The organism is Marinicella meishanensis, assembly GCF_019931145.1.
Classification (GTDB): Bacteria; Pseudomonadota; Gammaproteobacteria; order Xanthomonadales; family Marinicellaceae; genus Marinicella; species Marinicella meishanensis.
Window position 1 is genome coordinate 172,773 of record NZ_JAIOUV010000009.1, and the last position, 43,192, is coordinate 215,964.

Below are 43,192 nucleotides of genomic sequence, written 5' to 3' on the forward strand. Positions count from 1 at the left end.
TGTAATCATGCGGTGGTGCCACAAAGGCCACTTTGGGGGTGTGCTGGCGGCCAGCGGCATCAGCCACCGAGTCAATCAAACCCATGCGCACCGCACCATGGGCCCGTATGGTTTCAAACATCGCCAACACCTTGTCATCACCGTTGATGTCGCCTTGCAACTCAGTGCCATTGAATCCGATGTCAGCGGCATTCAAGAAAATTGTGGGAATGCCCGCTGCAATCATGGTGGCTTTCAAGGTGCCGATGCCCGGCACCTCCAAATCATCCACCAAATTGCCGGTCGGAAACATGGCGGCATCGCCCACCGGATCGATGAAATCTATTCGCACTTCTGCCGCCGGAAAGGTCACCCCATCCAACTCAAAATCACCGGTTTCCTGCACCTGACCATCGGTCATCGGTACATGGGCAACGATGGTTTTCTCAATGTTGGCCTGCCAAATTTGAATTTCTGCCACGCCATTGATCGGCAGCTTGTCGGCATCGACCAAGCCACTGCGGATGGCGAAAGCCCCCACCGCGGCGGTCAAGTTGCCACAATTGCCACTCCAGTCGACAAAGGGGCGATCAATCGCCACTTGGCCGAATAAATAGTCCACATCATGCCCTGGCTGATCACTCTTGGACAGGATCACGGTTTTGCTGGTGCTGGAAGTCGCCCCACCCATGCCATCGGTTTGCTTGCCATAGGGATCAGGACTGCCGATCACCCTGAGCAACAACTGATCGCGAACCGGCCCGGGCACCTGTGCCGCCGCTGGCAAATCATCGCGCTTAAAAAACACCCCTTTGGAGGTACCACCCCGCATGTAGGTGGCCGGAATTTGAATCTGTGGCTGAAATAAAGACATGGAATCTGCTGGCCTGTTACTGGCTATGAAGAACAATTATTTTACTGCCAAAGCCAAACGGACTCAAACACTGATTGTGCTCAGCTGGGCAAACTATACACACCCCCGTTGACAGCCGCCCTGCCACAGCTGTCGATCATTTTGTTGCTGGCGTTTGTGGCCAGGTCATGGTTTACTGTGCAGTTGATGGATGATCAGAGGACGACCGCTTGACATGATTACGCTCACTTTTAATGGCCACAGCCTGACCATTGCGGTGGCTTTTGTGATTGCGATGACTTTTGCCTTGTTGTTGATGTTGAAGCGCAGCGCCACCAAACAAGCCAATCGCTACCTGGCTGGTCTGCTGCTGGTGATCGCATGGTGGAATGCATCGGTCCTTATTTGGGAATTCAACCTGTTCCAATATGGCGCGGGCATTGTCTGGATTCCGATGACATTCACCCTGGCCCTGGGGCCTTGTTATTATTTTTATGTCCAGGGCACAGCGGCTACCGACCACCTGGCTAAGCGTCGCGTTTGGCCGCACTTCATACCGGTCATGGTTGAAGTGATGCTGTTTTTGGCGGCGGTTTTTCAAGGCCTGCCAAAAGGCCAGGCTTTTTTTCAAACTGAACTCCACTTGTTGACCCAACCGGTGGTGACATTTGTTGCCATTGCCGCTTTTCTGGTCTACAGCATTTTGGCCAACAAAAGCATTCGGCGCTACCACCATTGGGTCAAACAGAATTACAGCCATTTTCACAAGTACAACCTCAATTGGCTCAATCGCTTGAGTCTGGTGTTGTTGGTGGTCTTGAGCTTTTGGACGGTGTATTTTTTGCTGGCTGTGATTGGGTTCGCAGGGCTGTCGTCAATGGTGGGTCATGACCCATTTCACGTGCTGTTGTCAGTGGTTTCCATTTGGCTGAGTGTTGAAGCTTTTTTGCAGCCAGACATCATCTACCCGGAGCAAGTCAGGTCGTCCGCTGCAGCCCGCCCCCATGACGAGCCACCCAGTGAGGCAATCAAAGACCAGGCTGCTTGGTTGCAACAACAGATCAAAACCAACAAATTGTATCTCGACCCAGAACTGTCATTGAGGTCGCTGGCTGCCACCTTGGACTTACACCCCAATCACGTCTCCAAAGTGATCAATGAAGGCCTGGGACAATCCTTCTCAGACTGCATCAATCAATGGCGCGTGGCTGAAGTCATCAAGCAACTGCACAGTGAAGCATCCAGAGACCACACCTTGCTCTCGATGGCTTTTGAATCAGGCTTTAATTCCAAAACCACGTTCAATCGCGTGTTCAAAAGTCATGTGGGTGTCACGCCCACCCAATTCAAAAAAAACCTGGAAGCAAGCAAAAAATGAGTACCAAAGCATAATTTGGCACGCATTGTCTGCTGTTTCCGCTTTTAATGGCAGCCTTGTTTCACAACTGCTTATGGTGGGTGCATGGATTTTGGCACACAACAAGCTGCCTTGAGGGGGTCCGTTCGATGTTAGGTTTGCTGGTCATTTTATTGATTTCCTGGCTGTTGCTGCATGTGGCATCAGCCAACAACTTGGGGGTTTTGGGTTTGTGGCCGACACCCAACAAGCTTTGGCAGTTTGTGCTGGGTTGGTTGCTGTTGGTGGTATTGACCGGGCTGTCGGTACTCAGCGACACCTGGTTTTTCCAAATTGATTGGGCCCTCGCACAACGGGATCCCCATTTGCTGGCACAGGGTTTTGGGTACTTCCTGAAGTCAGCCCTCACCGAAGATTTGATGTTCAGAGGGGCCCTGCTGTTCCTGCTTATTCAGTGGTGGGGACCCAGCAAAGCCATGTTGATTTCTGCCGTAGCCTTTGGCATCTATCATTGGTTTTCATACGGGTTATTGACCGAGGAAATCAAAGTCATTCCATTGTTGTATGTGTTCTTGTTAACGGGCTTGATGGGTTGGGCATGGGCCTACGCTTTTCATCAAACCCGGACCATGATGATGCCACTGGGCATGCATGTGGGCTCCAACTTCACGCTGTCACTGTTTTTTCACAACCAGCCCTACGGTGAATTGTTGTTTCATCAAGTGGCCCGCACCGAACCCAATGAATGGCTAACCTTGGGCTATTTATTGGCCAAGGCCGTGCTGATTCCCTGGCTGGTGTTCATCATTGTTCGGCACTTTTACCAACAAGCAGAAGCGACATGATCCCGCATGCCGGACTCACTTAAGGGTGCCAGCCGAAGGCTTCAATGACCCTTTTCTGGGATGGTCTATGCTTCAGGAATTGGCCAAAAAATCCTGGGCAAAGCGCTGCAGCACACCGCCGGCTTCATAGATCGATACCTCCTCGGCGGTGTCGAGTCTGGATTTCACCGGAATGCGGACCTGGTCACCATTGCGGCGGGTCATCACCACCGTCATGGCTGAACCGGGGCTGATCTCGCCTTCGACATCATAGGTTTCGCTGCCATCGATGGCATAGGTTTGGCGCGTGTCACCGCCGGTGAATTCCAGGGGCAACACGCCCATGCCGATCAGGTTGGTGCGGTGGATGCGCTCAAAGCCTTCGGCCACGATCACTTCAACCCCGGCCAGGCGCACGCCTTTGGCGGCCCAGTCGCGGGATGAACCTTGGCCATAATCGGCCCCGGCAATGATGATCAGCGGTTGTTGGCGCTCCATATAGGTTTCAATGGTCTCCCACATGCGCATCACCTCACCTTCAGGTTCGAGGCGGGCCAATGAGCCTTGCTTGATGTCGCCGTGCTCATCACGCACCATTTCATTCAACAACTTGGGGTTGGCAAAGGTGGCGCGTTGCGCGGTCAAATGATCACCGCGGTGGGTGGCATAGGAATTGAAGTCTGCTTCGGGCAAACCCATTTTGGCCAGGTAGGCACCGGCGGCGCTGGACGCTTGAATCGCATTGGACGGCGACAAATGGTCAGTGGTGATGTTATCCCCCAACACCGCCAGCGGGCGCATGCCCCGCATGGTGCGTTCACCGGCCAGGGCACCTTCCCAATAAGGCGGGCGGCGGATGTAGGTCGATTTTTCATCCCAGTCATACAATGGCGGGGTGTGCTTGGCAATGATGTCCTGGATGTTGAACATGGGCTCATACACTTGAGTGAAATGCTCGGGTTTGACGCTGTCGGCAATCACTTGGTTGATTTCTTCATCGCTGGGCCAAATGTCCTTCAAGCGAATTTCGTTGCCGTCCGGATCCAGGCCCAACACGTCTTTCTCAATGTCGAACCGGATCGATCCGGCAATGGCATAGGCCACCACCAGCGGCGGTGAGGCCAAAAAGGCTTCACTGGCATAGGGATGAATGCGGCCATCGAAATTGCGGTTGCCTGACAACACCGCCGTGGCATACAGCTTGCGGTCGATGATTTCTTGTTTGATTTCAGGCTGCAAAGCCCCTGACATGCCGTTGCATGAGGTGCAGGCATAGGCCACCACACCAAAACCGAGGTCTTCCAGTTCAGGCAACAATGCGGCTTCTTTCAAATAAAGGGTCACCGCTTTGGAACCCGGAGCCAAGGAGGTTTTGACCCAGGGTTTGCGGGTCAGGCCCAAGCGGTTGGCATTGCGCGCCAGCAAGCCGGCGGCAATCATGTTGCGTGGGTTGGAGGTGTTGGTGCAACTGGTGATGGCGGCGATGATGCAAGCCCCATCAGGCATCAGACCATCGTGGCTGTGGTAATCACCGGTGATGCCTTTGGCCGCCAGTTCTTTGACCGACACCCGGGCATGCGGGTTGGATGGGCCGGCGATGTTGCGCTCCACGGATGACATGTCAAAAGTCAGCACCCGCTCATATTCGGCGCCGGTCATTTGATCGGCCCACAAACCGGTGTGCTTGGCATACAGCTCCACCAGTTTGACTTGTTCCTCATCACGGCCGGTCAGGCGCAGGTAATCAATGGTTTGTTGGTCGATGTAAAACATCGCCGCGGTGGCCCCAAATTCCGGGGTCATGTTGGATATGGTGGCACGCTCGCCCAAAGTCATGGCATCGGCGCCGGTGCCATAGAATTCCAGGTAGCTGGAGACCACTTTTTCGTTGCGCAAAAACTCGGTCAAGGCCAACACGATGTCGGTGCTGGTGATGCCAGGACCGGCTTGACCGGTCAACTCCACGCCGATGATGTCTGGCAAGCGCATGTAAGAGGCCCGACCCAACATCACGCTCTCGGCTTCCAAGCCGCCCACACCGACGGAAATCACGCCCAAAGCATCGACCATGGGGGTGTGGCTGTCGGTGCCCACCAAGGTGTCTGGGAAGGCCACGCCGTCTTGTTTTTGCACCACCGGTGACATGCGCTCCAGATTGATCTGGTGCATGATGCCATTGCCTGGGGGCACCACATTGACGTTTTTAAAAGCGGTTTTGCACCAATTGATGAAGCGAAAGCGGTCGGCATTGCGGCGGTCCTCAATGGCCCGGTTCTTTTCAAAAGCGTCTTTCTCAAAACCCGCGTGCTCCACCGCCAATGAATGGTCCACAATCAATTGGGTCGGCACCACCGGATTGATTTGGGCTGGGTCACCGCCTTTGTCCGCAATGGCATCGCGCAAACCGGCCAAATCCACAAATGCCGTTTGACCCAAAATGTCGTGACACACCACCCGCGCCGGAAACCAAGGAAAATCCAGGTCCCGTTTTCGCTCAATGATTTGTCGCAAAGAGGCGGTCAATTGTTCAGGCGGACACCGCCGGACCAAATTTTCGGCCAACACTTTGGCGGTGAATGGCAAGGCTTCATAGGCGCCGGCACGGATCGCATTGACGGCACCTTGGGTGTCAAAATAATCCAGATTGGTGCCTGGCAAGGGTTGGCGGTGTAGTTTATTCATGGGTGTTTTGGTCCAGCAAACAGGAGCCAGGCATTTTACCAATTTTCACCCACAACTTCAGCCCCAACCGCCGACAGAAGGGCATGATTTTGAAATTAACAATGAATTCATGGTGACATCAGGATTGCTGGATTGACCCGGCTTATGCTGTTTGTTTTTGACGAGGGAATCATCATGAAGCGGGTAAACCAATGCGGCGTCATCGCTTGTTGTTTGGGGCTGTTGGTCCTAAGCTGGGCCCAAGCCGCCACCATCACCATCAACACCGCCGACCTGACGGTGCAGTCAGACAGCGACGGCTTGTGTAATTTGAAAGAGGCCATCGAGGCTGCCAACAGCAACCTGCCTTCTGGGGCGGTGAGCGGCGAATGCATGGCCGGTGAAGCCCACCCAATCATTGATGTGATTGAATTTGATGTGGCCATGTTGCCGGCGGTGATCCCCACCTTCGAAACGTTCACCATCACCGAGTCGGTGCATGTGGCAGGACCTGCCAAGGAGCTGTTGACCATCACCGGCATCGCCCTGAACCGGGCCTTTCATGTGATGAACCTGGCCGCCGATGCCAGTTTCACGTTTTCCGACCTGACGTTTGCTGATTTTGACATTCGTTTGCCCAACGATTATGGCGGTGCGGTCTGGGCCCAGCACTTCAACGGCGCCAGCCTGACCTTTGAACGGGTGCAATTCCTGCGCAATTTCGCCGAACGCGGTGGCGGTGCAGTGGGTCTGTTCGGTGGTTTTGACAACACCACCACCTTCCACCACTGCTTGTTTGATGGCAACGGCGTCAATGCCAACAACACCACTGGCGCCGGTGGCGGCGCGCTGTTCATCGGCGGCAACCAAACCGTGGTGATCGAAAACAGCACGTTTGCCAACAACACCGTGGTCAATCTGGCCGGTGGCAACCCCTTGGATGATGCAGCCGGTGGCGCCATCCTGGTGCGTGCCAATGGGACCGCTTTCGTATCCACCGTAACCATAGACCAAAGCACTTTCTCCGACAATTTGGCCCATGGCGTGGGTGGCGCGGTGGCCATGGGCGGCCCAGGCTACCCCAATGAGAGCTCCGAAGTGACCATCAAACACAGCACTTTTGTTGGCAACGAAGCGGACTTCAATGACGACCAAACCGGTGACTCGGGCGGGGGAGCCATTTACAACGGCTCCAGCAATGGGGTGAACCTGTTCAACTCATTGGTGGCCGGTAACATCGACCGGGCACAAAACCCGGCACCAGACTTGGATGGCGGTTACCTGAGTTTTGGTCACAACTTGATTGGCAACAACAGCAGTTCGGCCACCACTTTCCCAGCCGGACAACCCAACATCAACGATGACTTTGTCGGCGAACCACCGGTGCCCATCGTGCCACTGGTCAACCCCTTGGCCCATTATGGCGGCCCGACGCCAACCCGCCCGCCTTTGCTCAACAGCGTCGCGGTGGATCAAGGCAAATGCAACAACAAAACCGCAGACCAGCGCGGCCATCACGATGACAACACGTCTCTGCGAGCGATTGACCAGCCAAGCGTCACCGACTTTTTGACCACCTGTGACATCGGTGCGGTGGAACTGGATGCCACCAGCAACAACCCCATCCCGCTGCTCAACGACGATGCCTACACGTTGTTGGAAGGTGGATTGCTGGTGGTGCCGGCCGCCCAAGGCGTGTTGGCCAATGACAGCGATGACGGTGCCTTGGTGGTGATCTCAGCGGGGGCACTGGACTCCAGCGGCAGCCCAGTCCAAGGGGCGGTTGATTTGTGGGCCAATGGCGCTTTCAGCTTCAGCAGCGACGATGCCGATGCCTTTGGCACCACCGAATTCCCCTACACCGCATCGGACCAATTCAATGCCGCAGCAGCCACGGTTGAATTGACTGTGTTGCCGGTCAATGACGCGCCATTCTATGTGGCCAGCCAAAGCCATTTGGTGGTCCCAGTGGGTCAATTCCTGAGCTATCCACAGTGGGCCACTGACATCAGCCCAGGGCCGGCCAATGAAGCCAGTCAGGTCCTGGTTTTTGTGGTCGACATCAGCAGTGCCCCGAGCGGATTTTTTGCCGGCTTACCGGCCATTGATGCCAGCACCGGTACTTTAACTTTTGAGTTGGCCAGCGGGGCCACTGGGGAAGCTGTGATCAACGTCTCTTTGCGCGATGATGGTGGCACTGATGACGGCGGCATCGACACTTTCACCACCGGCTTGACCATCCACGCATCTGACCTGATCTTTGCCACCGACTTCGAATGAAGTCGGTGCTGGTGAACTGAGTGACCTCAGCGTGCTGGTTTGGCTGGCTTGGGCAGTTGTTTGGCCAAGGCCTTGACCAAAAAACCACAAGCAATGAACACGAAACCGAGGATCACCGGGATCCAAGTGGCAAAGCTGATGCCGGCACTGATCACGGTGTTGGTGGGGTTTTTGGGCGCCACATAGACGTCGATGGGGTGGTTCAATTGATACGGTGATTGTTGTAACCATTCCCGTGCCTCTGCCCGTTCATAAAAGCCACCTTCAACCGTGTTGCCGGTACCCAATGAATAGCGACTGGACTGATATTCCTGGCCATCCACAGTGTAGGCATAAGTGATTCTGATGTAGTACTCCAAGCGCCTTCTGGCCGGATCTGAGGCTTGTGAAAAGCGGGTGGCCACTTTGCTTTCAATCACCCGACCTTCCACCACCGGCCAACTGGTGCTGGCATAAGCGGTGCCCAGCATCCAAGCACCCACACCAATCAACAAGCCACCCAATATGACCAACACCCATCCACCTTTACTCATCGTCCATCTCCTCGTTGTGTTTCAGATCCATTCATGGTATATGCGAATGGCACAGCAATCATGATGCCAGGCTGATTTCAACCTGAGTTCTGGGCTGCCAACCGATTGGGGATTAACTCAAAGCCGATTATTTGCTATCATCATTGCTGATCCAACAACCCACAGTCATCCACACCACAACCATGATCTATCAGTTTGCTGACTTCACCTACGACCTCAAGCAACGGCAGTTGTTTCACGGTCAACAGGTGTTGGAACTCACCCGCAAAAACCACGCCTTACTGGGTCACTTACTGGCCCACCCCAAACGCTTGATTTCCCGTGATGAGTTGATTGATCACGTGTGGGATGGCCGGGTGGTGACCAACAACACCATCGATCAATGCATCCTCAAACTGCGCAAGACCCTCAACCAAGCCGTGCCTGGAGAGTACATCGAATCGGTTTATGGACAAGGCATCCGTTTCTTGCCCACCATCCATACCGCCGAGACTGTGGACGGTGTGGCTGCCAACCAATCAGGCTATCCGGTCTTTTGGGTGGGGCTGGCCGCTGCCTGTTTGGGCTTGCTGATCATGTGGCTGATTGATCGGTCTGGCGATGAGCTGCCTGCCACCAACCCCAACCCAGCGCTGGATGTGATCAGCCAATCCAGCATCCAAGCCAGCCGCCAAACCAATCAATGGTTGGTGACAGGCTTGCGCGGCTATTTGGTGTACCAATTGAACCAACAAGCCGCCATCACCGTCAACAGCGTCGACCTGCAAGCAGACAATCCACAGAGACATGATCTGTTGTTCACGGTGCAAACCGCGGATCCGCAAGCGTTGCAACTGGCCTTACAGGTGCAGGCGCCCGCTGCCAACCCAGACCAAGCAGCCCAATATCAAATCAAGGCCCAATTGACGGTCAGTGATTTGGGGCTGGCCGCTGAAGACTTCCAAAGTCACCAGATCACCGAACTGTCGGCCCAATTGGTCTCATGGGTGCAACAACAGTTGGGCTTTGAGCAAACCGAGACCAGCCCTGTCAGCGACGTCTTCACCTCCGATGAATTTGCTTTGCAAAGTCACTTCCGGGCTCAACATGCCCAAGCCACCGGAGACAGCGAACAGGCCCTGAAATTCCTCGATGCCGCCCTGGAACAAGACCCCGAATTCAAAATGGCTTGGTATGAAAAAGCGGTGGCTTTGCGCCGCCAAGCCGACACCCGCAAAGCCCTGGCCGTGCTCAATGCCTTACAAACCAATGACCCGTTCTTGGCCTACCGGGTGGCTTTGGTCAAAGCCCAATGCCTCGACAGCTTGGGTGACTTCAGTGCCGCCGAAATTGCTTATGGACAAGCCTTGCAATGGGCCAGAGCCAACGGTCGTGACCGCCAAGTGGCTGCGGTGCTCATCAGCCAGGCCATTTTGTGGCGCAAAACGGGGCAATTTATAGCAGCCGAACAAGCCCTGCAACAAGCCATGGCGGTGACCGATGCCAACACCCAACCACAGCTGTATGGCACCATCATGAACACCTACGCCAAGCTGGCACGGGAAATGCACCAACCCGAATTGGCCATCGACAAGGCACAAGCAGCCATCAAGGCATTCCAACAATCGGGCGACTTGCGTTATCAGATGCAAGCCAAAACGGTGTTGGCCAGCATCCTGCGCCAACGCAACCAATGGACGCAGGCCGAACAATTGGTCAAAGAATCGCTGTTTCATGCCGAACAACTGCAGCACCGCCGCGGCATCAGTGACAACCGCACCAAACTGGCCCGTTTGTACCAACAAACCGGGCGTTTCCGCTTGGCCCATGACCAATGGCAACAGGTGTTGGCGATGAATGCCGAGCTGGAATTGTATGGCAACACCGCCGATGCCTATGTGTGGCTGCTGCGTTTGCATTTTGCCGAAAACAATTTGGCCCAGGCCGACATTGACCTGAAAATGCTGCGCCAATTGGCCTTGGAACACCCCCGTGCCGAGATCCAAAATTTACTGCATGAGGCGGAGTTTTTGTTGGCCTTGAAGCTGGCCGATGTGGCGACGGCCAGCACCCACCTGCGGCAATTGGCAATCATTGAACATGAACTGACTGAGGTGTATGCCGGCGACTTGGCCGCCGCCCAAGGCAAGCATGAGGCCGCGGAATTGCATTTTCTGGCCGCCCTCGACCAGCTTGAACCCACCGGTCGCTTGGACCAGATGGCCATGGTGTTGAATCGTTTGAACGCTTTGTACTTGGTCCATCAACCGGACAAACTGGCTGCCAACCTGCACCGTACCGCCGCCACCCAACCGTTCATATATCCACTGCAAAAATACCAAGCCATGGCCGCGGCGGCAACAGGCAAGCACATCGAAGCCTTGAGCCTGATGGAAGAACTGAAGCTCAAAGCCGGTGATTATTGGCAATACCCCGATCAACTGCTGATCGACCAGTGGCGCGAAGCCATCAAACTGGCTCCTGTCAACACCGATTGAATATCGGCTAAGGCCTGTTAAGAGGTCCTGGTATTATTCTTCTGGAGTGGCGGCCAATCGCACAAAATTACCTTCATGCCCTTGGTAATACAACTGCCCTTGATGCCGATAAAACCCCATGGTGGCCGTGGTTTCATGGGGGCGCCTGAAGTGTTGAGTGCTCACCGGTAACAGTTCACGGCTTGGCCCACCGGACAACTGCGCGGTCAAGCCCTGACCCGAACGGCGAATGACCAAGGTCTGTGGTCGGCGGCCAGTGAAGCGGCTGGTGACCGAGCGATAGCAGCCCACATAGGCCGCCAAAGTGGCACCATCCACCGGGTACAGCAGTGGCTTGGGAGGCGGTTGCAAACCCGCAATGAGCTGCGCTTCCAGCCGATCCACCATGGCATTCAAGGCGCGGTGGTTGAAGGCATTGATCATGATGAAATAAGCCTGCCCCGAAGCCGGGTGGAGGCCAAACCGGGTCAGGTAGCCATCGGCATCTCCACCATGTCCCCAAAAATCATGGCCCTGCACTTGCCATTGATAAACGCCCAAACCATAACCAAAGGTCAAACCATTGCGCGCCGCCAAGGTGGTGGTCGGTTGCCGCCAGCGTTGCCATTGTTTGGCACTGAGCCATGCGGGGTCCTCTCGCAACAAGGCTTGCAGCCAGCGAATCATGTCCTGATTGTTGGTGTTGATGGCCGCAAAAGGGCGATAGATGTTGTGCCAAAACGGAATCGGGGTGACCCCATCGCGGTCATAACCGGTGATCAGGTGCTGCTTGATTTCCTGGGTCAACAACACATCGCTGTGCGTCATCTGCAGGGGCTTGAACACCTGCTGCTGCATCAAGGCTTCGTAAGTCTGCTTCGCGGTCAATTCCAGGGCCAGGCCAAACAGACCATAACCGACATTGCTGTATGAGGCATGCAAGCCGGGAGCCCAGTGACTGCGGTGATCGCCCAAACCCAATTCAAATCGAGGCTGCAAAGGGCCGTCACCGGGGGTGTTGTGGTCCCATTCGGCTTTTAACAAATCACCCAAGCCGGCGCTGTGTTCCAACAAATGTGCCAGGCTGATGGGGCTGTCAGCATGGCCGTTGGTTATGTATGGGCTGAGGCCATAGTCGGCCACCGGTGCGTGCAAGTCGAGTTGACCAGTGGCCTGTAGCCGCAGGGCCAACAGGCCAGCGAAAGACTTGCTGATGGAGCCGATGCGGTAGCGGGACTGTGGACCCAAAGCTTGTTGACTGCGGTGATCGGCCACCCCCAGGTAATGGTCGAGCAGCACCTGATCGGCCGTGACCCAGACCACGGCCGCGGCAGCGATGTCGTGTTGTTGGCGCAAGCGGTCAATGTCCGCCAACAGGTTGGGCTTGGCGGCACCCGACAGTGGCCAAAGCCAACAGCACAGGCCACACAGCTTGGTAAACCGAAGGAATTCAAACATGCAAATAATGTCGCATGTCTTGGCAGTGACATCAAGGGCAGGCTACAATAATCTGCATGAACATGCCGTCCAAGCCACAACCATGAACCGGGCCCTGATCCTGGTCCTTGATTCTTTGGGCATCGGTGCCAGTGCCGATGCCCCAGCCTATGGTGACGATGGGGCCAACACCCTGGGCCACATCGCCCAGGCCTGCGCCCAAGGCCAGGCCGATGTCGCAGGTGGTCGCTCAGGTCCCTTGCGCATACCCAACTTGAACCGTCTGGGTTTGGCCGCGGCACAAACCGCCAGCAGCGGCTCCGAACTGGCCGGCCAAGCCAGCCATGTGGTCACCGCGGCCTATGGTTATGCCATAGAGCAAAGCCGGGACAAAGACACCCCCAGTGGACACTGGGAAATGGCCGGCGTGCCGGTGCCGTTCAAATGGGGCACCTTCCCCACCACGGTGCCGTGTTTTCCTGAACGCTTGATTGATGAGTTGATCAAACGCGCCAAATTACCCGGAATTTTGGGCAATTGCCACGCCTCAGGCACCGAAATCATCCAGCGCCTGGGGGCCGAACACATCCGCACCGGTCGCCCCATCTGTTACACTTCGGCCGATTCGGTGTTTCAGATTGCCGCCCACGAGACCCATTTTGGCTTGGATCGGCTGCTGGACGTGTCCCAAATCGCCAAACAATTGGTCGATGAATGGAACATCACCCGGGTCATCGCCAGACCTTTCGTCGGTGATGATGCCGCCACTTTTCAACGCACCGCCAATCGCAAAGATTTCACCACCCCACCGATCGCCCCCACCTTGCTCGACCACCTGCAACAAGCTGGCGGTACGGTGGTATCGGTGGGCAAGATTGCCGACATTTTTGCCGGTCGTGGCATCACCGAACAGATCAAAGCCAAAGACAACATGGCTCTGTTTGATGCCATGTTGCAGCGCTTTGCCACCGCCGTTGATAACACCTTGTTGTTTGTGAATTTTGTCGATTTTGACAGCCATTATGGCCATCGTCGTGACGTGGTGGGTTACGCCCAGGCCTTGGAAGCTTTTGATCAGCGGTTGCCTGAACTGGAAGCCATGATGCAAGCCGGTGACGTGGCATTGATCACCGCCGATCACGGTTGTGACCCCACCTTCCCCGGCTCAGACCACACCCGCGAACACGTCCCCGTGCTGTTTTTTGGGCCCGACATCAAGGGCCAAAACATCGGCCCCAGAAAATCGTTTGCAGACATGGGACAAACCCTGGCCAAACACTTTCACTTGCCTGCCTTGCCCCATGGGGTCGCAGTCAATTGGCAGAGAAGGTCCTGTTAATAGGACCTAGGACCTGTTAACACCAACTGAAAGACCACTGTTCAGGCTGCAAAGGTCACACCCTGCGTTGCTCACCGCTCGATTGGAATGACCAAACCACGCGATTCGCGCCTTAATTGTGACCTTTGCAGCCTGAACCCATGGGGCTGGGTCGTATTTTTCATCCCTCAGCGTTATTCACTCGTTCATGTGGAGTGACCACACCTCACGACTGATGCCTTGATGGCTGAAAAATACGATCCAGCAGTCGCCTTTCAGTTGGTGTTAACAGGTCCTAGTCAAAGGAATTGAGAAAGATCACATCACTTTCCGGGATGGCCAAGGCCGAGTTGTCATCGCGCACAAACCGATAAAAGTTTTGCGCGGCACCAGTGCCCGCGGCCCCTTCCAACACATAGCCCAAGACATAGACCGTGCCCACATAGTCACTGGGTGGAATCCAGAACAGGGTTTTGCTGGTCAAGCCCAAACGGTCTGAGTGGGTGATTGACATGGCCTGGCCATCACAGTCTCTGACCTGGGTGTCGGGTGAGAAGGTGCCGACTTTGTTGCCTTGTTCGTCCACCACGGTGAACATCAAACCCAAGAATGAATCGCCAGTGATGGTGATTTCCACGTGCTCAAAAGGATTGTATGCAGTGACATTTGCGGTCAGCTGATAGGTGCCGGAATTGGGGTTGCGGGTGCGGTTCGTCATGCCGGTCACATTCGAGTAATCGGCAAACACATCACACACCGGAGCGCCGGTGGGTAAGCCATGGGCCGAGGTCATGAGCAATATGCTCAGCACGCTGATCAAGATTTTTTTCATGGTGAACTCCGTCTTTTTATCCCAGACTACCACACTCTTTTGAATTCTCGGTGAAACTGACTGAAAAAATGACTCAAAACCAGCCGGGATTGAACAGCTGTTGAAAAAAGCGGCCAACCAGTCGCGGTTCCATCAGGATGGTCACCGCGATGCCATACAAGCCGCCGTATAAATGGGCACTGTGGTTGATGTTGTCATTGTTGGCGTGGTGGGCTTTGAGGCTGTACCACACATAGCCGGCCGCAAACAAAATGGCCGGGATGGGAATGGCACCAAACAGGTACAACAACTCCCAGGGAAACAAAAAGATGAAGGCGAACAACACCGCTGACACCGCACCGGAGGCCCCCAGGCTCATGTAATTGCGGTCATCCTTGTGCTGCAAAAAGGAGGGGATCATGGCCACCACAATGGCCCCCAGATAAAACACCACAAACCCCGCGCCACCCAAGAATTGTCGGTACACCCCTTCAATCACGGCACCAAAAAAATAAAAGGTGAACATATTGAACAGCAAGTGCATGCCATCGGCGTGGATGAAACCATGGGTGATGAAGCGCTCAATTTGCCCTTGTTTGATCGCCGGCGACCAAAAAATCAAACGTTCCATGACACGGCGGTCTTGCCAGGCCAAATAAGAAATCAGGCAGGTGATGCCGATGATGATGAGGGTTTGGTTGAGGCCCATGTTCATAGCGAAAAAGCCTTCAGTTTAGCCGCTTATCAGTCACCATACAAGCCTCTGTAATGGCCACATTTCAGTCTTCAGCAGTGGGCTGTTTGATCCAAGTGTAACTGCGGCGCCCTTGCCATTCACCGGCTTCGCTTTGGCGAAAAGACGTGGTCAGCAAGCCATCGGGGGTCAGCACCCTCAGATGGCGTTCTGTGAAGGTCGGAAAATCGGGGGCCGAATGGGTTTGGATGGTTTCGATTTGCCCGTGGCCGATCGGCCGGATGAAACCATCACCCACCCGGCCACCAAAACCAAATTGCAACAAGCGGGCTTGCCGCTGCTCGGCATCCCAAAATAATTTGTAGGTCCAAAAGTCATCCGAAGGTTTGCCATCGATCAAACCATACAAGCGCCCATCCAAGCTGTTCTCACCCAACCCCCAGGTCCACTCAATGGCGTAATCGGTATATGGCTCACTGTCCGAACGGTATTGTGCATTGCTGGTTTGCCACGTCCCCACTTGGCTGTTCATTTCCGCGATGAACCACTCAGGCATGGCCGCCCCCACTGCCGTGGCCACCTGGTACTCAGTGAATAAGCGCTGCAATTCGGCCTCATCTTCAGCCACATGCACCAACTCTTGGGGGCTGGCGCCGGCATCGCGAGCCAAGGCCGCCACCCGGCCCTGACCGGTGAATAAGGTCTTGGGGACCTGCTGGGCGATGGGATCTTGGTAGGCTTCCAAGGGCGAGATGATCTCCCAGCCCTGGGCCTTGAGGTGCATCACCAGATCGCCAATGAAATAGGCTGCCAGGTCATTGTCATGCAACAACAACACGTGTTTGGGCGAACGACCCAAATACTGCTCGGCGATTCGATCCGAGTGCTCAATCGCGGCCCACAACACATCGATGTACAGCTGTTTCATTTGCACCAGGTTGATTTTGTCACCTGCTTTGACGGCATCCTGATACAACTTTTCCAGGTACCAATCGTAGTTGTCGACCGTCACGTAGCCGTTTTGATAGCCCAGTTTTTGCAGGAATTTTTGCATCTTCTTAACCACCTTTTTGTCACGCCCTTCATCCAGATAGGGGTAGCGAAAGTAGGGTTTGAAATGGGGATAATCCCGCAAGGCCTGGTCCGCGGTCAGCACATCTTGTTGGTAGGTGTCCAACTCGGTGCGATGTAACCACAGGTGCTGATTACTGTGGTTGGCAATCAGATGGCCATCTTGCTGATACAAATCCAATATGGGCTTGGTCTGCTCATTCAGGTGTTTGGTGGTGACGAAAAACATTGCCTGCTCCACCCCGCTGGCATCCAAGGCAATCAACAAAGCTTTGGCCCGTTGTTCACTGGTCAGGCTGCTGTTTGGCCGAGGGGCATCATCAAAGGTGATGGCAATTTGCTTGGTGGCTTGGGCCGTGCTGATGACGCACAGCAGGCCAAGCCAGAAAATTCTTTGGAAAGACAAAAATCGCATGGGTTCATGTGCTTGTGAGTTGGGCGTCATTGTAAATCATTGGCATTATTTTTGTGTTATTTCCAGGGGTTGAGGCATTGATAAGGGTGATCACATTGAAATTATGGGAGAACAACATGCCTTATGCCCGTGCCCATTGGTACCTCATGGCTTTGCTGGCCGTCACCGTGCTGGCTTTTTGGAACAGTTATTTTGGGGTCTTGGCCCAAGCCCCAGCCGCCCACCATTGGCATGGCATCACCGCCACCGCCTGGCTGCTGCTGATGGCCACCCAAAGTGTCACCATCCACCGGGGCCAGCGACTATGGCATCGGCGACTGGGATGGTTGCTGATGGTGCTGGTGCCGTTGATGAGCGGCGCCTTTGCTTTGGTCACTTGGCAAGGGGCCATCAAAGCCGTCAATCAACACCCGTTTTATCTGATGTTCGGTGAAGCTTTGTTGACGGCCGATGTGCTGTTGTTGTTCACCACCTCGCTGCAAGTTTACCTGGCCCTGAAATTTTGGCGCCAAGTGCACCTGCACAGTGCCTTGATGCTCAGCACCGTGATGGGTTTGTTGCCACCGGTGTTGTCGCGCCTGTTCGCCAATTGGGTACCGGGATTGCTGATCACCGGTCCGGACACCTTGTACCTGTTTGAGTACTGCTTGCAACTGAGCATGCTGGTGAGTCTGCTGCTGGCTGTGTGGCTGTACCTCAAGCACCAAGCCCATGGCTGGCCTTGGATTTTGGCCGCCATGGTGGTGATCCTGATGTATGTGTTGTATGCCACCCTGGGCCAAACCTTGGTCTGGCAAACCGTGGTTGCACAACTGGCGACCTGGTCGATGGCTTGGGTCTTTGCGACCGGCTGGTTGCTCGGCCTGCTGGCTTGTGTGTTGGGTTGGCTGCATGGCAAGCGGCGTTAAGACACCGGCCTGCGGTCAGTCAGTTAGGGTCAAAGCCCGTCATGAAAATCAAGTCGTCGGTCAGCTGCGTGGCCAGGCCATTGATGTACTCTTCAATGGCGGTGTAACCCGAGGGCATGATGGTGGTGTGGTCATTGCCATTTTGGGGATTCAAACCGCGGCTGTTTTCCCAGTCATCGGGCATGCCATCATCATCACTGTCCAATGGCGGGGTGCCGGGGGTGAGTCCGGCCATCAAATCGACTGGGCGGTAATTGCGCCAACTGCCGCTGCGTTGTTGCAACTCTTCAATGGACTGCCGGGCCACGATGTCATGGGGAAAAGCGCCGATGCGTGGCAACAAGCGGTCGGCCAAAGTGGCTGGATCTCGCATCACCGATGGGGCATAACCGGGTTCACCGGAAAAATCAAACACCCCGGTTTGGTTGAATTGGTTGGCGTTGATGCCACAGCAGGCAAAGGTATAGGCATTGCCAAAAGCCACGTCATTCCAGGGGTTTTGCACCGTGCCCATGTATTCCCCCGGGACTTCCACCCAATTGTCTTGCAGCCAATAGGCGGTGGGAATGGGGGTGGATGCATTTTCCGGGTCAAACCAAAACGGCGACAGGCTGATGCTGGGACCGGCGATGTACTGGTTGCCCATGATATTGAAGTTGCCTTCTGAGACATTGTGATGCACAAAGCCCTCGCGACCGTTGTAAGTGATGTTGTTGATCACTTCTGCCGGGCCCACCGACAAGGCCGGGGTGCGGTTCCGGGAATGGGTGAAAACGTTGTTGAGGATGGAGATGTATCCGCCAGTGCGATCACCCGGTTGACAATTGCCGCTGTCCAAACAGGGGCGGTGATTGATCACGCCTTTGTTGTGATCCCAACCATTGCTGGTGTCATAGATGGGGAATGACAAATGCGAATTTTGGATGGTGATGTGGGCCGCCCCACCCCAAAAATCGATGGTTTCATCGGCCCCATGCGACGCATCAATGTGGTCCAGCATGATGTTGTTGGCGGTCGACATTTGAATCGCATCGTGTTGATTGGCTGGCCAATTGCTGTCCGGGTTGGGTGGCCGGATGCGCAGGTGACGGATGATGATGTTGCCGGTGTCCGAATTATAGGTGGTGTACAAGTGACCCACCAAGGTGATGCCGGCCCCGGGTGCGGTTTGTCCAGCAATGGTCAAATCGCCATGCGGGATGTGCAAATCACCGGTGATCAAGCCGGAGACTTCAAACACCACGATTCTGGGACCCGGTTGTGACACCGCCCATTGCAAAGAACCCACGCCTGAATCATTGAGGTTGGTGACGATGTGCACATCCCCACCCCGGCCACCGCTGACATAAGCCGCAAAACCCGCCGCTTCAGGAAAGGCTTTGAGCTGGGCATGGGCGTTGTCGACTGACAACAACAGCGCGCCCAACCAAATAAACACAGACATTCTCATCGCTTGACTCCAAACTTTAATGGACTGGTTAACTCAGCCCTTCATTTAACCACAAGTGGCGCGCATGAAATGAGTCAGAATTCACAATTAACCCATCCTGCCAGCGTTTCAGTGCTTGATGGCCCAACAGGGCTCGTCACCAAAATGTGTTTTGCAGGCATCGATCAAGCGCTTGACCCGTTGTGTCAGGTGCCGGTTTTGCGGATATACGGCGTAAATGTTGAGGGTGTTGTCCAACCAAAAATCTGTCAACAAGCAGACCAATTGGCCTTGGTTGATCGCCTCAAAACAAACAAAATCAGGGATCATCACCAAACCCATGCCATCGATGGCGGCATCGCGCATGAAATCACCGTTGTTACAGGTCATGACATTGGGCACTTTGATTTTGAGGGGTTGATTGCCCGCGCCTTTGAAGTGCCACAGTTCAGGGGCGGTGACGTATTTCAGTTTGTGGTGGCCGGTTTTCAGGTCGTTGGGGTGTTGCGGGGTGCCGTGCCGGGCCAGATAGGCAGGACTGGCACACAGCACCAAACGGGTGTATGACAGCCGCTTGGCCATCAAGGTCGAATCGGCCAAGCGGGCGATGCGAATGGCCAGATCAAAGCCCTCATTGACCAAATCCACCTGTCGGTCATTGAAATCCAAATCCAGCACCACTTCGGGATGCTGTTGGTTGAACGCCCGCAATGGTTCGGTCAGGTGGTTCAAACCAAAGGACAGCGGCACCGCCAATTTGATGCGGCCCGCCAACGCCCGATCCTGGTCTTTGATCCGGGCTTCGGCTTCATTGATTTCCTCCAGGATGCGGACACAGGATTGGTAATACAAGCGCCCGGAATCGGTCAGGGTTTGTGACCGCGTGGTGCGTTTGATCAATTGCGACCCAAGGTGGGCCTCCAACCGACTCAAACGTTGACTGATGGCGGACTTGACCGTGTTCAGCTGTTCCGCCGCTTGGGTGATGCTGCCCGCTTCCACCACCCGCACGAATGCCAACATGTCCTCCAGCGTGGCCATGATTCAGCTGTCTTCAATCACCACATCGACAAAGTAATGCTTTTCACCGTTGATTTTTTTGCAAATCAAACCATGCACATCGGATTCAAAGCCAGGAAACTCATCGTTGAAGCGTTTGATGTAATGCAGATACTTGATCACCTGTGAGGTGAAGCGCTCGCCGGGCACCATCAAGGGAATGCCAGGAGGGTACGGGGTGATCATGATGGCGGTGATGCGGTCGGCCAATTGATCGATGGTGACGCGCTCGACTTGGTTGTGTGCCATCTTGTTCCAGGCGGTGGCGGGTAACATCCCTGGTTCAATGTCAGACAAGTACATGTCATTGGTGATTTTGGCCACGTCGTGTTGTTGGTACATTTGGTGGATGGCGGTGCACAGGTCCTGCAGACCCAGGCGCTCATACTGGGGATTCTTGTTGACGAATTCAGGCATCACCCGCCACATCGGCAAGTTTTGGTCATAATCATCTTTGAACTGTTGCAACTCGGTCACCAACGAATTCCAGCGCCCTTTGGTGATGCCGATGTTGAACATGATGAAAAAGGAATACAAACCGGTCTTCTCCACCATGATGCCGTGTTCCGACAGGTATTTGGTGACGATGTTGGCCGGGATTCCCAATTGGTCAAATTCACCTTTGACGTTCAATCCAGGGGTGATGATGGTGGCTTTGATTGGGTCCAACATGTTGAAACCTTCGGCCTCCAAGTCAAAATCATGCCATTCTTCATTGGGATTGATCATCCATTCATGTTGCATTGGCACATCGCCGTCACTGAAATGGTCAGGGCCCCACACTTTGAACCACCAATCATCCCCAAATTCTTGATCGACTTTGCGCATGGCCCGACGGAAATTCAAGGCTTCATGCAAGGACTCTCCGACCAAGGCATGACCGGCCGGTTGTTCCATCATGGCGGCTGCCACGTCACACGAGGCAATGATGGCGTATTGGGGGCTGGTCGAGGTGTGCATCAAAAACGATTCATTGAACCGATGCATATCGAAATGCGAATTGGCCGGTTCTTGCACCAAAATTTGTGAGGCCTGTGACAAGCCGGCCAGCAGTTTATGCGTCGATTGGGTGGCAAACACCATGGCATTCTCCGCCCGTGGGCGCTCACTGCCACCGATGGCGTGCATGTTGGTGTAAAACTCATGGAACGCCGCATGCGGCAACCAGGCTTCGTCAAAATGTAAGGTGTCGATGCGATCACCCAACATGTCCTTGATGTCTTCGACGTTGTAGATCACCCCATCATAAGTGCTTTGGGTGATGCACAAGATGCGCGGCTTGGCGGCTTGGTCTGGATCAATGAACGGGTTGTTGGCCATCTTGGCGGCGATTGATTCGGCCGAGAATTCGTGTTTCGGAATCGGCCCAATGATGCCATAGTGGTTGCGCGTGGGCATCAAAAACACCGGTATGGCGTCGGTCATGATGATGGCATGCAAGATGGACTTGTGGCAGTTGCGGTCCACCACCACGATGTCGCCAGCCGCCACGGTGGAGTTCCACACGATTTTGTTCGAGGTGGAGGTGCCATTGGTGACAAAAAACAAATGGTCGCTGTTGAAAATGCGGGCGGCATTTTCTTCGCTGGCAGCCACCGGGCCGTTGTGATCCAACAACTGACCCAATTCTTCCACGGCGTTGCAGACGTCGGCGCGCAACATGTTTTCTCCGAAAAACTGATGAAACATCTGACCCACCGGACTTTTCAAAAAGGCCACCCCGCCTGAGTGTCCTGGGGTGTGCCAGGAATAGGAACCGTCGGCGGCATAGTTCATCAAGGCTTTGAAAAACGGCGGCGCCACCGATTCGACGTATTTTCTGGCTTCACGAATGATGTGCCGGGCAACGAATTCGGGGGTGTCTTCGAACATGTGAATGAAGCCATGCAATTCCCGCAAAATGTCCATGGGAATGTGCTCACTGGTTTTGGTTTCACCATACAGGAAAATGGGGATGTCTGGATTGCTGCGCCGCACCGCCTCGATGAATTGTCGAATTTCGTTGATCGCCCGATCGGCTTCCTCGGCGCTGGACAAGTTGATTTCTTCGTCATCAATCGACAAAATGAAGGTGGAAGCGCGACTGGCCTGCTGGGCAAATGAGGTCAAGTCCACATAACTGGTGTAGCCAATCACTTCAATGCCATTGGCCCCGATCGCCTCAGCCAAATTGCGGATACCAGAACCAGAAACGTTTTCTGAACGAAAATCTTCATCGATGACCACGATGGGAAAATGAAAGCGATTGAGCATGGATTCCTCAGTCTTAAAAAAACTTATTATCGCTGATGTCTACGGCCTGTCAATGGTCCAATACAAGGACCAAATTCATGGGCCAGATTCATGGCTACTCCAGCGCACCTTGCAGCGTCCCTGCGGCCGTGCGCCGCCTGGCTTGCTTGATGCATTGTTCACATAAAAAGAACATAATATTCTGATTTGGACTGTTTTTCAAACAATATGCGAACAATATAATGGACCCATTGCAACCATTGACGAGGAATCTCACATGTCATTCATCCAACAATACAGCGCCCTGGTGGGACGCATTTTCATCAGCCTGATCTTTTTGGTGGCAGGCATCAACAAAATCACCGCTTACGAAGGCACCGCTGGCTACATGGCGGCCATGGGTGTGCCCAGCGGCCTGCTGCCGTTGGTCATTGCCACCGAAATATTGGGGGCTTTGGCCATCATGGCCGGCTTCAAAACCCGACTGGTGGCTTTTTTGATGGCGGGTTTCAGCCTGTTGTCCGCCCTGCTGTTCCATTTTGAGCTTGCCGACCAAACGCAGTCCATCATGTTCATGAAAAATGTGGCCATTGCTGGCGGCTTTTTGCTGTTGGTGGCCCATGGACCCGGTCGGTATGCCATCGACAACCGAGCGAATAACTGAATATCAATTCACCGGAGAACCCACATGCAACAACGCATCCTACTGATCAACTCCAGCGGTCGCCAACAAGACTCAGTGACCCGCCATGCCAGCGACCTGGTGGTCCAACAGTTGCAGCAAATGAGCCCTGCTGCGGTCATGCAGCGGGATTTGGCTGCCGGCCTGCCCTTTGTCAACGAAGCCTGGATTGGGGCCAATTTCACAGCCGCTGAGCAGCGCAATGCCGCACAACTGGAGCAGCTGGGCATTTCCGATGCCTTGGTCAATGAAATCCAACAGGCCGAGGTGCTGGTGATTGCCTCACCGATTTACAATTTTGGTATTCCAGCCACACTCAAAGCCTGGGTCGATCAAATCGCCCGAGCCGGGGTTACGTTTCGATACACCGAGGCAGGGCCGGTGGGCTTGATGCGCGGCAAACGGGCCATCTTGGTGATGGCCTCTGGCGGCGTGCCCATCGGTTCCGAACTGGATTTTGCCACACCGTACTTACAACAAGTCATGCGCTTCATTGGCATCACTGACATCACTGTGGTGGATGCCAACAGCAGCGATGAGCAAGCCATCAAACTACAACTGCTGACCTGGCGTCAGGCCACCACAGCGGAGGTATGAAACCATGAACACACACAACCACATCAACCGCATCATCAACGGCCTGCCGGCCTCTGATGGCGCCGGGGTGAAATTGACCCGCATCATTGGCAATCACCAATTGAGCGAACTGGATCCGTTTTTGTTGTTGGATCATTTTGGTTCCGACCAAGCCAATGACTACATCGCGGGCTTTCCTCCCCACCCCCACCGGGGTTTTGAGACCGTGACTTACATGTTACAAGGCAAAATGCGGCATCAAGACAGCGTCGGCAACGACGGTGTCATAACCGATGGCGGCATCCAATGGATGACCGCGGGTCGTGGCATCATCCATTCAGAAATGCCCGAACAAACGGCTGGGGTGTTGTCGGGTTTTCAACTGTGGGTGAATTTGCCCGCCAGTGAAAAAATGACCGCCCCCAAGTACCAGGAAAAAGACGCCGATGAGATCCCCACCGAGCAACGCGACGGTGGTGTGTCGTTGAAAGTGATCGCCGGACAAACCGCCCAAGGCACCGAAGGCATCATTGACAACCCGCACACCGAACCCAATTATTGGGACGTCAAGCTGCCAGCGGACACCCAACTGCAGGACCGCTTGAACCCAAGCCACACCGCGTTCATTTACGTATATCAAGGCCTGATTCAATTGGCCGACCAACAAGAACTGAACGCCGGTCAGTTGGGGATCTTGAGCCCGGGTGAAGAATTGTTGATCCAGGCCAACCAAGACAGCCGCTTCATCGTGGTCTCGGGCCGACCTTTGAATGAACCCATCGTGCGGGCCGGCCCCTTTGTGATGAACACCGAGGCTGAATTACAACAAGCCTTTGTCGATTATCAAAACGGTACATTAACTCAACAGGAGGCATGACATGGGTTTATTGGTGAAAGGTGAATGGCGCGATCAATGGTACGACACCGATGCCACCGACGGTGAATTCAAACGATCGGAATCACAATTCAGAAATTTTGTGACCGCCGACGGGGCCCCCGGCCCCACCGGGTCGGGTGGCTTCAAAGCCGAATCGGGCCGCTACCATTTGTATGTGTCTCTGGCATGTCCATGGGCCCATCGGACGTTGATTTTCAGAAAATTAAAGGCATTGGAAGATCACATCGATGTGTCGGTGGTGGATTATTTGATGCGCGAGCATGGCTGGACCTTCAACGCCAGTGATGACGGTGACGAGTTCGTCGGTGACCGGTTGCATGACGCCGACTTCATGCACCAGGTTTACACCACAGCTGATCCCCAATATTCGGGCCGGGTCACGGTGCCGGTGTTGTGGGACAAACAACAAAACACCATCGTCAGTAATGAGTCGGCCGACATCATCCGCATGTTCAATTCGGCATTTACTGGCTTGACTGAAAACGACATTGATTTCTATCCAGCGGAGCTGCAGACTGAAATCGATGACATCAATGAGCGGGTGTATCACGACATCAACAACGGCGTGTACAAAGCCGGTTTTGCCACCAGCCAATCGGCCTATGAAAAACACGTGGTGAAATTGTTCGAGTCACTGGACTGGGTCGAGGACTTGCTGCAGGACCGCACATTTCTGGCCGGGGAGGTGTTGACTGAAGCCGACTGGCGTTTGTTCACCACACTGGTGCGCTTTGATGCGGTCTACGTGGGGCATTTCAAATGCAACCTGAAAACCCTCCGCGAATACCCCAGCATCAGTGCCTATGTGAAAAAACTGGCCGCCATCCCCGGCATCGCCGACACCATCAACATCCGCCACATCAAGCGGCATTATTACATGAGCCACGACACCATCAACCCCTCCGGCGTGGTGCCGCATGGGCCGGCGTTGGATTTTGTTTGACTATGGAAAATGTCATCTCGAGTGCAACCGAGAGATCTATGGGGCTACACGGGATCTCTCCACTCACTGCGTGCGGTCGAGATGACTTGCAAGCGAGCGACATGATGCACGGGTCAATTACAAGGTTTTTGGTTTAATCAGGCGGCAAGAAATCCGTATAAAAACCGCTGACGCCGTAATTCGCTTGCAGCCGGCGGATGGTGTGGGCTTTGTTGATGGTGTAGACAAAAATGCGGTGTTGATGGCGCAACTTTTGCAGGGTGCGGCTTTTGGCTTGTGCAGGACGCATGCTGAGTGCCAAGAGGTCCATCTCGGCACTGAGTTCGACCACCGAACGCTTGGAGCCTTGGTATTGATACAAAATCCAGATCAATTGTGTAAAGCCCATGGCTTTGAGTTCGGCGTACTCTTCGGGTTGATAAAATTGTGGGATCAGCACTGCCTGGAGGGCCGGATTGTGCGCCAAGATGAAACGGATGCCTTGGAGGTTGTGATGCTTGATGTCGGTGATGATTTTGACTTCGGGCTTGTCTTTGAGCCAGGCAGCCAAGGCAGCCAAATCACAAGATCGAAACCCAGGGTGAGCCTCGGCCAATTCATTGAACCGGGCCAAGGTCAAAGGTTCGTGGGTTTTGAAGCCGAAGATTTTTTTGAAGGTCTTGTCCCAATCATGCAAGCACACCAACTGCCCATCGGCGGTCCAGGAAAAATCCACCTCCAGGTGACGAAATCCGGCTTGGTAACTGTGCTCCAAAGCCTCGATCGAATTGGTGTAGGCCTGGCCTTGGTAACCGCCACCGGCATGGGCAATCAGCAAAGTGGGTGCTTGGGTGGTCGCCATCGCGGGTGTCACGGCACCCAACATTGACCACCAGCAAGCCATCTGGAACCTTTTAATGGCCATGGTGCCGCAAGGCAAAGACCAACAGTTTCACTGCCAACTTCTCCTTGAACTGCTGCGGCGCAGTCAAGTTCATCAGTTCCAAATAAGGTTGGTGGGAGGCCATGGGCCGGGCCCACATGGCTTTGATCAATGTCAGCAAGGTGCCATACTTGTTTTTGGTTTGACCGCGCAACCACTGCAGCGATTCAATGATGACTGTTTCCTTGGCGGTGAAGTCTTCGCCGAATGGCAAGGGTGGGAAATAGCCTTGTTGCTTCACCTCGGTGAGTTGTTGCTTGATTTTTTCTGGGGTGTTGTGCCGGAACGGTTCTGGCACTTGCCAGTTGGCCGACAATTTATTGTGCGCCACGGCTTGGGCCCGTAAGGACTCTTGAAAGCGGCTGTCTGCAATGCAAATCATGCGCTGAATGCAGGTTTCATCGGATTGCCCCCGCAGATCGGCCATGCCATATTCGGTGATCACGATGTCCCTGAGGTGCCGGGGAATGGTGCAATAACCATACTTCCACACCACATTGGATTCGATGCTGTTTGGGCTGATGTGCACACTGCGCAGCATCAGCACCGAACGGCTGTCGGCCAAAGCATGGGCCATGGCCACAAAATTGTATTGTCCCCCCACCCCACTGACCACTTGGTGGTCTTCTAAGGAATCAGAAGCGGCGGCACCCAGCACATCCACTTTCATGCAGGTGTTGATGAAGCGGGCTTTGATGCGCTGCACCCGATCCAAGGCCTCTCCACCATACAATTCGTTGATTTGACTGACCGGGGTCATTTGGAACCAAGGTCTGATTTCAGCCCGCAATCCATGCAACCAATGGTAAAACCGTTTGGAGCCCATGAAAAAGGCGGCGTGCAACACCGCCCCGTGTTGCAATTGGCGGCCCACAGCGTGTTGTTCCAAAGCCGCCAAATTATCCGCATCATGCAAATCAGCACTGAAGCTTTGTCCGTCGGCAGCGGTGATCACCCCGCGGTCAAAGGTCAGATCGGCTTGCAGCACACCCAGGTATTGCAAGCGCTTGAACTGCCTGAGACTCATCACTTCGTCAATCACGTGGTGTTGCAACAGGGTGCCCAAGATGCCCGGTTCAAAGGTTTCTTCGATCACTTCATCATTGACCAATTGTTGGATCTCGGCATCGGGATACACCTTGCGCTTGAGGATCCGCGCATCGAACAAATGGGCAAAACCTTCGACGAACATTTCGCTGGCGGCATACAACCCCTTGGTGAATGGCCGCGTATCACCCACCTGTTTGATCATGGTGCCGAATTTATCCAGCATGCCGGAGCTTTGTAACAACTCATGGTAAGTGGGGTTGTTTTTCTGCCGCAACACCGTGCTGTAGACCAGTGCATCGGCCAAAGAGCCAATGCCAATTTGTAAGGTGCCGCCATCTTTAAGCAGGGTACTGGCCAACAAGCCGATGCTGTAATCGGTGGCACTGATGGCTTGCGCAGGGGTGGCAAAAGGTTCGAAGTAAGCGTCGGGATCGTCAAAGATGGCGTCGAAGAAATCCTCATTCACCGCGGCTTGGCCGCCCATGAATGGCAGGTGTTGATTGACCATGGCCACCACCAAAGGCCGGGGCTTGCCTTTTTCTTGGGCAATGCGGATGATGTCCAAAGTCAAGTCCGGATTACATGACAGGCTGTAGCGCAGGCCTGAGTCGGTGCGTTCAACCGCCACCATTTGCAGGATGATGTTGACATGGCGGTCAACCATGTCCCGGGCCACATGGGTGTAGTTGCTGCTGACGTAGGCTTGTTGGGCTGATTTTGAGCGCAGCATTTTGCCCGACTGCATGTAAAACTCACGCACCCGGATGTTGGGTGGCATCTGATCCCGTTGCACGTCATCAATGTAGCTCAATTCTGGATAGTCACCAAAAAAACGCTGGGTAAAGGCCTGTAAAAAGCGCCGCTCCAGGATCGAGTTGCCTTTGGGGATGGCCAAGGACAAGGCGGTGAACAACTCCAGGTTGGTCTCGGCGTGGGTTTTGGCATGTTGATAGACGGCATTGACCAGTGGATTGGGTTTGCCGATTCCCAGCGGGGTACCCACCACCCAATCGTGGCCGACTTGTTTAACCAACCAAGCAATCAGTTCTTCGGTGTTGGGGGTGTTTATGGGCATTTTGTCTTCCACATCCGACCGGTCATCCAATCATTGTAACCAAAAAAACCCCAGCTTGAGGCGACTTTTGAGGCCGCTGTTGATATTTTTGACTTGGGTCAATGTCGACCGCTGAGTCTGACTCAACGTTTGAACCAGTCCAGGGCTTGTTGGCGGGCCGCTTTGTAATCAATGATCGGTGGCGGGTAACCCAAGTCGTCTCGGGTGGCGGCTTGGGGATTGTGGATTTCTTTGCCTGGCACCGCCGCCAGTTCTGGCACCCATTGGCGGATGTAAGTACCGTCTGGATCGAATTTCTCCGATTGGGTGGTTGGGTTGAAGATGCGGAAATACGGGGCGGCATCACAACCGGTGGCCGAGGACCATTGCCAACCACCGTTGTTGGAGGCCAAATCGCCGTCCAACAAATGCGCCATGAAATGGGCTTCACCAGCCCGCCAATCCACCAGGCACAGCTTGGTCAAAAATGAAGCCACGATCATCCGCACCCGGTTGTGCATCCAGCCGGTTTGAAGCAACTGCCGCATGCCGGCATCGACGATGGGAAAGCCGGTCTGTCCTTGTTCCCATGCCGCCAACAAATCCGGGGCATCGACCCAATGGTCCACCGCATCGGCTTTGAACGGTTGGTGCTTGGCCAATCTGGGGTATTCGTGCATCAGGTCGTGGTAAAAATCACGCCAGATCAGCTCCGAAACCCAGGTGCTGGTGAAGGCCGGCTCCCCGTCTTGTTTCAAAGCATGGCCCAAACATTGGCGGGCACTGATCACCCCGATGGCCAAATAGGGCGACAAACCACTGGTCCCTGACACGGCCGGATAATCGCGTTCAGCGGCGTAGTCTTGGTCACGGCAAAAGTCTTTGACCCGCTGCGCCACGGCTGGCTCACCGATGGGCCAATCCGCCAACTCGAAAGCCACCGGCACAGGTTTGGCCTGGGTCACTGCGTGGTCCTGATGGGCTTTTGGCAAGGGCAACGGCGGTGCATAGGCCGCTTTCAAGTGCTTAATGAACTTGTGCTTGTACGGGGTGAACACATGGTACATGCCACCGTCGTTTTTGCGCACATGCCCCGGTGGCAACAGGTAATTGCTGTGGTGTTGGTGCAGCGCCACAGCCGCTTGATCCAACACCTCAGCCACCGCTTGATCGCGGGCGATTTCATGGGGCCAATGTTGTCGGTGCCAGTGCACTGCCTTGATTTCGTGTGTTTCAATCAACCGTTCAAACAACGGCGGTACCTCGGCAAAGGTCGGCACTTCATGCACCCAGCTGGACACCCCGAACTGCGCCAAGCGGGGGATCAAGTCATTGATGTGGGCTTTGATGAATTCGAATTTTTGTGGTGCTTCCCCATGTTTTTCGTGTTGTTCCGGGTTCAGCACGAACAAGGCCACCACCGGTTGCCCTGACTGCATCGCTGCTGTCAAGGCCGGATGATCTGCCAATCGCAGATCCGTGCGGAACCAAACCACATTCATTGTTTCAACACCTCACAAAAATCGGTTTCAAAAGGGGGGGGGATTTTTACTTGAATTTCACCCGAATCATTATATAGTTTCAAGCAATCTAATTTTCGTGAAAATCATGCCGCAAGTCGCCGTTTCGTTCATCAAAAATTTCTTCCGCATGGAGTCCTCTGCCGGAATCTTGTTGTTCTTTTCTGCCGTGTTGGCCATGATCATTGCCAATTCACCTTTAACGGTCTATTACAATTTGTTGTTGGACACCCCGGTGGCCATTCAAATTGGCGCGCTGGCGATCAACAAACCACTGTTGTTGTGGATCAACGACGGTTTGATGGCGGTGTTTTTCTTCCTGGTGGGCCTGGAATTGAAACGGGAACTGGTGGAAGGTGAACTGTCTGAGAAAAAGAACATTGTCTTGCCAGGCATCGGGGCGATTGGTGGCATGCTGTTTCCAGCCCTGGTGTTCTTCTGGTTCAACAAAGACGACCCCATGGCCTTACAAGGCTGGGCCATCCCAGCCGCCACCGACATTGCGTTTGCCTTGGGTGTGTTGAAATTGCTCGGCCCTCGGGTGCCCACCAGCTTAAAAATATTCCTCACCTCATTGGCCATTTTTGATGACATTGGCGCCATCCTGGTCATCGCATTTTTCTACACCTCACAGATTTCCTTCACCGCCTTGATCGTGGTGGCGGTGTGCGTGCCGCTGTTGTGGCTGATCAACCGCAAAGGCATTGAGGCCACCAGTACCTACATCATGATTGGTGTGGTGATGTGGGTGGCGATGCTCAAATCTGGGGTTCACGCCACCTTGACTGGCGTCATCCTGGCCATGTTCATTCCCATCAAGTCCAAGATCAAAGAAGGCTATTCGCCGTTGAAAGAGTTGGAGCACAACCTGCATTCGGCGGTGGCTTACATCATCCTGCCGATTTTTGCCTTTGCCAACTCAGGTCTGAATTTATCGGGCATCGGGCTGGAACAGCTGCTGCACCCCGTGCCTTTGGGCATTGCTTTGGGCTTGGTTGTGGGTAAACAAGTGGGCATCTTCAGCCTTTGTTGGCTGGCCATCAAAATGGGTTGGGCAAAAATGCCAGAACGCAGCAATTGGGTGGCCATTTACGGCATCTCGGCCTTGTGCGGTATTGGCTTCACCATGAGTTTGTTCATTGGTTCTTTGGCCTACGAAGAAACCCAATTTGACATGGTGTTCGATGAGCGCTTGGGCATCATTGTCGGTTCCATGATCTCGGCTTTGATCGGTTTCTTTGTGCTGAAGACACAATACGGCAAAAATGCCCCTGAAATCGGCGCGACCCAAGAAGCGGTCAAAACCACTTAATACCGATCAATCAAACACATAGCGACCGTCCATCACTTCCACATTGGGCGGTCGTCCGTGCTCAATGAAAAAATCATGGCCGACTTTCAGGTTGCGCCAATAGTCAATCCACCGGTGCCCTGCATGTGCTTGCATGTTGGCTTCATCCATGCGAAACGGAAAGGCATGCACCCGCACAAAGGGCTGACCATGCTCGAAAGCCACGACCATCAAGGTGTAAATTTCTTCGATCTGCGGATCGGTCATGGCATAGCAGCCGATTGACACACAATCACCATGGACCATCAAAGCGCTGCCGGTGCGTCCGTGGTGGCGATCATAGGCATTGGGGAAACCCAGGTTGAATGACAAATGAAAGCGGCTGCGGGGGTTGAGCTGGCCGGGCTTGACAAAATAGAAACCCTCGGGACTTTGCCAGTCACCTTCGCGCAATTTGGGCCCCAAAGCCCCAGAGAAGGTACAGATGGGGTAGGTTTTGAACAAGGTAAACTGGGGGCCATTTTGGACCCACAATTCCAGTTCAGCCGAGTCTTTGTAGAGTCGAAGATGCACCGGTGAGCCCCAGGTCAACTGCCGTTGATGGAAGGCCGCTTGCAAGAGTGGCTGGTTGTTCTGAATGGCCTGACTGGCGCGTTGGCTTTGGGGAATTGGCATCAAACTGGCCAGCAACAACAAAGCGGTTTTGAACAACATGAAATTCTCCCGATTGATCGGTTTGGACCACCCAGGGCGCCGATGGTTCGGTCACCCACCCCGCGCAGCGTCTGGATCAGGCACAGAATGCCACCATCCAACGCTCCATGGCTTGCCAGGGGTCACCGGCCAAACGGCCTTTGATCATGCGATCAATGTCAGACAGCTGTTGCATGCGGCCAGACCAATGTGGCAGCGGTCGTCGATTGAGGTTTTTTTGAAACACCGCTTGGCGATTTTGCCAAATGCCCAATTTGCGGTAATCGGCAGCACTGGCTTGTTTGCCTTGAGTGCGGAGGAAGCTGAGTTCGCACAAGTTGCGCGTTTCCCGTTCCAAAGCCCAATGAATGATCACCGCCGATAAATCATTCTTCTGTAACGAACGCATAATTCTGATCGCCCGTTTGGGCTGCTGTTCCAACAGCGAATCGGTCAATCTGAAGACGTCAAAGCGGGCGTTGTCGGCCACCAAACTGGCCACATCCTGAGCCGTCACGGTTTGGTTGGCATAGCGCATTTTCAACTTTTCCAGCTCTTGTGCAGCGGCCAGTAAATTGCCTTCCAGGCGCATGCTGAGCAAACCAATCGCTTGGTCATCCACCGGCAAACCGATTTGTTGACAGCGTTGTTTGATCCATTGCGGCAATTCCGCGGCTTTGGGCTGATATACCCGCAGAAACACGCCATGCTCGATGATGGTTTTGACCCATTTGGTTTTGTCGTTGCTGGCATTCCATTCGTCACAGCGGATGATCAGCATCACATCATCGGGCATCAGCTCAATGAATTGCACGATGCTGGCTGAGCCCTGGGTGCCCGGCTTGCCGCTGGGCAGGTGCAAATCTATCAGGCGTTTGCTGGCAAACAAGGACATGTTGCCGGCACTGTTTTGCAGTTCATGCCATTGGAAGGATTTGTCCGCCAAATGCGCTTCCCGTTCACTGAATCCCTGTTCCGCGGCTTTGGCCTTGATCGCATCGCCGGCTTCTTGCAGCTGCAAGGGTTCATCACCGACCAACAAATACACCGGCTTCAAGCCTTGTTTGAGTTGCCCGGCCAGTTGTTTGAAGTACAGTTTCACGGCAACCGGGCCATCAATCGCGCGGTTGGTTGGCGGCTTGGTTGGCGATGGAACGGATGATCATTTGGGCCATGTCTTCATGCATTTGTTGGCGCAACACCTGCTCTTCTGACTGGGTACCGGTGATTTGCCCAATGTCAAAGGCAAAGTCTCGGGACAGGGTCAAAGTCCGTTCAGGAATTTTGATTTCATCCAAAAAATGCACCGCAAAGGTCACGGCGTAGTCCAGCCGATATTCCTGCACCCGGTTGTTGGTGCCAATGGACTGGATTTGTTTGCTCATGTCGTCTTTGACGATGATGATTTTGGCCGTGGCCGCGCTGGCTTGTTCCACCAGGTTCACCCCTTGATTGGCCATGGCCAAAGCCAAAGGGCGATACAAGGGGGCGCTGATGGCGTGCTCAATATAGGTTTGATCAAAAGCCGGATCCAAAGCCACCGCGGTCTTTAAGCGGTAGCCACAAGCCGACATCATCAACAGGCACAGACTGGTGGTCATCAAGCGCTTCATGAGACCACCACATTGACCAGTCGTTGCGGCACCACAATGACTTTGCGGATGGTTTTGCCGTCGACGAATTTGTGCACATTGGGTTCAGCCAAGGCCTGGGCTTCGACCTCATCTTTGGCGGCGTTGGTGGCCACCGAAATTTTGCCCCGCAGCTTGCCATTGACTTGCACCACCATTTCGATTTCGTCTTGCACCAGGGCCGATGTATCAACCGTCGGCCAGGCAGCGGTACACAACAGACTGGTTTCTCCCAGCTGTTCCCACAAGGCCTGGGCCATGTGTGGTGCAAAGGGGCTGATCATTTTCACCAGGTTGTACCAGCCTTCATGGCGGATGGCGATGCCGTTGTCTGTGCCATCGGCAAATTTACTCAGGGCATTGGTCAATTCCATCATCGCGGCGATGGCGGTGTTGAAGGTTTTGCGTTCGCCAATGTCGGTACTGACTTTGTCGATGGTTTGGTGAATTTTCCAGCGCATTTCTTGTTGGGCTTTGTCCAAGTCGCCCTGCATGGCTGGCGGTTCATTGCCGGCTGCTGCCAAGAAGGCAGTAACCTGATTCCACAAGCGATTCAGGTACCGGGCGGCCCCTTCCACCCCCTCTTCTGACCACTCCAGGGATTGTTCTGGTGGGGCGGCAAACATCGAAAACAAGCGCACCGTGTCGGCCCCGTATTGATCAATCAACTCTTGCGGATCCACCGTGTTGCCCTTGGATTTGGACATTTTGGCGCCGTCTTTCAAGACCATGCCTTGGGTCAGCAAATGGGTGAACGGTTCGTCTGAATTGACCAGACCTTGGTCACGCAACACCTTGTGGTAAAAGCGGGCATACAACAAATGCAAGATGGCATGTTCCACCCCGCCTATGTATTGATCCACCGGCAGCCAATAATTGGCCTCTTCGCTGAGCATGCCATCATGGTAATCAGGACAGCTGTACCGGGCGTAATACCAGGAAGACTCCATGAAGGTGTCAAACGTGTCGGTTTCGCGGGTGGCCTCACCACCGCATTGGGGGCAAGTGGTTTGATAAAACTCAGGCATCTTCTTGATCGGCGAACCACCGGTTTCATCAAAGGTCACCTCTTCGGGCAATACCACCGGCAGTTGCTCTTCAGGCACCGGTACCGCCCCACAAGCGTCACAATAAATGATCGGGATGGGACAGCCCCAATAGCGTTGGCGGGACACGCCCCAATCACGCAAGCGGTAATTGATCTGCACCCGACCGGTGCCGGCGGCTTCGAAGTGCTGGGCCATGGCAGCAAAAGCTTGATCAAAATCCATCCCAGTATATTCGCCGGATTCAATCAACAGGCCTTTTTCGGTCAATGCGGCTTGACTCAGATCCCCTTCGGTGGCAATCACTTGGGTGATTGGCAGGTCGTACTTTTGGGCGAATTCATAATCCCTTTGGTCATGACCTGGCACCGCCATCACGGCACCGGTGCCATAGGTCATCAGCACGAAATTGGCCACCCACACCGGGACCGGTTCACCGGTCAATGGGTGCACCGCATCCAAGCCGGTATACATGCCCTTTTTCTCCATGGTGGCCATGGCCGCTTCGTTGCTTTGTTCTTTGCTGCATTGGGTCAAGAAGTCCCCCAATGCCGGATTGTTGGCCGCCGCTTGCACCGCCAGTGGGTGTTCTGGCGCCACCGCCATGTAGGACACCCCATACAAGGTGTCTGGGCGTGTGGTATAAATCGACACGGTGCCAAAATCAGGCACCGCAAAATCCAACTCCAAACCTTTGGATTTACCGATCCAATTGCGTTGCATGATTTTCACCGAATCTGGCCAACCCGGCATGTCATCCAACGAGGCCAACAGTTCGTCAGCGTAATCGGTGATTTTCAAGAACCATTGGGGGATCGACTTTCTGATGACTTCAGCACCAGAACGCCAACCGCGACCATTCTCGACTTGTTCGTTGGCCAACACGGTTTGATCCACTGGGTCCCAGTTCACCACAGCGTCTTTGCGGTAGACCAATCCTTGCTCATACAATTTGACGAACATCCATTGTTCCCAGCGGTAGTATTCCGGTTGACAGGTGGCCAACTGTCGGGACCAATCAAAGGCGAACCCCAAGCGTTTGAATTGGGCGCTCATCTCATCCATGTTGTTGTAGGTCCACTCAGCCGGTTCCCGTTGGTTTTTGATCGCAGCATTCTCAGCCGGCAGACCAAAGGCATCAAAACCAATCGGATGCAACACATTTTTACCCAGCATTTTTTGGTAGCGTGCAATCACTTCACTCAAGGTGTAGTTGCGCACATGACCCATGTGCAATTTGCCGCTGGGATAAGGGAACATGCTCAAGCAATAAAACTTATCCTGATTGGGGTCGGCTTTGACTTCGAAGGCTTGGTGTTTTTCCCACAACGCTTGGGCGTGTTGTTCGACTTCTTGTGGATTGTAAGTGCTCATTCGATTAAGCAGGGCTTGCCTGCATCCTTTTGCTGTTGATCAAAGCGGAAATTATACGTGCTCAGTGGTGGCGGGTAAAGCCACACAACCCCAGCAGACAAAGAAAATGCATTCCGACAGGATCACCGCTGTTGGGGTCAGAAGACCCAGGTTCTGAAGCGCATGCCCCATTCGGTGCTGTAGCCCAATGATTTGGCTTGCAAGCGCCCGTCACTGTCGATCACATAGTAGGTGGGAAAACCTTGAATTTGATAATCCGCCATTTGTTGTTCGTGGCCAAACAGCACCGGCACTTGCAGCTCGAGGTCGGCCACAAAATCCACCACCTCTTGGCGGTTTTGATAGGACAAAGCCACCATCAAAATGGCCAATTCAGACTCGTCGCGTGCGGCCCGCAAATCATTCAGGTTGTCTGCCGACAGCCGACAGATGCTGCACCATGGCGCGAAAAAATACAGCAACACCTCCTGGCCCTGATAATCAGACAGGGTCACGGTGGGGCCATTGAGCATTGGCAACACAAAATCCGGCGCTTGTTGGCCATCTGCGGACAACGTACCTCGCTGCGTCCACCACAGCACCAAGGCCACCAGCGCCAGCAGCAACAGACTTTGCAGCAAACCACTTAAATATTTGTTTTTGGGCCATTTTTTGAATTTTTTTATCATCTTTTGTACAACTTTTCCTGGTATTCAGCAACAGCAGACCGATTTCATCGGACATTCATTCAAAGTTGTTCTGAATGCGTTATACTGATAAAAACATAGTAACAATTCTCGGGGAAAAATCATGAAAAAGTCAATTGGGCTGTGGGCAGGGTTCTGTTTACTGAGCTTTGGTGTTCACTCACAAGAAATTTATGGCGTGTTTGGCTTACCACCGGCCACCGATTTGGGTGAAAAACAAATCGGCACCGTGGATCCGGGCACCGGGGCCATCACCCTGTTGGGCACCGACACCTCGGTGGAAACCGGCATGCTGGACATGACCACCGGTGCCACTGCGTTGAATGTCAACAGCAACAAATCCTATTTCATTGGTCGCGATGACCTGAATGTGGACCGCATCTATACGGTGGACTTGAACACCGGCATCACCGACACCAATCCGGCCTTGACCGCCGGTTACACCACTTCCAACAACTGGGGGGTCTGGTACGATGAACCGAACGCCACGTTGTATGCCTTGTTCGATCGCGGCACCGATGTGGAGTTGGCCATCATCAACCCCGCGACGGGTGCCGTGACCCAACAACACAGCGCCATCGTCGGCTCTGGTGTGGCTTTGGGTTCAGGCTTGTTGACCGGTGACTCCACCGGTGAGCGGGTGTTTTTCATTGGTGATGGCGAATTGTATGTGGTCTCTACCACCAGCACCGACACCCATTTCAGCCTGATCTTGGATGATTTTTGGGGCGATTACACCCCCAGCAACATCTTTGGCTTGGAATGGGACCAATCCAGCGATGGGCTGTGGGTGTTGTACAACCCCGGTGGAGGCGCCCGCAGTTTGGCCAAAATCGAAGGCGACATCTCCGATGGCGGTGAACCCGAAGTGAACACCAACATCGAGATTGATTTCGGCGATCCGATCACCACCGCCAGTGGCTTATCGGCGCTGAATTATCAGACCAGCCAATATTTTTTCTTTGGTCGGCCCTCTACTGGCGCCAATGCCAATCTGTGGAGCATGTACACCATCGACTTGAATACCGAAGCCAGCAGCAATGTCAACATTGAAAACGCCAGTTTGGTGCAAACCAATGGCTATGCCGGCATTGAGGTGTTGCCGGGACCTGAGTTGTCGATGAGCAAATCCGACGGTGGCGTCACCACCACGGTGCCTGGTGACACCATCACCTACACCATGAATTATTCCAATGCCGCCGGTGCGGGGGCCACTTCCGGTCTCACCTTGACCGAAACCGTGCCCGCTGAAACCACTTTCTTGCCCGGCAGCAGCACCGCCGGTTGGGCTTGTTTGCCGGACAACACCGCCGGTTCCACGTGCACCTTGACACCGTCTGAACTGGCCCCAGGCGGTGCCGATTCAGCCACTTTTGCGGTCCAAGTTGATGCCTACGTCACGGCCGCCTTGACCGAAATCAGCAACAGCGCCACACTGAGTGCTGATAACGCCATCAACGACGTGATCGCAGCCGACACCACGCCGATCACCGCTGCGGCCACCTTGTTTGTCAGCAAGACCGACAACGACCTGACCAGTGCCGTACCTGGCGACACGGTGTCTTATGACATCACCGCAGCCAACACCGGTGATCGCATAGCCAGCAACGCGGTGTTGACCGAAACAGTTCCGGCCAACACCACCTATGTGCCCACCGCTCCTTTTGATTGGACTTGTTTACCCGACAACACCGCCGGGTCAACCTGCACCACCACTGCGATGGATTTGGCCAGCACGGCTTTTGCCACCACCTTCGATGTGCAAATCATCAGTTCGGTCCCAGCTGGCACCACCCAGATCAGTAACAGTGTCACCCTCAGCGCCGACAACGCCAGTGATGTCCAGGCCTCAGACGACACCCCAGTGACCTCATCGGCGGTTCTCAGTGTCAGCAAAACCGATGGCGACATCACCTTGGAACCCGGTAACACGGTGGTGTATCAAATTGATTACGGCAACACCGGCGACCAAGACGCCGACACCACCAGCCTGACCGAAACGGTGTTGACTGAGACGGTGTTCAATGCCGCTGCCAGCACCGCCGGTTGGCTCTGTGTGCCGGACAACAACCCGGGCAGCACCTGCACCCTGAATCTGGGCACGGTCGGTGGTGGCAGCGCCGGCTCGGTGGATTTTGCCTTGACCTTGAATACACCAGTACCTGGCATATTCTCACAGCTGACCAACACCGTGGTGATGTCAGCCAGCAATGCCAGTACGACCCAAGCACAAGACACCACGCCAATTGATGCCGATGTGGACCTGCGCATTGTCAAGACCGATGGTGGCGTCACCGCGGCATTGGGTAAAGTCATCAACTACACTTTGATCAACTTCAATGAAGGTGATCGGGATGCCTTGTTGGTTGAAATCTCCGAAACGGTGCCTGACAACACCACCTTCTATCCGCCGAGCAGCACCGCCGGTTGGGTCTGCACACCGGACAATGCGGCCGGCTCTACCTGCACCTTTGATGTCGGTGACTTGCCAGGTCTGTCTGGCAAACAGTCGGTGTTCTTTGCCGTCCAAGTTGATGACAGCTTGGATCCTGGCGTGACTGAGTTATCCAACACCGCGGTGTTGTCCGCCTTCAACAGCTTGACCCCTGATCAAGACACCGAACTGACTCCAGTCGATCAGATCATCCCCAGTGTGACCTTGATTGATGCCAATCCCTCCATCATTGAAATTGAATCGTGCAGCCAGAATGATGCCAGCATTGCGGAAGTGGTGGTGTCGTTTCAGGATGACAACCCGGGTTTGATTGGGGTCGATGACAGCAACAATTTTGCTTTGGTTGACACCGGCCTCGACCATGATTTGCAAACCGAGTCTTGCGCCATGGCCTTGGGTGATGATCAGTTGGTCAACATCAACACCTTCACCCCTGGCGGTACCGCCACCAACCCCAACGCCACCCTCACCTTGGACGCCCCTTTGTCTGATGGGCAATATGTGTTGTTGATTTGTGACGACATCACCGATGCCGCTGGTAATGCCATCGATGGCGATGCCGATGGCTTCCCTGGTGGCAATTTACAACGACAATTCCGAATCGATATTGAAAACTTGTTCAATAATGCTCATTTGGATGACTGTCTTGATAATCCGGTGTCATTGACCAGTTGGAATGCCTTGTTCGTCAACCCGGATTTGATTGCTCCAGTCAGCACCCCTGACTTTGACCAATCCGATTTGTCCGGCTCGGTATCGATGCAAAGCGTATCAAGTCCAGACTTGTTGATCGAACAATGCGTGAATTTTCAACAATTTGGCAGCCATACTTTCTCGGTTGAGGGCTTGGGTGTGGCATCGCAGCTTGGCGATCTTGAATTGAACTTGGTGTGTGCCTTTGCCGATGGAATAGACTGCATAGGCAACAGTGGTACACCATTTTCAAAAACGTTCACTTTGCCACCCTCCACCAACCCGCAATGGCAAACCCTGTCTGGACGCATGCTGTTACCTGAAAACACGGCATCGGCTTTTTGTGCGGTGATTGTCAACAGCCCCACCGGCGACCCTTTTGAGTACCACTTGGATGAATTCAAAATGGTGGAATCAGATTTAATTTTTGCTGGTGGATTTGAGGGCAACTGAGGATTGATTTCATGGACCCAAAGAGGCGCTGTGATCAGCGCCTTTTTTGTTGCTGCAGGCCAGACTCTCGGTTATTGACTGGATTTTCACAGCACAATATATAAGCTGTGCTTTTGTTTCATCGTTGGTCCCATGAAAAAGTACATTGCCATCGGAGTCGTTGTCATCGTGTCATTATTTGCCTTTCAATCATGCCGCCAAGGCCCACCCATCCGCATGGCTGAACGGGTTAATCTGGACTTGTTCATGGGCGATTGGTATGTGATAGCCAACATCCCCACATTCATCGAAAAAGGGGCGCACAATGCCATTGAAAGCTACAGCCGAAAATCCGAGTATGTGATCGACACCCGTTTCACCTTCAACAAAGACAGTTTCACGGGGCCCAAAAAAGAATACAACCCCACCGGCTTTGTGGTGCAAGAAGACCCCTCCAATGCCGAATGGAAAATGCAGTTTCTGTGGCCGTTCAAATCAGAATTCATCATCGTTCATGTCGACCCCGCTTATGAATACACCATCATTGGCCGCACCAAACGGGACTATCTGTGGATCATGGCCAGAAAACCGCAAATCGATCAGCGGGAGCTGGAAAATTTGATCAAAATCGCTGTTGACGAGGGCTATGACCGCCAACAAATTCAGTTGGTGCCACAGCAGTTGAAAGATCAGCCATAAACCCCTGATTTTCATTTTTGTTTTGGGGTGACAGGAATTGTCCGTTGTCACCCATGCTTGGATGAAAATCAAAACAATTGTTACAAATTCAGACCCGAACCCCTGTATTTTGTGATTCGAATCACAGTTTTTCTTTGGCAGATCTTTAATAAAAGGGATTTTGTGATATAAATCACACATTACCAACATATGAGTGTGTGAGTCTATGAGCGTTCCAAGCAAAGGCAGTGTTTTCACTGCACTGTTGATTTTTGCCTGTTTTGCACAGGCCCAGGTAGATCGAAACTTCACCAGCCGTTACAGCATCGACACCAACGGTGGCATTGAAATGATTGGCAATGTACTGATCACCTGTGATGAAGCGACCACTGCCAACTGCGCCGACATCCAAAGTGGCGTGACCAATGGCAATAACAACATCCAAACCCGCTATGTCAACCAAGATCCCGCTGGCGGCTTCACCAATTCCTCCAGTGCCACCCTCACCTTACCAGCCGGCAGTGATGTGCTGTATGCCGGTTTGTATTGGGGGGGACGGTTCGCCGATTCAGGAGGCGGTGCCAACGCGAGACGCACCATTAACATCAAACCCCCTGGAGCAGCAACTTACACATCTGTCAGTGTGGCTGGTGCCAATTTAGATGATTTTTCCAGCCAAGGCTCTGCCGACAACCGACCTTACCAAGTCCGGGCCGACATCACCGCCATCGTTGATACCAATGGCTCCGGTGAATATTTTGTCGGTGGTTTGTCTGCCAACAATGGCGCCGATGGATTGGGATTTTATGGCGGCTGGTCAATCGTGGTGGTCTATGAGGACAACAGCCTGCCATACCGCCGTCTGGCTTTGTATGATGGCGCGGCTCGGGTCACCGGCACCACCTCCGTTTCGGTCACCATTGGTGGCTTGCTGACCCCGGCTTCTGGCGATGTGACCGCTTCCGTGGGGGCTTTGGTTTGGGAAGGTGATCAAAACATCGCTGGCGACCAATTCCGCTTTGAAGGCACCGACCTGTTCACCACCGGCATCAATCCGGTCAACAATTTCTGGAACAGCTCCATCACCAAAAGTGGTGCACACATCACCAACAAAAACCCCAATTTCGTCAATCAAATGGGCATGGACATTGATTTCCATGACATCCCTCTGGCCATTTGGGGCAATTCTGAGACAGAAGCCACCATTGATTTTGTGACCGCGGGTGATTCTTATTACCCCAACTACTTGATCTTTGTGACCGATCTCAATGTACCCGATTACAGCTCATCGCTGAGCAAAACCGCCACCGATGTCAACGGGGGTGACATCGGCCGCAATGACCTCATCACCTATGAAATCAGTTTCACCAATGACGGTTCTGACAGCTCCATCAACACCGTGGTGACCGATCCAATCCCTGCCAACATGACCTACGAACCAGGCACCTTAGAAATCGTCAGTGCCGATGCCGGACCGACCGGCAGTTTATCTGACAGCGCCGGAGATGATGCCGGTGAATATGATGCCGGCAATGATCAAGTGGTCATTCGAGTGGGCAATGGCGCCGATGCCAGTAATGGCGGCACCATCGCACCGGGTGAATCTGTGGTGATTCGATTCCAAGCCCGAATAGATGCGGCAGCACCCACTGGCGACATTGACAACACCGCCACCATCAACGCCAATTCATTCCAGTTACCCACCACTGATTTCACCTTTCAAGACACAGCAACCATCACGTTGAGTGACATCACACCGCCCACCATTGGTACCTGTACTGTGACCCCAGACCCGGCCAACAACGGCACCACAGTCACCGCAACCTGTAACGGTGTGGAAGCCGGCTCAACCTTGACCATCCCAGGCTACACCTGTATGGACAATGGCGGAGGTAACTGGTCTTGTACCGGCACCGTGGGTGTCTCTGGCGTGGACGGTGATGAAACCGCCACCGCCACCGATGCGGCCGGCAACACCGCCACCACCCCAGCCAACTTCACTTTGGACAACACCCCGCCAACCATTGGCACCTGTACCGTGACCCCTGATCCTGCCAATGATGGCACCGTGGTCACCGCCAATTGTACTGGTGTGGAAGCCGGCTCAACCTTGACCATCCCAGGCTACACCTGTATGGACAATGGCGGAGGTAACTGGTCTTGTACCGGCACCGTGGGTGTCTCTGGCGTGGACGGTGATGAAACCGCCACCGCCACCGATGCGGCCGGCAACACCGCCACCACCCCAGCC

32 protein-coding genes (1 of these 32 running past the window's edge) are annotated in these 43,192 nt (G+C 54.1%); 14 read left to right on the forward strand and 18 right to left on the reverse strand.

The features are described from left to right. On the reverse strand, window positions 1-853 hold the 5' portion of the coding sequence (gene prpF, locus K7G70_RS15350) for a 2-methylaconitate cis-trans isomerase PrpF (protein WP_223789531.1). It extends 332 nt beyond the left edge of the window; the window shows 853 of its 1,185 coding nt (coding positions 1-853); it begins with the start codon at window positions 851-853; its stop codon lies beyond the left edge, outside the window. A gap of 214 nt (window positions 854-1,067) precedes the next feature. On the opposite strand from prpF, the gene K7G70_RS15355 reads away from it, so the two are divergent. Together K7G70_RS15355 and K7G70_RS15360 are read left to right on the forward strand one after the other, a co-directional pair. Continuing rightward, window positions 1,068-2,210: a helix-turn-helix domain-containing protein gene (locus K7G70_RS15355; protein ID WP_223789532.1), complete on the forward strand. Its 1,143-nt coding sequence runs from the start codon at window positions 1,068-1,070 to the stop codon at window positions 2,208-2,210. A 128-nt stretch (window positions 2,211-2,338) separates the two neighbouring features. Further along, complete coding sequence (locus K7G70_RS15360) at window positions 2,339-3,034, forward strand: CPBP family intramembrane glutamic endopeptidase (RefSeq protein WP_223789533.1); 696 nt, start codon at window positions 2,339-2,341, stop codon at window positions 3,032-3,034. Between the two features lie 72 nt (window positions 3,035-3,106). Here K7G70_RS15360 and acnD read toward each other — a convergent pair whose 3' ends face one another. Continuing rightward, complete coding sequence (acnD, locus tag K7G70_RS15365) at window positions 3,107-5,695, reverse strand: Fe/S-dependent 2-methylisocitrate dehydratase AcnD (protein ID WP_223789534.1); 2,589 nt, start codon at window positions 5,693-5,695, stop codon at window positions 3,107-3,109. A gap of 174 nt (window positions 5,696-5,869) precedes the next feature. Here acnD and K7G70_RS15370 point away from each other — a divergent pair, with 174 nt between their 5' ends. After that, window positions 5,870-7,954, forward strand: a complete 2,085-nt coding sequence (locus tag K7G70_RS15370) for a choice-of-anchor Q domain-containing protein (RefSeq protein ID WP_223789535.1) — start codon at window positions 5,870-5,872, stop codon at window positions 7,952-7,954. Between the two features lie 26 nt (window positions 7,955-7,980). Here the strand turns inward: K7G70_RS15370 and K7G70_RS15375 are convergent, their stop codons facing one another. Next, the gene (locus tag K7G70_RS15375; RefSeq protein ID WP_223789536.1) at window positions 7,981-8,487 is read right to left on the reverse strand and encodes a DUF3592 domain-containing protein; all 507 of its coding nucleotides are present in this window, start codon (window positions 8,485-8,487) and stop codon (window positions 7,981-7,983) included. A gap of 182 nt (window positions 8,488-8,669) precedes the next feature. Between K7G70_RS15375 and K7G70_RS15380 the strand changes: the two genes are divergently transcribed. Next, window positions 8,670-10,964, forward strand: coding sequence for a winged helix-turn-helix domain-containing protein (locus K7G70_RS15380; RefSeq protein ID WP_223789537.1), 2,295 nt, complete (start codon window positions 8,670-8,672; stop codon window positions 10,962-10,964). A gap of 33 nt (window positions 10,965-10,997) precedes the next feature. Here the strand turns inward: K7G70_RS15380 and K7G70_RS15385 are convergent, their stop codons facing one another. Beyond that, window positions 10,998-12,401: a serine hydrolase domain-containing protein gene (locus tag K7G70_RS15385; protein WP_223789538.1), complete on the reverse strand. Its 1,404-nt coding sequence runs from the start codon at window positions 12,399-12,401 to the stop codon at window positions 10,998-11,000. Between the two features lie 82 nt (window positions 12,402-12,483). Here K7G70_RS15385 and K7G70_RS15390 point away from each other — a divergent pair, with 82 nt between their 5' ends. Then, the gene (locus tag K7G70_RS15390; protein WP_223789539.1) at window positions 12,484-13,719 is read left to right on the forward strand and encodes a phosphopentomutase; all 1,236 of its coding nucleotides are present in this window, start codon (window positions 12,484-12,486) and stop codon (window positions 13,717-13,719) included. A 274-nt stretch (window positions 13,720-13,993) separates the two neighbouring features. On the opposite strand, the gene K7G70_RS15395 is transcribed toward K7G70_RS15390, so the two are convergent. The 3 genes from K7G70_RS15395 to K7G70_RS15405 all read right to left on the reverse strand — a co-directional run bounded on the left by K7G70_RS15395 (window position 13,994) and on the right by K7G70_RS15405 (window position 16,689). Next, window positions 13,994-14,530, reverse strand: coding sequence for a reeler domain-containing protein (locus K7G70_RS15395; RefSeq protein WP_223789540.1), 537 nt, complete (start codon window positions 14,528-14,530; stop codon window positions 13,994-13,996). Window positions 14,531-14,603: 73 nt separating this feature from the next. Then, window positions 14,604-15,218 carry a rhomboid family intramembrane serine protease gene (locus K7G70_RS15400; protein WP_223789541.1) on the reverse strand — a complete coding sequence of 205 codons (615 nt, stop codon included), beginning with the start codon at window positions 15,216-15,218 and terminating at the stop codon, window positions 14,604-14,606. Between the two features lie 70 nt (window positions 15,219-15,288). After that, on the reverse strand, window positions 15,289-16,689 hold the full coding sequence (locus tag K7G70_RS15405) for a polysaccharide deacetylase family protein (RefSeq protein WP_223789542.1): 1,401 nt from the start codon (window positions 16,687-16,689) through the stop codon (window positions 15,289-15,291). Window positions 16,690-16,805: 116 nt separating this feature from the next. Here K7G70_RS15405 and K7G70_RS15410 point away from each other — a divergent pair, with 116 nt between their 5' ends. After that, entirely contained in the window at window positions 16,806-17,597 is a 792-nt protein-coding gene (locus K7G70_RS15410) for a hypothetical protein (RefSeq protein ID WP_223789543.1), read from the forward strand. 19 nt (window positions 17,598-17,616) lie between these two features. Here K7G70_RS15410 and K7G70_RS15415 read toward each other — a convergent pair whose 3' ends face one another. The 3 genes from K7G70_RS15415 to K7G70_RS15425 all read right to left on the reverse strand — a co-directional run bounded on the left by K7G70_RS15415 (window position 17,617) and on the right by K7G70_RS15425 (window position 22,338). Next, on the reverse strand, window positions 17,617-19,047 hold the full coding sequence (locus tag K7G70_RS15415; RefSeq protein ID WP_223789544.1) for a hypothetical protein: 1,431 nt from the start codon (window positions 19,045-19,047) through the stop codon (window positions 17,617-17,619). Window positions 19,048-19,155: 108 nt separating this feature from the next. Further along, window positions 19,156-20,067: a LysR family transcriptional regulator gene (locus K7G70_RS15420; protein WP_223789545.1), complete on the reverse strand. Its 912-nt coding sequence runs from the start codon at window positions 20,065-20,067 to the stop codon at window positions 19,156-19,158. A 3-nt stretch (window positions 20,068-20,070) separates the two neighbouring features. Next, window positions 20,071-22,338 carry an arginine/lysine/ornithine decarboxylase gene (locus K7G70_RS15425; protein WP_223789546.1) on the reverse strand — a complete coding sequence of 756 codons (2,268 nt, stop codon included), beginning with the start codon at window positions 22,336-22,338 and terminating at the stop codon, window positions 20,071-20,073. A gap of 256 nt (window positions 22,339-22,594) precedes the next feature. On the opposite strand from K7G70_RS15425, the gene K7G70_RS15430 reads away from it, so the two are divergent. The 4 genes from K7G70_RS15430 to K7G70_RS15445 are packed head-to-tail and all read left to right on the forward strand — an operon-like array spanning window position 22,595 to window position 25,416. Next, window positions 22,595-22,981 (forward strand): DoxX family protein, encoded by a 387-nt coding sequence (locus tag K7G70_RS15430; protein WP_348525088.1) that lies wholly within the window; start codon window positions 22,595-22,597, stop codon window positions 22,979-22,981. Window positions 22,982-23,005: 24 nt separating this feature from the next. Further along, on the forward strand, window positions 23,006-23,596 hold the full coding sequence (locus K7G70_RS15435; protein WP_223789547.1) for an FMN-dependent NADH-azoreductase: 591 nt from the start codon (window positions 23,006-23,008) through the stop codon (window positions 23,594-23,596). Between the two features lie 4 nt (window positions 23,597-23,600). Next, window positions 23,601-24,452 (forward strand): pirin family protein, encoded by an 852-nt coding sequence (locus K7G70_RS15440; RefSeq protein ID WP_223789548.1) that lies wholly within the window; start codon window positions 23,601-23,603, stop codon window positions 24,450-24,452. Between the two features lies 1 nt (window position 24,453). Then, window positions 24,454-25,416: a glutathione S-transferase family protein gene (locus K7G70_RS15445; protein WP_223789549.1), complete on the forward strand. Its 963-nt coding sequence runs from the start codon at window positions 24,454-24,456 to the stop codon at window positions 25,414-25,416. A 133-nt stretch (window positions 25,417-25,549) separates the two neighbouring features. On the opposite strand, the gene K7G70_RS15450 is transcribed toward K7G70_RS15445, so the two are convergent. From K7G70_RS15450 to K7G70_RS15460, 3 genes are all read right to left on the reverse strand, one after another. Continuing rightward, window positions 25,550-26,281, reverse strand: a complete 732-nt coding sequence (locus K7G70_RS15450; RefSeq protein WP_223789550.1) for a glycerophosphodiester phosphodiesterase family protein — start codon at window positions 26,279-26,281, stop codon at window positions 25,550-25,552. Between the two features lie 28 nt (window positions 26,282-26,309). Beyond that, a complete protein-coding gene (locus K7G70_RS15455; protein ID WP_223789551.1) occupies window positions 26,310-28,463 on the reverse strand; it encodes an acetyl-CoA hydrolase/transferase C-terminal domain-containing protein in 2,154 nt (717 codons plus the stop codon). Window positions 28,464-28,585: 122 nt separating this feature from the next. Further along, window positions 28,586-29,944, reverse strand: coding sequence for a cryptochrome/photolyase family protein (locus tag K7G70_RS15460; protein WP_223789552.1), 1,359 nt, complete (start codon window positions 29,942-29,944; stop codon window positions 28,586-28,588). Between the two features lie 106 nt (window positions 29,945-30,050). On the opposite strand from K7G70_RS15460, the gene nhaA reads away from it, so the two are divergent. Then, window positions 30,051-31,274 carry a Na+/H+ antiporter NhaA gene (nhaA, locus tag K7G70_RS15465; RefSeq protein WP_223789553.1) on the forward strand — a complete coding sequence of 408 codons (1,224 nt, stop codon included), beginning with the start codon at window positions 30,051-30,053 and terminating at the stop codon, window positions 31,272-31,274. Between the two features lie 6 nt (window positions 31,275-31,280). Here nhaA and K7G70_RS15470 read toward each other — a convergent pair whose 3' ends face one another. From K7G70_RS15470 to K7G70_RS15490, 5 genes are all read right to left on the reverse strand, one after another. Beyond that, window positions 31,281-31,967, reverse strand: a complete 687-nt coding sequence (locus tag K7G70_RS15470) for a L,D-transpeptidase family protein (RefSeq protein WP_223789554.1) — start codon at window positions 31,965-31,967, stop codon at window positions 31,281-31,283. A 76-nt stretch (window positions 31,968-32,043) separates the two neighbouring features. Beyond that, window positions 32,044-33,048: a DNA polymerase III subunit delta gene (gene holA / locus K7G70_RS15475; RefSeq protein ID WP_223789555.1), complete on the reverse strand. Its 1,005-nt coding sequence runs from the start codon at window positions 33,046-33,048 to the stop codon at window positions 32,044-32,046. Window positions 33,049-33,061: 13 nt separating this feature from the next. After that, entirely contained in the window at window positions 33,062-33,559 is a 498-nt protein-coding gene (locus K7G70_RS15480; protein WP_223789556.1) for an LPS-assembly lipoprotein LptE, read from the reverse strand. Then, window positions 33,556-35,997, reverse strand: coding sequence for a leucine--tRNA ligase (leuS, locus tag K7G70_RS15485; protein ID WP_223789557.1), 2,442 nt, complete (start codon window positions 35,995-35,997; stop codon window positions 33,556-33,558). Before leuS ends, K7G70_RS15480 begins: the two co-directional genes overlap by 4 nt. 137 nt (window positions 35,998-36,134) lie before the next feature. Further along, window positions 36,135-36,665 (reverse strand): peroxiredoxin family protein, encoded by a 531-nt coding sequence (locus K7G70_RS15490; RefSeq protein WP_223789558.1) that lies wholly within the window; start codon window positions 36,663-36,665, stop codon window positions 36,135-36,137. Window positions 36,666-36,786: 121 nt separating this feature from the next. Here K7G70_RS15490 and K7G70_RS15495 point away from each other — a divergent pair, with 121 nt between their 5' ends. The 3 genes from K7G70_RS15495 to K7G70_RS15505 all read left to right on the forward strand — a co-directional run. Further along, on the forward strand, window positions 36,787-40,284 hold the full coding sequence (locus K7G70_RS15495; protein ID WP_223789559.1) for a DUF11 domain-containing protein: 3,498 nt from the start codon (window positions 36,787-36,789) through the stop codon (window positions 40,282-40,284). Between the two features lie 132 nt (window positions 40,285-40,416). Beyond that, on the forward strand, window positions 40,417-40,962 hold the full coding sequence (locus tag K7G70_RS15500; protein ID WP_223789560.1) for a lipocalin family protein: 546 nt from the start codon (window positions 40,417-40,419) through the stop codon (window positions 40,960-40,962). Between the two features lie 205 nt (window positions 40,963-41,167). After that, window positions 41,168-43,192, forward strand: a 2,025-nt coding sequence (locus K7G70_RS15505; protein ID WP_223789561.1) for an isopeptide-forming domain-containing fimbrial protein, incomplete at its 3' end; no start/stop codon positions are given.

Bases quoted from the DNA above. Each gene is read 5' to 3' on its own strand.
- K7G70_RS15420 (WP_223789545.1), bottom strand. From the start codon at position 20,067: ATGGCCACGCTGGAGGACATGTTGGCATTCGTGCGGGTGGTGGAAGCG.
- K7G70_RS15360 (WP_223789533.1), top strand. From the start codon at position 2,339: ATGTTAGGTTTGCTGGTCATTTTATTGATTTCCTGGCTGTTGCTGCAT.
- K7G70_RS15480 (WP_223789556.1), bottom strand. From the start codon at position 33,559: ATGAAGCGCTTGATGACCACCAGTCTGTGCCTGTTGATGATGTCGGCT.
- K7G70_RS15400 (WP_223789541.1), bottom strand. From the start codon at position 15,218: ATGGGCCTCAACCAAACCCTCATCATCATCGGCATCACCTGCCTGATT.
- K7G70_RS15410 (WP_223789543.1), top strand. From the start codon at position 16,806: ATGCCTTATGCCCGTGCCCATTGGTACCTCATGGCTTTGCTGGCCGTC.
- K7G70_RS15435 (WP_223789547.1), top strand. From the start codon at position 23,006: ATGCAACAACGCATCCTACTGATCAACTCCAGCGGTCGCCAACAAGAC.
- K7G70_RS15445 (WP_223789549.1), top strand. From the start codon at position 24,454: ATGGGTTTATTGGTGAAAGGTGAATGGCGCGATCAATGGTACGACACC.
- K7G70_RS15385 (WP_223789538.1), bottom strand. From the start codon at position 12,401: ATGTTTGAATTCCTTCGGTTTACCAAGCTGTGTGGCCTGTGCTGTTGG.
- K7G70_RS15430 (WP_348525088.1), top strand. From the start codon at position 22,595: ATGTCATTCATCCAACAATACAGCGCCCTGGTGGGACGCATTTTCATC.
- K7G70_RS15450 (WP_223789550.1), bottom strand. From the start codon at position 26,281: ATGTTGGGTGCCGTGACACCCGCGATGGCGACCACCCAAGCACCCACT.
- K7G70_RS15500 (WP_223789560.1), top strand. From the start codon at position 40,417: ATGAAAAAGTACATTGCCATCGGAGTCGTTGTCATCGTGTCATTATTT.
- K7G70_RS15390 (WP_223789539.1), top strand. From the start codon at position 12,484: ATGAACCGGGCCCTGATCCTGGTCCTTGATTCTTTGGGCATCGGTGCC.
- K7G70_RS15405 (WP_223789542.1), bottom strand. From the start codon at position 16,689: ATGCGATTTTTGTCTTTCCAAAGAATTTTCTGGCTTGGCCTGCTGTGC.
- K7G70_RS15370 (WP_223789535.1), top strand. From the start codon at position 5,870: ATGAAGCGGGTAAACCAATGCGGCGTCATCGCTTGTTGTTTGGGGCTG.
- K7G70_RS15355 (WP_223789532.1), top strand. From the start codon at position 1,068: ATGATTACGCTCACTTTTAATGGCCACAGCCTGACCATTGCGGTGGCT.
- K7G70_RS15380 (WP_223789537.1), top strand. From the start codon at position 8,670: ATGATCTATCAGTTTGCTGACTTCACCTACGACCTCAAGCAACGGCAG.
- K7G70_RS15495 (WP_223789559.1), top strand. From the start codon at position 36,787: ATGAAAAAGTCAATTGGGCTGTGGGCAGGGTTCTGTTTACTGAGCTTT.
- nhaA (WP_223789553.1), top strand. From the start codon at position 30,051: ATGCCGCAAGTCGCCGTTTCGTTCATCAAAAATTTCTTCCGCATGGAG.
- K7G70_RS15440 (WP_223789548.1), top strand. From the start codon at position 23,601: ATGAACACACACAACCACATCAACCGCATCATCAACGGCCTGCCGGCC.
- K7G70_RS15375 (WP_223789536.1), bottom strand. From the start codon at position 8,487: ATGAGTAAAGGTGGATGGGTGTTGGTCATATTGGGTGGCTTGTTGATT.
- K7G70_RS15470 (WP_223789554.1), bottom strand. From the start codon at position 31,967: ATGTTGTTCAAAACCGCTTTGTTGTTGCTGGCCAGTTTGATGCCAATT.
- K7G70_RS15460 (WP_223789552.1), bottom strand. From the start codon at position 29,944: ATGAATGTGGTTTGGTTCCGCACGGATCTGCGATTGGCAGATCATCCG.
- K7G70_RS15490 (WP_223789558.1), bottom strand. From the start codon at position 36,665: ATGATAAAAAAATTCAAAAAATGGCCCAAAAACAAATATTTAAGTGGT.
- K7G70_RS15395 (WP_223789540.1), bottom strand. From the start codon at position 14,530: ATGAAAAAAATCTTGATCAGCGTGCTGAGCATATTGCTCATGACCTCG.
- leuS (WP_223789557.1), bottom strand. From the start codon at position 35,997: ATGAGCACTTACAATCCACAAGAAGTCGAACAACACGCCCAAGCGTTG.
- acnD (WP_223789534.1), bottom strand. From the start codon at position 5,695: ATGAATAAACTACACCGCCAACCCTTGCCAGGCACCAATCTGGATTAT.
- K7G70_RS15425 (WP_223789546.1), bottom strand. From the start codon at position 22,338: ATGCTCAATCGCTTTCATTTTCCCATCGTGGTCATCGATGAAGATTTT.
- K7G70_RS15415 (WP_223789544.1), bottom strand. From the start codon at position 19,047: ATGAGAATGTCTGTGTTTATTTGGTTGGGCGCGCTGTTGTTGTCAGTC.
- K7G70_RS15455 (WP_223789551.1), bottom strand. From the start codon at position 28,463: ATGCCCATAAACACCCCCAACACCGAAGAACTGATTGCTTGGTTGGTT.